General features: G+C 44.6%; 61 protein-coding genes and 1 tRNA gene (2 of these 62 running past the window's edge). 35 read left to right on the top strand and 27 right to left on the bottom strand.

Annotated features, from left to right (window positions below; all coding sequences use genetic code 11):
* Positions 1–283, top strand: partial view of an ABC transporter ATP-binding protein gene (locus tag OO016_RS13210; protein ID WP_266014910.1) — the end only. Its footprint begins 1,484 nt before the window's first position; 283 of the gene's 1,767 nt are visible here — the last part of the coding sequence; the start codon falls outside the window, past its left edge; it ends in the stop codon at positions 281–283.
* Here OO016_RS13210 and OO016_RS13205 read toward each other — a convergent pair.
* Genes OO016_RS13205 through folP form a run of 3 tightly spaced genes read right to left on the bottom strand, consistent with a single transcriptional unit; the run spans position 280 to position 2,727 of the window.
* Positions 280–1,062, bottom strand: a complete 783-nt coding sequence (locus OO016_RS13205) for a DUF3667 domain-containing protein (protein ID WP_266014908.1) — start codon at positions 1,060–1,062, stop codon at positions 280–282. The genes OO016_RS13210 and OO016_RS13205 overlap by 4 nt on opposite strands.
* A 1-nt stretch (position 1,063) precedes the next feature.
* Entirely contained in the window at positions 1,064–1,849 is a 786-nt protein-coding gene (locus tag OO016_RS13200; RefSeq protein ID WP_266014906.1) for a diadenylate cyclase, read from the bottom strand.
* A gap of 53 nt (positions 1,850–1,902) precedes the next feature.
* Positions 1,903–2,727: a dihydropteroate synthase gene (gene folP, locus OO016_RS13195; protein WP_266014903.1), complete on the bottom strand. Its 825-nt coding sequence runs from the start codon at positions 2,725–2,727 to the stop codon at positions 1,903–1,905.
* A gap of 110 nt (positions 2,728–2,837) precedes the next feature.
* On the opposite strand from folP, the gene OO016_RS13190 reads away from it, so the two are divergent.
* The 6 genes from OO016_RS13190 (at position 2,838) to OO016_RS13165 (ending at position 8,027) form a co-directional block, all read left to right on the top strand.
* Positions 2,838–3,383, top strand: coding sequence for a DUF1599 domain-containing protein (locus tag OO016_RS13190; RefSeq protein WP_266014902.1), 546 nt, complete (start codon positions 2,838–2,840; stop codon positions 3,381–3,383).
* A 4-nt stretch (positions 3,384–3,387) separates the two neighbouring features.
* Positions 3,388–4,485 (top strand): BT_3928 family protein, encoded by a 1,098-nt coding sequence (locus OO016_RS13185; RefSeq protein WP_266014900.1) that lies wholly within the window; start codon positions 3,388–3,390, stop codon positions 4,483–4,485.
* Positions 4,486–4,513: 28 nt separating this feature from the next.
* A complete protein-coding gene (tpiA, locus tag OO016_RS13180) occupies positions 4,514–5,263 on the top strand; it encodes a triose-phosphate isomerase (protein WP_266014898.1) in 750 nt (249 codons plus the stop codon).
* 4 nt (positions 5,264–5,267) lie between these two features.
* Positions 5,268–6,101, top strand: coding sequence for a 50S ribosomal protein L11 methyltransferase (prmA, locus tag OO016_RS13175; protein WP_266014895.1), 834 nt, complete (start codon positions 5,268–5,270; stop codon positions 6,099–6,101).
* A 20-nt stretch (positions 6,102–6,121) separates the two neighbouring features.
* Complete coding sequence (locus tag OO016_RS13170) at positions 6,122–6,397, top strand: ATP-dependent Clp protease adaptor ClpS (protein ID WP_266014892.1); 276 nt, start codon at positions 6,122–6,124, stop codon at positions 6,395–6,397.
* A gap of 136 nt (positions 6,398–6,533) precedes the next feature.
* Entirely contained in the window at positions 6,534–8,027 is a 1,494-nt protein-coding gene (locus tag OO016_RS13165; RefSeq protein WP_266014890.1) for a glycoside hydrolase family 30 protein, read from the top strand.
* Positions 8,028–8,076: 49 nt separating this feature from the next.
* On the opposite strand, the gene OO016_RS13160 is transcribed toward OO016_RS13165, so the two are convergent.
* The 7 genes from OO016_RS13160 to OO016_RS13130 form a co-directional block, all read right to left on the bottom strand.
* Positions 8,077–8,490, bottom strand: a complete 414-nt coding sequence (locus OO016_RS13160) for a DUF6691 family protein (RefSeq protein ID WP_266014888.1) — start codon at positions 8,488–8,490, stop codon at positions 8,077–8,079.
* Positions 8,487–9,050: a YeeE/YedE family protein gene (locus OO016_RS13155; RefSeq protein WP_266014885.1), complete on the bottom strand. Its 564-nt coding sequence runs from the start codon at positions 9,048–9,050 to the stop codon at positions 8,487–8,489. The genes OO016_RS13160 and OO016_RS13155 overlap by 4 nt, the downstream gene beginning before the upstream one ends.
* Before the next feature lie 263 nt (positions 9,051–9,313).
* Positions 9,314–9,445 (bottom strand): hypothetical protein, encoded by a 132-nt coding sequence (locus OO016_RS13150; protein ID WP_266014883.1) that lies wholly within the window; start codon positions 9,443–9,445, stop codon positions 9,314–9,316.
* Between the two features lie 274 nt (positions 9,446–9,719).
* Positions 9,720–10,352: a DUF2306 domain-containing protein gene (locus tag OO016_RS13145; RefSeq protein ID WP_266014881.1), complete on the bottom strand. Its 633-nt coding sequence runs from the start codon at positions 10,350–10,352 to the stop codon at positions 9,720–9,722.
* Positions 10,353–10,579: 227 nt separating this feature from the next.
* Positions 10,580–11,185 carry a DinB family protein gene (locus OO016_RS13140; RefSeq protein ID WP_266014880.1) on the bottom strand — a complete coding sequence of 202 codons (606 nt, stop codon included), beginning with the start codon at positions 11,183–11,185 and terminating at the stop codon, positions 10,580–10,582.
* A gap of 237 nt (positions 11,186–11,422) precedes the next feature.
* Positions 11,423–12,319 carry a GNAT family N-acetyltransferase gene (locus OO016_RS13135; RefSeq protein WP_266014877.1) on the bottom strand — a complete coding sequence of 299 codons (897 nt, stop codon included), beginning with the start codon at positions 12,317–12,319 and terminating at the stop codon, positions 11,423–11,425.
* 338 nt (positions 12,320–12,657) lie between these two features.
* Positions 12,658–12,731, bottom strand: a tRNA-Arg gene (locus tag OO016_RS13130).
* Between the two features lie 77 nt (positions 12,732–12,808).
* Between OO016_RS13130 and OO016_RS13125 the strand changes: the two genes are divergently transcribed.
* Positions 12,809–13,321, top strand: a complete 513-nt coding sequence (locus OO016_RS13125; protein ID WP_266014874.1) for an adenine phosphoribosyltransferase — start codon at positions 12,809–12,811, stop codon at positions 13,319–13,321.
* Here the strand turns inward: OO016_RS13125 and OO016_RS13120 are convergent.
* From OO016_RS13120 to OO016_RS13110, 3 genes are all read right to left on the bottom strand, one after another.
* Entirely contained in the window at positions 13,318–13,470 is a 153-nt protein-coding gene (locus OO016_RS13120) for an SsrA-binding protein (RefSeq protein WP_266014871.1), read from the bottom strand. The two genes, OO016_RS13125 and OO016_RS13120, sit on opposite strands and share 4 nt — an antisense overlap.
* A 513-nt stretch (positions 13,471–13,983) precedes the next feature.
* Positions 13,984–15,726 carry a M56 family metallopeptidase gene (locus OO016_RS13115; RefSeq protein WP_266014869.1) on the bottom strand — a complete coding sequence of 581 codons (1,743 nt, stop codon included), beginning with the start codon at positions 15,724–15,726 and terminating at the stop codon, positions 13,984–13,986.
* The gene (locus OO016_RS13110; RefSeq protein WP_266014866.1) at positions 15,726–16,085 is read right to left on the bottom strand and encodes a BlaI/MecI/CopY family transcriptional regulator; all 360 of its coding nucleotides are present in this window, start codon (positions 16,083–16,085) and stop codon (positions 15,726–15,728) included. The genes OO016_RS13115 and OO016_RS13110 overlap by 1 nt, the downstream gene beginning before the upstream one ends.
* Before the next feature lie 168 nt (positions 16,086–16,253).
* Between OO016_RS13110 and OO016_RS13105 the strand changes: the two genes are divergently transcribed.
* Complete coding sequence (locus OO016_RS13105) at positions 16,254–17,192, top strand: calcium/sodium antiporter (protein WP_266014864.1); 939 nt, start codon at positions 16,254–16,256, stop codon at positions 17,190–17,192.
* A gap of 54 nt (positions 17,193–17,246) precedes the next feature.
* Here the strand turns inward: OO016_RS13105 and OO016_RS13100 are convergent, their stop codons facing one another.
* The gene (locus OO016_RS13100; RefSeq protein WP_266014861.1) at positions 17,247–18,272 is read right to left on the bottom strand and encodes a glutamine synthetase beta-grasp domain-containing protein; all 1,026 of its coding nucleotides are present in this window, start codon (positions 18,270–18,272) and stop codon (positions 17,247–17,249) included.
* A 210-nt stretch (positions 18,273–18,482) separates the two neighbouring features.
* On the opposite strand from OO016_RS13100, the gene OO016_RS13095 reads away from it, so the two are divergent.
* From OO016_RS13095 to pyrF, 6 genes are all read left to right on the top strand, one after another.
* Complete coding sequence (locus OO016_RS13095) at positions 18,483–20,669, top strand: glutamine synthetase III family protein (protein ID WP_266015509.1); 2,187 nt, start codon at positions 18,483–18,485, stop codon at positions 20,667–20,669.
* Between the two features lie 81 nt (positions 20,670–20,750).
* Positions 20,751–21,929, top strand: coding sequence for an AIR synthase related protein (locus OO016_RS13090; RefSeq protein ID WP_266014857.1), 1,179 nt, complete (start codon positions 20,751–20,753; stop codon positions 21,927–21,929).
* Positions 21,930–22,020: 91 nt separating this feature from the next.
* Positions 22,021–22,449 carry a QcrA and Rieske domain-containing protein gene (locus tag OO016_RS13085; RefSeq protein ID WP_266014854.1) on the top strand — a complete coding sequence of 143 codons (429 nt, stop codon included), beginning with the start codon at positions 22,021–22,023 and terminating at the stop codon, positions 22,447–22,449.
* Between the two features lie 48 nt (positions 22,450–22,497).
* Positions 22,498–23,499: an FAD:protein FMN transferase gene (locus OO016_RS13080; protein WP_266014852.1), complete on the top strand. Its 1,002-nt coding sequence runs from the start codon at positions 22,498–22,500 to the stop codon at positions 23,497–23,499.
* Positions 23,500–23,594: 95 nt separating this feature from the next.
* Complete coding sequence (prfA, locus tag OO016_RS13075) at positions 23,595–24,671, top strand: peptide chain release factor 1 (protein ID WP_266014850.1); 1,077 nt, start codon at positions 23,595–23,597, stop codon at positions 24,669–24,671.
* 8 nt (positions 24,672–24,679) lie between these two features.
* Positions 24,680–25,489: an orotidine-5'-phosphate decarboxylase gene (pyrF, locus tag OO016_RS13070; protein WP_266014847.1), complete on the top strand. Its 810-nt coding sequence runs from the start codon at positions 24,680–24,682 to the stop codon at positions 25,487–25,489.
* A gap of 12 nt (positions 25,490–25,501) precedes the next feature.
* Here the strand turns inward: pyrF and OO016_RS13065 are convergent, their stop codons facing one another.
* The gene (locus OO016_RS13065; protein WP_266014845.1) at positions 25,502–25,693 is read right to left on the bottom strand and encodes a hypothetical protein; all 192 of its coding nucleotides are present in this window, start codon (positions 25,691–25,693) and stop codon (positions 25,502–25,504) included.
* Between the two features lie 177 nt (positions 25,694–25,870).
* Here OO016_RS13065 and OO016_RS13060 point away from each other — a divergent pair, with 177 nt between their 5' ends.
* Positions 25,871–26,401: a hypothetical protein gene (locus OO016_RS13060; RefSeq protein ID WP_266014842.1), complete on the top strand. Its 531-nt coding sequence runs from the start codon at positions 25,871–25,873 to the stop codon at positions 26,399–26,401.
* Between the two features lie 286 nt (positions 26,402–26,687).
* Here OO016_RS13060 and OO016_RS13055 read toward each other — a convergent pair whose 3' ends face one another.
* Positions 26,688–27,656, bottom strand: a complete 969-nt coding sequence (locus OO016_RS13055; protein WP_266014839.1) for a carbohydrate kinase family protein — start codon at positions 27,654–27,656, stop codon at positions 26,688–26,690.
* Between the two features lie 99 nt (positions 27,657–27,755).
* Entirely contained in the window at positions 27,756–28,607 is an 852-nt protein-coding gene (purU, locus tag OO016_RS13050; protein WP_266014836.1) for a formyltetrahydrofolate deformylase, read from the bottom strand.
* 140 nt (positions 28,608–28,747) lie between these two features.
* On the opposite strand from purU, the gene OO016_RS13045 reads away from it, so the two are divergent.
* Positions 28,748–32,206 (top strand): methylmalonyl-CoA mutase family protein, encoded by a 3,459-nt coding sequence (locus OO016_RS13045; RefSeq protein ID WP_266014833.1) that lies wholly within the window; start codon positions 28,748–28,750, stop codon positions 32,204–32,206.
* Positions 32,207–32,249: 43 nt separating this feature from the next.
* Here OO016_RS13045 and OO016_RS13040 read toward each other — a convergent pair whose 3' ends face one another.
* Positions 32,250–32,672, bottom strand: a complete 423-nt coding sequence (locus OO016_RS13040; RefSeq protein ID WP_266014830.1) for a hypothetical protein — start codon at positions 32,670–32,672, stop codon at positions 32,250–32,252.
* 131 nt (positions 32,673–32,803) lie between these two features.
* On the opposite strand from OO016_RS13040, the gene OO016_RS13035 reads away from it, so the two are divergent.
* From OO016_RS13035 to OO016_RS13025, 3 genes are all read left to right on the top strand, one after another.
* Positions 32,804–33,259 (top strand): Lrp/AsnC family transcriptional regulator, encoded by a 456-nt coding sequence (locus tag OO016_RS13035; RefSeq protein WP_266014827.1) that lies wholly within the window; start codon positions 32,804–32,806, stop codon positions 33,257–33,259.
* Positions 33,260–33,384: 125 nt separating this feature from the next.
* Positions 33,385–34,818, top strand: a complete 1,434-nt coding sequence (locus tag OO016_RS13030) for an alpha/beta hydrolase family protein (protein ID WP_266014824.1) — start codon at positions 33,385–33,387, stop codon at positions 34,816–34,818.
* A 46-nt stretch (positions 34,819–34,864) separates the two neighbouring features.
* Positions 34,865–35,521: a DUF1684 domain-containing protein gene (locus tag OO016_RS13025; RefSeq protein WP_266014821.1), complete on the top strand. Its 657-nt coding sequence runs from the start codon at positions 34,865–34,867 to the stop codon at positions 35,519–35,521.
* Positions 35,522–35,592: 71 nt separating this feature from the next.
* Here OO016_RS13025 and OO016_RS13020 read toward each other — a convergent pair whose 3' ends face one another.
* The 5 genes from OO016_RS13020 to OO016_RS13000 all read right to left on the bottom strand — a co-directional run bounded on the left by OO016_RS13020 (position 35,593) and on the right by OO016_RS13000 (position 39,512).
* Positions 35,593–36,642: a porin gene (locus tag OO016_RS13020; RefSeq protein WP_266014819.1), complete on the bottom strand. Its 1,050-nt coding sequence runs from the start codon at positions 36,640–36,642 to the stop codon at positions 35,593–35,595.
* Between the two features lie 115 nt (positions 36,643–36,757).
* On the bottom strand, positions 36,758–38,011 hold the full coding sequence (locus tag OO016_RS13015) for an ammonium transporter (protein WP_266014816.1): 1,254 nt from the start codon (positions 38,009–38,011) through the stop codon (positions 36,758–36,760).
* A 33-nt stretch (positions 38,012–38,044) separates the two neighbouring features.
* On the bottom strand, positions 38,045–38,383 hold the full coding sequence (locus tag OO016_RS13010) for a P-II family nitrogen regulator (protein WP_266014813.1): 339 nt from the start codon (positions 38,381–38,383) through the stop codon (positions 38,045–38,047).
* 257 nt (positions 38,384–38,640) lie between these two features.
* Positions 38,641–39,012 carry a fluoride efflux transporter CrcB gene (gene crcB / locus OO016_RS13005; protein ID WP_266014811.1) on the bottom strand — a complete coding sequence of 124 codons (372 nt, stop codon included), beginning with the start codon at positions 39,010–39,012 and terminating at the stop codon, positions 38,641–38,643.
* A gap of 311 nt (positions 39,013–39,323) precedes the next feature.
* Positions 39,324–39,512, bottom strand: coding sequence for a hypothetical protein (locus OO016_RS13000; protein ID WP_266014808.1), 189 nt, complete (start codon positions 39,510–39,512; stop codon positions 39,324–39,326).
* 41 nt (positions 39,513–39,553) lie between these two features.
* Between OO016_RS13000 and OO016_RS12995 the strand changes: the two genes are divergently transcribed.
* Positions 39,554–39,940, top strand: coding sequence for a pyrophosphohydrolase domain-containing protein (locus tag OO016_RS12995; protein WP_266014805.1), 387 nt, complete (start codon positions 39,554–39,556; stop codon positions 39,938–39,940).
* 33 nt (positions 39,941–39,973) lie between these two features.
* On the opposite strand, the gene OO016_RS12990 is transcribed toward OO016_RS12995, so the two are convergent.
* Positions 39,974–41,041 (bottom strand): branched-chain amino acid aminotransferase, encoded by a 1,068-nt coding sequence (locus OO016_RS12990; RefSeq protein WP_266014802.1) that lies wholly within the window; start codon positions 41,039–41,041, stop codon positions 39,974–39,976.
* Positions 41,042–41,148: 107 nt separating this feature from the next.
* Between OO016_RS12990 and OO016_RS12985 the strand changes: the two genes are divergently transcribed.
* From OO016_RS12985 to OO016_RS12940, 10 genes are all read left to right on the top strand, one after another.
* Complete coding sequence (locus OO016_RS12985; protein WP_266014800.1) at positions 41,149–41,652, top strand: DUF4920 domain-containing protein; 504 nt, start codon at positions 41,149–41,151, stop codon at positions 41,650–41,652.
* Between the two features lies 1 nt (position 41,653).
* A complete protein-coding gene (gene mnmC2, locus OO016_RS12980; protein WP_266014797.1) occupies positions 41,654–42,343 on the top strand; it encodes a tRNA (5-methylaminomethyl-2-thiouridine)(34)-methyltransferase MnmC2 in 690 nt (229 codons plus the stop codon).
* 73 nt (positions 42,344–42,416) lie between these two features.
* On the top strand, positions 42,417–43,340 hold the full coding sequence (locus OO016_RS12975) for a TIGR01777 family oxidoreductase (protein WP_266014794.1): 924 nt from the start codon (positions 42,417–42,419) through the stop codon (positions 43,338–43,340).
* A gap of 139 nt (positions 43,341–43,479) precedes the next feature.
* Positions 43,480–44,043 (top strand): nucleotide exchange factor GrpE, encoded by a 564-nt coding sequence (locus OO016_RS12970; protein ID WP_266014791.1) that lies wholly within the window; start codon positions 43,480–43,482, stop codon positions 44,041–44,043.
* A 9-nt stretch (positions 44,044–44,052) separates the two neighbouring features.
* Complete coding sequence (gene dnaJ / locus OO016_RS12965) at positions 44,053–45,168, top strand: molecular chaperone DnaJ (protein ID WP_266014788.1); 1,116 nt, start codon at positions 44,053–44,055, stop codon at positions 45,166–45,168.
* 218 nt (positions 45,169–45,386) lie between these two features.
* Positions 45,387–46,331, top strand: a complete 945-nt coding sequence (locus OO016_RS12960) for an ABC transporter ATP-binding protein (protein ID WP_266014784.1) — start codon at positions 45,387–45,389, stop codon at positions 46,329–46,331.
* Positions 46,324–47,658, top strand: a complete 1,335-nt coding sequence (locus tag OO016_RS12955) for an ABC transporter permease (RefSeq protein WP_266014782.1) — start codon at positions 46,324–46,326, stop codon at positions 47,656–47,658. Before OO016_RS12960 ends, OO016_RS12955 begins: the two co-directional genes overlap by 8 nt.
* A 5-nt stretch (positions 47,659–47,663) precedes the next feature.
* Entirely contained in the window at positions 47,664–48,596 is a 933-nt protein-coding gene (locus OO016_RS12950) for a mechanosensitive ion channel family protein (RefSeq protein ID WP_439649336.1), read from the top strand.
* 31 nt (positions 48,597–48,627) lie between these two features.
* Entirely contained in the window at positions 48,628–49,464 is an 837-nt protein-coding gene (locus tag OO016_RS12945) for a DUF6268 family outer membrane beta-barrel protein (protein WP_266014777.1), read from the top strand.
* A gap of 9 nt (positions 49,465–49,473) precedes the next feature.
* Positions 49,474–50,637 carry a sigma-54-dependent transcriptional regulator gene (locus OO016_RS12940; protein ID WP_266014774.1) on the top strand — a complete coding sequence of 388 codons (1,164 nt, stop codon included), beginning with the start codon at positions 49,474–49,476 and terminating at the stop codon, positions 50,635–50,637.
* Between the two features lie 9 nt (positions 50,638–50,646).
* On the opposite strand, the gene OO016_RS12935 is transcribed toward OO016_RS12940, so the two are convergent.
* Complete coding sequence (locus OO016_RS12935) at positions 50,647–51,348, bottom strand: hypothetical protein (RefSeq protein ID WP_266014771.1); 702 nt, start codon at positions 51,346–51,348, stop codon at positions 50,647–50,649.
* A gap of 176 nt (positions 51,349–51,524) precedes the next feature.
* Here OO016_RS12935 and OO016_RS12930 point away from each other — a divergent pair, with 176 nt between their 5' ends.
* The 3 genes from OO016_RS12930 (at position 51,525) to OO016_RS12920 (ending at position 54,807) form a co-directional block, all read left to right on the top strand.
* A complete protein-coding gene (locus tag OO016_RS12930) occupies positions 51,525–52,409 on the top strand; it encodes a PPK2 family polyphosphate kinase (protein ID WP_266014768.1) in 885 nt (294 codons plus the stop codon).
* The gene (locus tag OO016_RS12925; protein WP_266014765.1) at positions 52,406–53,797 is read left to right on the top strand and encodes a M20/M25/M40 family metallo-hydrolase; all 1,392 of its coding nucleotides are present in this window, start codon (positions 52,406–52,408) and stop codon (positions 53,795–53,797) included. Before OO016_RS12930 ends, OO016_RS12925 begins: the two co-directional genes overlap by 4 nt.
* A gap of 77 nt (positions 53,798–53,874) precedes the next feature.
* A complete protein-coding gene (locus OO016_RS12920; RefSeq protein ID WP_266014763.1) occupies positions 53,875–54,807 on the top strand; it encodes a peptidylprolyl isomerase in 933 nt (310 codons plus the stop codon).
* Positions 54,808–55,178: 371 nt separating this feature from the next.
* Here OO016_RS12920 and OO016_RS12915 read toward each other — a convergent pair whose 3' ends face one another.
* Positions 55,179–55,712: a GNAT family N-acetyltransferase gene (locus OO016_RS12915; protein ID WP_266014760.1), complete on the bottom strand. Its 534-nt coding sequence runs from the start codon at positions 55,710–55,712 to the stop codon at positions 55,179–55,181.
* A gap of 12 nt (positions 55,713–55,724) precedes the next feature.
* The gene (locus tag OO016_RS12910; RefSeq protein WP_266014758.1) at positions 55,725–56,279 is read right to left on the bottom strand and encodes a thioredoxin family protein; all 555 of its coding nucleotides are present in this window, start codon (positions 56,277–56,279) and stop codon (positions 55,725–55,727) included.
* A gap of 138 nt (positions 56,280–56,417) precedes the next feature.
* On the opposite strand from OO016_RS12910, the gene OO016_RS12905 reads away from it, so the two are divergent.
* Positions 56,418–56,896, top strand: partial view of a lysophospholipid acyltransferase family protein gene (locus OO016_RS12905; RefSeq protein ID WP_266014756.1) — the start only. Its footprint extends 538 nt past the window's final position; 479 of the gene's 1,017 nt are visible here — the first part of the coding sequence; the start codon lies at positions 56,418–56,420; the stop codon falls past the right edge of the window.

The raw sequence follows: 56,896 nt of genomic DNA, 5'->3' as shown, positions 1-56,896 counted from the left end.
GGCCTATGTAACCAATCCCAGCATCCTGGTCCTGGATGAAGCCACTTCGTCTGTAGATACCTATACCGAACAACTCATACAGAAGGCCACGGAAAAAATTACTGAGGGGCGTACCTCCATCATTATTGCTCACCGTTTGGCAACGGTTAAGAAAGCCGATAAGATCCTGGTTATGGATGCAGGACAAGTAGTTGAAACCGGAACGCACAAGGAACTCCTCAAAAAAGGCGGTTATTACAGCAAGCTATACGAGGCCCAGTTTATGGCCGAAGAGCTAGCCTAAGCTTCCGGAGGAAGAAAGTCTTTAAATTGCAATTGTCCGGTTAGCAGCAATATAAGGTTGATCCCAATTGACAATCCAAAATATCCTATCAAATAAAGAGCGCAAAAAAGAAAGCCCCTTAATAACGTTATTGTGATAGAGTACCGATGTATCCTTAAAAGAACATAGAGGGTATAACTCAACATGATTAACAGGCTGAAGATGGAATAGGCCATGTATGATTCCGGAAAGCCAAGAATTATAATCATGCTTATTGGAAAGGTTAGCAAAGAAGTGTGGGACAGAATATAGGTTCCGGTTACAATATATTCCGGAAGATTATAAGACCTTTGATTCAGAGTGATGTAGCCTGCTAAGGCAATAATTGGTATATATAAAAGAAAAATGAAGTTATTGTATTCCATTACAATATTCATCACCTTCATAGACCCAGAAGTACTGACATCCATTCCAAAGACATCAAAATTGATCTTATCAAGTGCGAACCGCCTTAGAAAGAAAAGTAAAATTCCAGAGAGTGCCAGAGATATAGTCAGATAATTAATGGGGTTCAGGTACTTTCTTCTCGTCCCATCTACATAGCTAGTGATCACTTTTTCGGGCCAGACGGTCAGATGGCCTATTGTCTTGAAGAAGTTGTTTTCCAGGTTGAGCAGCCTTTCAAAGAAATCGGAGAATAATCCTTTGAACGTAATGCGCTTCAATACAACCTTTGCACCACACCCGGGACAGTACTTGAAATCTGTTCGAAGATTTGCATTGCAGTTCTTGCACTTCATTTTATTGCAGGTCTTTTCTCAATTTGCCTTCCAGGTCCTTGAGATCTTTATACATCTTGAATTCCCCGTTTTTAATGTAAGAGAGGTTTCCTGTCTCCTCGCTGACGACCAGAGCTATGGCATCTGTACGTTCCGTAATGCCAACTGCAGCCCGGTGTCGTAAACCAAAGCGTAAAGGGATGGAGCGCTCATTGGAGACCGGCAGTATTACCCTTGTGGCCGTTATAATATTATCTTCAATTACCGCTGCCCCGTCGTGAAGTGGGCTGTTCTTGAAAAAGATGCTTTCTATTATGGGCTGGTTTACCTCTGCAAACATCCTGTCGCCCGAGGATTTCACAAAGTCAAGAGAATTGTTTCGTCTAAGGACTATGATGGCACCGGTTTTGCTTTTACTCATTTTCTCGCAGGCATTGAGGATGGCAGGCAGGTCTGTTTTAACAGTTATACCTTCCTGCCTCAGGAATTTGAAGCGCTTTGCAAAATCTCGTTTGTTCCCCAGGTTGGTAGAGCCTATCATCAGCAGGAACTTCCGGATCTCCTGCTGGAATACGATGATCAGGGCAATAAGTCCTACAGACATAAAGCCACCCACCATGCTGCTGATCATTTTCATGTCCAGCAATTGCGTGAGCTTCCAGAATCCCCAGACAATGACAATCCCGATAAAAATATTGATGGCCACAGTTCCGCGGACCAGTTTGTAAATATAATAGAGGAGGATAGCGACAAGGACTATATCAATTACGTCTGTTACTTTGAAATCGAGAAAATCGAGAAATTCCAATCCTTGCCGTTTTTGTAAAATTAGGAAAAATAGGTTTATCCTTTACCGGTCATTTATTCTGACAATTGCTGGTGTAGTCTCACGCATTCCACTGCCTCCTTAACATCATGTGCTCTCAGGATACTTGCTCCCCGGCTAAGGCTGTACATATGAAGCGCAGTTGTACCGTTCAAGGCCTGTTCAGGACTTAATCCCAGTAATTTATATATCATGGATTTCCGGCTAACCCCTACCAGCAGGGGGTAATCCAACTGTTTTAACAGGCTTAGGTTCCTTAGCAATTCATAATTCTGCTCCAGTGTTTTGGCGAAACCAAAACCCGGATCCAGGATAAGGTCCACAATTCCGGCTTCCCTGGCCAGTGCTATTTTTTCGGAGAAGTAATACATTACCGATTCCAAAAGGTTCTCATAGTCTGTGAGGTTTTTCATGGTCTGTGGTGTGCCCCTCATATGCATCATTATATAGGGGACCTTGAGCCGGCCCATGGTTTCCATCATATTAGGGTCCATGTTACCGGCAGAAATATCATTGATCATAGCAGCGCCCGCTGCGATACACTCCCTGGCAACACTACTACGGAAGGTGTCGATGGAGAGTAATATCTCGGGAAATTCCTTCAGCAATAATTCTACTATAGGTAGTATTCTGGATAATTCTTCCTCTTCGGGGACCTGGTCTGCTCCCGGTCGTGAACTGTAAGCGCCCACGTCTATGAAAGCCGCTCCTTCCCTGAGCATTTTTTCAGTTTGATTCAGGACCTGTTTTGGTTGTTGATAGCGACCCCCGTCGTAAAAGGAATCCGGGGTAATGTTCAGGATACCCATTACAAGGGGAGGCTCCAGGCTGATCAGTTGTCCCTTGCAATTCAACGTCATGGAGTTTTTCAGAGGCATTTAAGAAATGGAAAAAGTATAGGCAAGTTTAAATCTAAAACCTTGAAGATTATAATAATTTACGCGAAATTTACACAAATTTGAAGCTTTCCATGCAGCATACCTCCCAACAATACGATACTATCATATCGCATTGCCGCGATCTTTTTTCTAAAAAAATGACGGATTATGGCAGCGCCTGGCGGATTTTGCGATTGCCTTCCCTGACGGATCAGATCTACATAAAGGCACAGCGGATAAGGAGCCTGCAGGAAAACGAGGTGCGGAAGGTAGACGAGGGTGAAATCCCGGAATTTGTGGGGATCATTAACTACGCCGTCATGGCCCTGATCCAGATTGAGAAAGGGATAGCAGATGAACCTGACCTCAATACGGAACAGGCCCTGAGCCTTTATGATAAGGCTATTGCTGAAACCAAAGGCCTTATGGAAAACAAGAACTTTGATTATGGTGAAGCCTGGAGGGATATGCGCGTTAGTTCACTGACAGACCTTATTCTGCAAAAGCTGCTTCGCGTTAAGCAAATAGAGGACAACCAGGGAAAGACCCTAGTTAGTGAAGGCATTGAAGCAAACTACCAGGACATTATAAATTATGCGGTATTTGCCTTGATCCACCTTGAAGTCCATACCCATTAAGCCCATGAAATATATTGTTCATTTTTGTCGGATTGCCGTTGGAGTGCTGTTTATTATCAGCGGCTTCATAAAACTGAATGATCCGGTTGGATTCTCATTTAAACTGGAAGAATACTTCAGTCAGGGTGTACTGGATCTTCCGGTGTTTATGCCTTATGCTCTGGCCATATCCATATTTGTGGTCATTGTGGAAGTGATACTGGGTGTGCTTTTGCTTATTGGGTATAAAAAGAAGATTACGCTGTGGAGTCTTTTAGGCATGATCGTGTTTTTCACTTTTCTGACCTTTTACTCTGCCTATTTTAACAAGGTCACAGATTGTGGCTGTTTTGGTGATGCCATCAAACTCACGCCCTGGGAGTCTTTTACCAAGGATGTGGTGCTGCTTGTCCTCATCCTTGTGCTCATGGCGGGAGCGCGGCATATTAAGCCCCTGTTTTCCGGTAAATGGAATATGGGATTGACAGTTTTGTCACTTGCCCTCTGCATCGGCTATGCCAATCATGTTCTTAACCACCTCCCTGTGATAGATTTCAGACCGTATAAAATTGGTGCCAATATTCAGGAGGGTATGAGTGTGCCGGATGATGCCCCCAAGGCCATCTTTGAATATGCCTGGAAGTTTGCTGTGGGTGGTGAGGAGAAAGTTATAGTTACCAATGGGGAGTACCCAAGTGTTGATGGAGAATTTATAGGAGTGGAAACCACGGAAATCCAGAAGGGGTACGAACCGCCAATTCACGACTTTACCATTGAACAGAATGGAGTAGATAAGGCAGAACAACTATTAAATGAAAAAGGCCTTGTGATGGTGGTGGCTTATGATCTCGCCAAAAGTGAACTGCAGGCTTTTGAAAAGATAAAAACACAGGCTGAGGAAGCCCGTGGAAAGGGTTACAGGGTGATAGGGATGTCGGCTTCCAGCGACGAGCAAAGCGCAGCGCTCAGGGAACGTTATAACCTTGATTTTGAGTTCTACTTTACAGATGAAACCACCTTAAAGACCATTGTAAGGTCTAATCCAGGGGTGCTTGTACTGGATAAAGGCACCATCCTTCAGAAGGTGCATTACAACGACCTCGATAAATTGAGGTTTGATTAATTTATAAACAGATAATTAGATACATATCATGAGAAGCAAAATTGTAGCCGGCAACTGGAAAATGAATAAAAACCTGGAGGAAACCACAGCCTTACTCAATGAATTGGCTGGTAAACTTCCTGATACTTCGGCCGAGGTTATAGTAGCACCCACGTTTGTAAACCTTGCCGAAGCAGTAAAAACACTGGGAGGTTCCAAGGTGCAGGTGGCTGCCCAGAACATGCACTTTGAGGAAAGCGGTGCATTTACCGGGGAAATAGCTCCGGGTATGCTCAGGAATATTGGCGTAAACACTGTTATTCTGGGGCACTCCGAGCGCAGGGCTTATTTTGGCGAGACGGATGATCTCTTGAAGAAAAAAGTAGATACGGCACTTGCTCAGGGTATGCGCATAATATTTTGCTTCGGGGAGGAATTAGAGGATCGCAAAGCAGGAAAACATTTTGAACTGGTAGAGAGTCAGCTGAAAAATGCCTTATTCCATCTGCCTGCCAGTGCCTGGAAGCATATTGTCCTGGCCTATGAACCTGTCTGGGCTATTGGCACCGGGGAGACAGCAAGCCCGGAACAAGCCCAGGAAATGCACGCCTTTATCCGGAAAACCCTTGAATCTTCTTACGGGTCAGAAATCGCACAGGGAGTCACCATACTCTATGGAGGTAGTGTAAAACCCGGGAATGCTTCTGAAATATTCTCAAAGCCCGATGTAGATGGAGGTCTGATAGGAGGTGCTTCGCTCAAAGCTGACGATTTTATCGGGATTATTAACGGTATCTAAGCGGATGGCCGTTCCCTACCTGGAATACAACTTTCAAATAAGTCCCCAGCAACCTGCAACGGATATTTTAATTGCTGAACTGGCAGAACTGGGTTTCGACAGCTTTGTTGAAACCGAAACCGGACTACAGGCTTATATCCCTTATGAAGGAGAGGTGCCTGACCTGAGTGGAGTAGGCATCCTTTCCAATCCGGAATTTGAGATCAGCCACAACCGCAAGGAAGTTGAACCCATAAACTGGAATGAAACCTGGGAAAAGAATTTCCATCCCATTCTGATAGAAGAACACTGTGCGATCCGGGCTCCCTTTCACCAACCCTTTGAAGTACCCTACGAGATTGTGATTGAGCCCAAGATGAGTTTTGGCACCGGCCACCATGAAACTACCCACATGATGCTGCAATATGTACTCAAGGCAGAGCTTGAAGGAAAGTCTGTACTGGATATGGGTTGTGGTACTGGCGTACTGGCCATCCTGGCCGGCATGCGGGGTGCTCAATCCGTTACGGCTATTGATATAGATAACTGGAGCTATGAGAATTCGATGGAGAATGTGAAGCGTAACGGGCAGCCTGATATTGAGGTGATACAGGGTGATGCCAGTTTGCTTGCAGGCAGGAAATTTGACATCATCCTGGCCAACATTAACCGCAATATACTTCTTGAGGATCTCCCCACTTACAGGGAAGCATTAATAGCTCCCGGGGGAGAGCTTTACCTGAGTGGTTTTTACGAAGAAGATCTACCGTTGTTAACCGATAAATGCAATTCACTGGGATTGCGATTTTCAGAAAAATTGAAAAAAGGAGACTGGGTTTCAGCAAAATATGTATTTTAGGGAGTGAGAATACGGATCAGATGAGTACGAAAGAAAAGGTATCGGAACAGCTGCTTGTAAAAGAAAAGGTTGTCAAGCAACATGAAATTATCCTCTTCAACGATGATGTCAATACTTTTGATCATGTAATTGATACCCTGATTGCGGTTTGTGACCACACCCCTGAGCAGGCTGAACAATGTTCCATAATTGTTCACTACAACGGGAAATGCGCTGTTAAAACCGGGGAATACGATGATTTAAAGCCCCGGTGCAGTAAACTTTTGCAGGCGGGCCTGAGTGCCGAGATCATTTAAGGGGAAAGCATCAACTTCTTGGAGCCATTGCTGCCAGAATTCCAGTGATTTGGAAGAGTACGCCCTTATGGTTCTTTTTTTTATTTTACCGAAAGATTCCTAACATCAACTTCATAACTTCCAGAATTAATACGTCATGCTGAAAAGAAAACAACTTTTACCAGGTTTGTGGGCTTTCATCCTATTATCATGCGGCCAGCAATCCGAAACTCCGAAAGGAACTACAGAAGAAGAAACCAAGCTGCTGATTGAATTCACAAATAGTATGAGGGGGGAAATTGTAACCACTGCCCACCAAACCGATCTGAAACTTACTCCAACAGGGAGTTTCGAGCTGGGGGAATTCCGGCAACCCCTTGAAACGGAAATTGACATTCTGGTTGACCCCAGTAAACAATTCCAGACCTTACTGGGTATAGGTGCAGCTCTTACGGATGCAGCGGCAGAGACTTTCTATAAATTATCTGAAGAAAACCAGCAAAGGTTCCTGGAAGCTTATTACAGCCAGGATAAAGGTATTGGATATTCCCTGGGCAGGACCATAATCCATAGCTGTGATTTTTCTTCGGGCAGCTATACCTATATCGAAGAAGGTGACGCTGAGTTGAAAACGTTTAGCATAGACCATGATCGCGAATATCGTATTCCTTTTACCAAAAAGGCTATCGAAGCGGCGGGGGGAGAACTAACCATGTACGCCAGCCCCTGGAGTCCGCCTGCTTTTATGAAGACTAACAATAATATGCTGAAGGGAGGTAAACTGAAACCGGAATTCTACCAGCCCTGGGCCAACTACTACGTAAAATTTATCGAGGCTTATGAAGCCGAGGGCATTCCTATATGGGGGCTTACTATCCAGAACGAACCCATGGCAGTGCAGCGCTGGGAATCCTGCATCTACACCGCTGAGGAAGAACGTGATTTCCTGAAGAATTACCTGGGGCCAACCCTGGAAAAAGCAGGAATGGGTGATCGCAAGATTATCGTATGGGACCACAACCGCGACCTGATGTTCCAGAGGGCCAGTGTGATTCTCAATGACCCGGAGGCCGCCAAATATGTTTGGGGTACGGGCTTTCACTGGTATGAGGACTGGAAAGACGGTATCCCGATGTTTGACAATGTGGCCAATGTCAATGAAGTATTTCCAGATAAGAACCTGATATTCACTGAGGGGTGCAACGAGGGCTACGATCCGGATAAGATTGAGGAGGTCAGGCTTGCGGAGCGATACGGCAGATCCATGATCAATGATTTCAACAATGGGGTGGTTGCCTGGACAGACTGGAACATCCTGTTGGATGAAACAGGGGGCCCCAACCACGTGGGGAACCTATGCTTTGCCCCTGCCCATGGAGATACCCAGTCCGGGGATCTTTTACTTACTAATTCGTATTACTACATCGGGCATTTTTCTAAGTACATCAGGCCGGGAGCCAAACGGATCAGCAGTGTTTCCAGTGCCAATGTAGTGTTGTCAACTGCTTTTGTGAACCTCGATGGAAGTGTTGTAATTGTTGCTATGAATCAGGGCGATGAGGATAAGGATTATCGGGTAACCCTTGGAAATAAAACCGCAAATTTGCAGATTCCTGCACACGGTATCCAGACACTGATATTAAGGTCTTAACCGATAACCGGGCTAATAAGCTCTTGAAATATAGCAGGGGTTGTGCATGTTAGTGTGGCAACTTGTCCTTGAGGATGCCGTACACAAACGTACCCAGTACGGCTGCAGCAATAACGATAAGCATACTAAAAACCCCCGTTCCAACCAGGATGTACATAGGACCAGGGCATGCCCCTCCCAACGCCCATCCGAAACCAAAGATGCTTCCCCCGGCAAGGTATTTGATAAAACTTTTGTCTTTGGGGATGAGGTGTATAGGTGTGCCCTCTGTGTTTCGCATACCTGATTTCTTCATCAACCACAAGGCTATTACGCCCAGCGTTACTGCCGAACCGATAATCCCGTACATGTGGAAGGATTGAAACTTAAACATTTCAATGATCCGGTACCAGGAGACTGCTTCGGACTTCACCAGGACAATTCCAAAAAAGATCCCTATGAGCAAGTAACGTACTATTTTCATGTGCCAAAGATTAAGGGTAGCAAAAAGTGGGTCATGATCAGACCACCAATAAAAAATCCTATGACCGCTATAAGCGACGGCCATTGCAGATTGCTCAGTCCTGAAATAGCATGGCCTGAGGTACAGCCACCTGCATAGCGGGTTCCAAAACCTACGAGGAATCCTGCACCAACCAGGATGGCTATTCCCTTAAGGGAGAAAACAGCATCCCAGCTATAGATCTCAGGAGGTAGTATGCTGGCTCCGGCATTCTGAAAACCGAGTTCCTGCAGGTCGCTTACCGTTTTTGGATTGAGTGCAATGGGCGAGCCATCGGACAGGAAAGTAACGGCAATGAAGCCTCCTATTATTGCGCCCAGCACTACAATAAGATTCCAGCGGTAGGCTTTCCAGTCGTAGCGAAAGAAATCCGAATATTTCCCGGCGCCTCCAATACTGCAGAGGGTCCTCAGGTTGGAAGACATCCCAAAGCTTTTTCCAAAATAAACCAGGATTACCATTACCAGGGTAATCAAGGGGCCGGAAACGTACCAGGGCCATGGTTTGAGTAGAAAATCCATAGATATTTTTTACAAATATATTCACAAGGCTCACACTTTTGTGCCCTGTTAAAAATTTTTAGACGCAGGGAATATAAAACCTTACAATCATTATTTAGCCTGGGGACTTACCTTTTTTGATAGACTTCACTAAAAAAATCCGGTAAGGTATCACCCACAAGGTTGGTCAGGCGATCGCCATTTAGGGTAAGGATAATAGGATCAAAGTTTTGGAAAAGTGTAAGCTGGTTGTTCTGGTATGCCCAGGTCCCCGAGTTAAAGCTTTATGCCGGATCACATATTATATTGTACAAGTCTCCTGTAATACTGGTGATCGTAACCCCATCTAATTCCAAGTTCCAGGTACCAATAGCATTGATGGTTAGTGTTCCGGAAATACAGTTCAGTTCATCCATTAGATTGGCATTATTGGTGCCGTCCTCATCAACATCCTGAGCAGGAGATATATTGAGTTCTACCAGGTCCCAGGTTCCAATAACCGGCGCTGGTTCGTTGGTTTCACCTGAATCATTCGAACCACAAGAGATAAGAATCGAACTAATGCAAAAAAAATAGGATTAATGACCTTACCATAGGTGTACTGCATGTATTTCTAAGAATATAAGACATTCACAGCATTTGGGTTTACAGGGACCTCAAGCTAAGAAGCCAGCCTGCTTGTTATGAATGTTATTTCTTATTCCAGTTAATAAATATCTCAGTAATCAAAAGGGGAATTGTCCAGGAAACCCAGATAGTAGTTGGTCCCCGTTCTATGAAGGTTCCTAAGTCCTGAAGCATGGGCAAATCGATTAACCAGCGGAATGTAACGAACGCAAAGGTTACCACATAGCTCCGTATCATCCAGTCTTTGTGTTGTTGGATGCGCCTGCGCATTACAGAAATATAGGCCAGGGAGGCGGTTATAATCCAGGCAAAAGCAAGGCCCTGCAAGCCAAATGCCCAGGTCCAGTGTACTTTCAGGGCGGTTGTCCAGGCCAGATGTGTTGATGAAATGGAACCGACAAAAATGGCGACCAGATAGACCCGGCCGAGCCAGCGGTGTGTATTGAGGTATTTGTTCCTGAACCCCTTCCAGAACTGGAAAGGCCCAATGGAAATAGCCAGAAGCCCTCCTGAAATATGCCCTATCAGGGACCATTTGAACTCCCACCACCTTCCCAGAATATCTTCGGTAAACCCGAAATAGGGCAGGGCATCCTTAAGAATAAATCTGCCTCCAAAAAGAATGAGGAAAATCCAGAAGGCAAGGGTAATGTATCCTTTGGGTTTGGACACGGAAAAAAGGGTTGATCGTTTCATGTTGTGATGTTTTGGTTAGCTTTTAAGGTATTATTTCAGATAGGTGTTTATATAGGAGGTTACCTTTCTCTAATAGTCGTTTGTGGTTTTTTCCACCCTTTTCGTACGAGCAGCTCTGCTGTTGTAAAAGTTCTTAATGGTCATCTCAAGTGAATCCGGCAGGTTTTATGTTAATCCGGTTTGAGTAAGGGCATACATAGGGCAATTTGATGCACAGCACCAATTTATTACCATTTGTCAAATTCAGCCTTATTTGTTTTATTTATTCTGCTATAGGTACCACGTATCATCCGGATTTGATACAAGTGACCATAAAAGTGTGTGCTATGGATACCCAGAATAGTCCTGAGGTCCACATCTGCCCTTTTCTTATTGTGGTCGTTATAGAGATACTGTGAAGGCCTGCGGACCTGTTCTGCGGTGAGGTTGCCTACCAGAGTGTTATACTGGTCATGTGCCCGGGTAAACCGCTTCTTCATTTCATCCAGGGAGTCCGATTGGAATGAGGTGGAGGGCTGTTTTTCTATCAGGTACAACCCTGTTTCATTTATTGCATCACATGCCCATTCCTCGAACCAGGTCAGGTGTCCAATGATCCAACGGATGGAATTTGACTCTTTGTTAATTTTCCAATCCAGCTCCTCATCTGAAATACCCTTTAATAAACTCCAAATCCACCCAAATGCATCATTATCCAGTTCCTGTAACAATTTTACCTGTGACAGCAGTTCCTCATCATTTTCCGCCGGGTCTGGTAATGCGGTGGTGAAAGAAAGGCAACTCAGTCCTGCAACGGCTGGGATAGCCCCCAGTATAAATTCTTTTCTTTTCATAATCGGTATGTTTAATGGTTGGTCAGGTTTTGCTTAAGATATGAAAAAAGAAGGGGTATGGGTTTGTTCAGGCCAAAATTTATCAGCAAAATTTGGTTTCATCAGGTCTCTGGGTCCCCCGCAAAAGGCCATCGAGCTTCCTCTAATAACATAGATCATTATTTGATTCTATAGTTTATTTTATTTACAGTTGTTTTGCTATATAATATTGGCGCCTTTATTCAACCCTGTTTTTTTTCAGGCATGAGATAGTACAGGAAACCTCCAGTGTTTGTTTTTAAAATAATCCGACTGCTCTTTAAATACAAAAAGTACATCATCCGTATCTAACAGGTTCTTTTCAAAACCGGTTTCGTCCAAGGGGGCAAATCCCAGTGCTACCCGATCTATGGTCTTGTCGCACATTAATTGTATTAGCTGATTAAGATCTACCTGCTCTTTGGAAAACACGTCCTTTATGTGCAGGGAATTGCCCTCTCTATCTGCTATGACCACGGCATTTAGATCTTCCAGGTAGTAAATAATGTTTTTCATAAAAGATAAGCAGTAGAACATGATCAGGCCTGTGTTATTTCGCATGGACACCTTGGCCACAGGAACAGAATCAGTTATTGTCCTGAGCAGTAGATCCCTATCAAACTCCTTATCTAAATTCAATTTTCTTGAAGGTGAAGAAGGCCGGATTGGCTCGATGGATTTGGAATATGCATATTCATTTACCCTTTTGAAATTGAACTTTGGATAGAAGTCGAGAACGGTGTCGTTTGCAAAAAGATAGATAAAATCTACCCGCTCTTTCCAATCACTGAGCACTCTTTCCATAAGGTACTTATTGAGTCCACGATGCCTGTAATCCTTATCGGTCATAACTGTACCAATCTGGATAGCCGTCTTCTTTTCATTTTCGATGAGAAACTCCATTTTACTGATGGATACATTGGAAACCATTTTATCCTTGTGAAGCAAGGCATACGGAATATAATTTTCGCCCCAGTAACCCGCTTCGTACCAGAATTCAAAATCAAATCCGTAAGTGCTTTTGGTTAGCTTGTTGAAGCTTGCCCGCATTTCCGGGTTGTGTTTATAATTGCTTACGAACCCATACGTTGTATTCCTGAGCGTTAAGTAGTTCATAGAAGTTTAATTCTTTTCCCGCAAAATAGCCAAACACATTAAATGCATTCCAATATAACATCACGTTATTCTAAATTAAAAGCTCCAAATCTGCAATTTGTTGGCGCCTTTGACGAGTTTTGCATTCTTAAGTGACCTCCACAGGCATGCCCGCCGTAGCTTTAGCGAAGGCAGGATTTTCTTTGTTATGCTCGAACATCCTTCGAACTCCGTAGTCTAAATGAAAAGCTCCAAATTTTCAATTTGGTTGCTTTTTTATTTTCACTTCGATATCCGAGCAAGCTCGAATCTCATTCAAATAAAAAAGCCCACCTTCCGGTGAGCTTTTCATTCCTAAGTGACCTCCACAGGATTCAAACCTGTAACCTCTTGAGCCGTAATCAAGTGCTCTATTCAGTTGAGCTAGGAGGCCTTTTCTACATTGCTTGGTTGCAATGGGGTGCAAATATATTTCTTTTTTAAATTTAAGGCAACATAAGGGGACTCATAATGGATTTTAAAACATACGTCAGGGATATTCAGGATTTTCCGGAAAAGGGAATTGTATTTAAAGATATAAGTCCCCTGCTCAAGGACGAGCGAGCTTTCCAGGCTGCCACCAAAGCAATGATAGCAATGGTGGGTAACAATGCTGTGGATAAGGTAATCGGCATAGAAAGCCGGGGCTTTTTCTTTGCTCCCCTGCTGGCCTTTGAACTGAGCGCCGGATTTGTCCCGGTGCGAAAGGTAGGCAAACTGCCTGCCGACAAGATTAGCAGGACCTACGCTCTGGAATACGGCAGCGATACCCTGGAAATACATTCAGACAGTATAACCAAGGGAGACCGTGTGCTGATCCATGACGATGTCCTGGCCACAGGAGGTACAGCCAGGGCTGCCTGCGAGCTTGTAGAATCCCTGGGGGGCGAGGTGGTCCTCTGCCACTTTCTGCTGGAACTCGACTTCCTCAATGGCAGGAGACGGCTGGAAAATTATCCTGCTAAGTCCTTAATGGCCTTTTAATCGAGAGCGCGGGTAGTGCAATAGTACCGCCAGCCAATAATAGCCAGCTGTAATTTAGTTGCTTTGGAAAGGTCTAATCCCTTTTTGGAATAGGAGGGGAGCAGCTTCCTGTTTAACCAGGCCAAACTTCTGAAAAGTAAAGACTTCATCTATAGGTTGGTTGAGGCTTGTAAAGATAAGTATCAAATACAAATAAGATGAAGCCCTCTTTGCAATATTTATAATGCGATAAGGATAATAACTAATATGGCGTGTAGCAGAAGTTTTGCGAGCGTTATCATGGGAACTTTATTTTCGTTGTTTGTGTATTGCTTGATTAAATCTGGGACGAATATATAGGAAGGGTGGAGTTGCCTGCAAGGAAATTGCAAGAAAAGAATGAAATTACATACAATATTGTAAGCAAAAAAATATAAATTATACTAAAATGAAACATTGTTGCTTGTAAAAAGTTATAAAATGTTATAATATATTAACTTAAGGATTACGATATATAATATTTGTAGGGGGTTTTTAAGGCATTTTTCAAAAACCAAGGGGGAAAATCACTTAAATCGGGCATTTTTTTGCCAATCCATCTTTCAATAATAAAAATGCCGCCCTCGACAAGGGCGGCATTTGTAATGTTTATTAATGGGTAAGGTCGGTTATTGAAGGTTATATTAATTGCCTTTTTTGGTTGTTATGACAATCACTCCGTCCCTGGCTTTATCCCCATACTTTTCTGTTGCTTTGTCTCCTTTGAGTACTTCTACCTTTTCAATTTGATTTGGGCTCAAATTGGATTTAAACTCAGCCCGATCCATTTCTTTACCATCTACAATGAAAAGGGGTTCTTCACCTTTTCCGCTATCCACGAAGAAGAAACCATTGCCTTCTTTTTCAATAACCTCTATATCATGGTCTTCATCGGAATCCTTAATAATAAAGACATTCTCGCCTTCACCTTTTTTCAATTTCTTTATTTTAATCTTCTGTCCTTTGCCTTTAATAAGTCCGAGTTCGTCTTCGCTTACTTCTTTACCGTCTACAAAAACCACTTTTTTCCCATCTTTAATTTCAACACGGATTTCCTTTGCTTCTCCATCCCCGCTATGCACCCAGGTATGCACATCCTTATCGCCACTATTTAGGCGAACTACCTTGTGCTTTTTGTGCTTTCCTTCATGTAGGTCATCATCATCTACTTCAACAATGATCTTCTTGGTCATGTTGCTGCCAATGGAATGTGCCTTATGCTTGCCGGAGTGTGCATAGAAACCGAGGGTCTGATTATCCGCATCTCCGTCTATCTGAAAGGCAAATGGGGCTATGGGTTCATCACCGTTAAGGCTGTAGCTCCCGCTCTGCCCCTTATCGGTTTTATAGGTAGCCGTAATTGCAGTGATCTCCCCGGCTGAATTGCGTTTAACTCCTTTGAATTTGAGGGTAATATTGCGTTCTTTCATGAAAGCAATATCCTTATCCATCTGGTCCTGGGTATAATCCTTGTCAATTAACAATTTGATTTTCTGTACTTCCTGTACAATAATGACCTCTTCCTTTTGGGCTACAACCTTGGTGTTGAAGGCAAATACAAAGGCTGCCAGCATGGGAATTACAAGGGCAAATTTATAAGCACTTAGTTGATTTGATCTGGATTTGTGTAACATGACTATTCGTTTTTTGATTAATGAATTATAGAAATTATTAGTTATTGGTGTTTGTATTGGATTGGATGATACCTTGAGCAAGGCGTATTGATAACTTTTCTTAGATCGGGTGCGGTTCACGGCACTGAAATCGGCCAGGAACTCCAGGTTTTGCTGAATATTCTTTCTGTACAACCAGCTGAGCGGATTCATCCACAGGGCAATAGTAAGCAGGTGGGCTAATAGTACATCTATGGAATGTTTTTGAGCACAATGGGCCTCTTCATGCTGTCTTATGGCCTCCAGTTCATCTTTTGAAAACTGCCTGGGATTGTAGAAAATATAGTTGAAAAATGAAAAGGGAGCCAGGTCCTGATCTGTTTCCACAAGTTTGAATGCGCCACATCTCTTTATTCGGTGTTTTAGCATAAGTTTTCGCAGGGAAAGTAACTGAAACAAGAACTTCACCAAAAGAAACAGTACTCCCAGCCCATAAATGCCCAGCATTACCATCTCCCAGGGAATGGAGGCAGATGCTACCTCACTGTTTTGAATAACAGGGACCCCGCTAAAGTCGGGCAGGGCACTACTTTCCACAGTCACATACCGGGTGATCTTAAGAAAGGGAAAAGTAAAGGCAGCCAGTATACCAGCCAGTAAAAAGTGCCGGTTGGCTTCGAAAAAAGTCTCCTTTTTCAAAAAGAGGTGGTAAACGCCCCAAAAAATGGCCAGTATACCAGAAGCTTTAAGGAAATATATGAATACAGCCTCCATTATTTATTCTTTTCTATTAGGTTGATGATTTCTTTGAGTTCGTCTACGGAGATCTTTTCCTCTTTAGCGAAAAACGATACCATGCTCTTGTAGGAGTTGTCATAGAAGTCCGCCAGGGATTTGCTAACGAATTGTTTCCGGTAAGCTTCCTTGGATACCAGTGGATAGTACCTGTGGGTATGCCCGAATGCCTCATGCCCCACATAGTGCTTTTCTTCCAGGTTCCTTACTATGGTAGACAGAGTATTGTAATGGGGTTTAGACCCCTCAATCTCGGCTAGGATTTCCTTGACGAAGGCCTTTTCCAATCGCCACAAAACCTTCATTACTTCCTCTTCCTTATTGGTGAGTTTTTGCATGTTCCTGATCTTTGGTCAAACATATTACTAAAAAATTAGTTGTCCAACTATAAATATAGTTATTTAACAAATTTTAGCATTTAGATCATTGGGGTTGGTATTACAATAAATAGAGAATCTCATTGCCACGGCGTTGCCTACTGCCGTATCTTTGTATAAAACCAAGCTATGCTCAACCTCATACTAATAGCTGGCGGATTAACCTTGCTCGTATTAGGCGGGCACTGGTTATTAAAAGCTGCTGTGGCCTTTTCACTACGTCTATACATCCCGAAGATTATTATCGGGATGACAGTGGTGTCTTTTGCTACTTCGGCTCCGGAACTTATTGTAAGTGTAAATGCTGCTCTTGACGGTTTCCCTGACCTTGCCCTTGGGAATGTTGTGGGTTCCAATATTGCCAACCTCGGACTGGTACTGGCAATAATTGTTATCCTGAGTAAGATCGAGGTACGCAAGAGTTTCTATATAACAGACTGGCCCATGATGATGTTTGCCTCTGCATTGTTTGTGGGCTTTGTTTATTTTGACCGTTTACTGGAAAGACATGAAGGGATTATCATGTTTGCATTGCTCTTCGTCTTCCTGGTATACCTCCTCCGTTTTCAAAAAATAGCGGTTGTGGATGATTTGCCCGAGGATGATAAACCCCTGCCATTATACCTGTCTGTGCTTTTCCTTGGACTCGGAGCCATTGCCCTTTGGGCGGGTTCTGAAATGCTGATCCGGGGAGCTGTGGATATGGCCGAGTACTTTCAGGTGAGTGAACGGATCGTTGGTATCACGGTGGTTTCTGTGGGCACAAGCATACCGGAATTGGCAGCTTCCGTTGTGGCGGTAGTCAAAAAGGAAAAAGCCATTTCCGTGGGAAACCTGATCGGATCCAATGTTTTCAACCTGCTGGCTGTACTGGGCATCACTGCAATTATCACTCCCATCCCCGTCCGGGATACCCAGTTGCTCTCCAGCGATATTTTCTGGATGCTGGGCATATCATTCCTGATCTTTCCATTGGTGTTTCTGCCGAGGCCCATGCGCCTGGACTGGAAGCATGGGATTATCCTGATTTTGCTCTATGGAAGCTTTGTATATCTCGCGCTGACATAAAAAAACACCTTTGCGAAACGCAAAGGTGTTTAACCAATTGATTTCAATTATAAACTATCCTGCTACAGATTCAACCTTAGCGGATTTTACAGTTTTGATGATCCTTCCGGCTACTTTGTAAGGATCTGCGTTTGAAGCAGGCCTCCTGTCTTCCAGCCATCCTTTCCATCCACTTTCTACTGTGGCGATAGGGATTCGGATAGAAGCCCCGCGGTCAGACACTCCATAAGAGAACTCATGGATAGACTGGGTTTCGTGCAAACCAGTAAGACGCTCATCGTTAAAGGCTCCGTACACGTCAATATGGTCATCAGCCACGGGACGGAAAGCCTCGCAAATGGATTCATATACTTCTTTGCTACCTGCATTTCGCAAGGTGCCGTTAGAGAAGTTGGCGTGCATACCACTTCCGTTCCAGTCGCCCTTAACAGGTTTTGGGTGCAATTCAATATAGTATCCGTATTTTTCAGTTATTCTGTTGAGCAGGTAACGCGCAACCCATAATTCATCACCGGCCTTCTTGGCTCCTTTGGCGAAATTCTGGAATTCCCACTGTCCTGGTGCAACCTCCTGGTTGATACCTTCAATGTTAAGTCCGGCGGCCAGGCAGGTATCCAGGTGCTCTTCTACAAAATCTCGTCCCCAGGTGTATCGTCCACCTACGGAACAGTAGTACTTACCTTGTGGCCCTGGGAAACCTCCTCTGGGGAAACCTAAAGGCAGATCAGTCTGAGTATCCATCAGGAAGTATTCCTGTTCGAACCCAAACCAGAAATCGTTGTCGTCATCGTCAATTTTAGCCCTGTGATTAGATTCGTGTGGAGTTCCGTCTGCGTTTAATACCTCGCACATTACCAGAAAGCCATCTAAGCGATCCGGATCAGGATAAATAGCTACAGGTTTCAATAAACAGTCAGAAGAATTTCCTTCTGCCTGCTCTGTAGAACTACCATCAAATGACCACATTGGGCAACTTTCCAGCTTACCATCAAAGTCGTCCAGGATTTTCGTTTTGCTACGCAGTTCCTGGGTGGGCTCATGCCCGTCCAACCAGATATACTCTAATTTAATCTTACTCATAATACCATGGATTTTTAAAAATTACTGACCGTCAAAAATATGATAATTCTTCATATACGTTTAATTTATAAGGGGGTAAATATTAAAAAAATCGACATAATTATTAACACCCCTATTTTTTAAGGGGTATTTTGTTTAAAACTCATTTTTTTCTGCAATTACTGTTAAATGTGTAATTTAGCCCGAATACAGCGGATAACACCTATAAACATGTCCAATATGCGCAAGGAAGCGATAAAGCAAAGTATGAACCGGGCTACTATTAATGTGGAGAATACCGGAGGGCGATCTGAAATTTTCGGTACCCATGTTTTTGGTCAGGATCGTATGCAACAATATCTGACCCGTGATGCTCTCAATAGTGTCAATGCTGCCATATCTTCAGGTTCGAAAATAGACCGGCGCATGGCCGATCAGATAGCCGAGGCCATGAAGGCCTGGGCGATGAGCATGGGGGCTACGCATTACACCCACTGGTTTCAACCCCTAACCGGGGCCACAGCAGAAAAGCACGACGCCTTTTTTGATCTGATGGCCGATGGCCGGGCGCTGGAGAAATTTGGTGGTGGTCAGCTGGTCCAGCAGGAACCTGATGCTTCCAGTTTTCCAAGCGGAGGAATACGCAACACATTTGAAGCTCGTGGCTACACGGCATGGGACCCTACTTCTCCTGCATTTATTTACGGTACTACCTTATGCATCCCAACCATATTTGTTTCTTATACGGGAGAGGCCCTCGATAACAAAGCCCCGTTATTAAGGGCCCTTCACGCCGTTGATGAGGCTGCTACGGCCGTAGCTCGTTATTTTGATAAGAATGTTTCCAAGGTCCTGGCTACCCTGGGTTGGGAACAGGAGTATTTCCTTGTAGATGAGGCGCTGGCTAATGCCCGACCGGATATCGTTATGGCAGGACGCACGCTTGTGGGGCAGGATGCAGCCAAAGGCCAGCAACTGGACGACCACTATTTCGGGGTAATCCCGCAACGGGCACTCCAATTCATGAAAGAGCTGGAAACTGAGTGTGTTAAACTTGGTATTCCGGTTAAAACCCGGCATAACGAAGTGGCGCCCAACCAGTTTGAACTGGCCCCGGTTTTTGAAGAAGCCAACCTGTCTGTAGACCACAACCTGCTGCTGATGGATATTATGGAGAAGGTGGCCCAGAAACACCACTTCAAAGTATTGTTCCACGAAAAACCCTTCGCAAAGATAAATGGCTCCGGGAAGCACAACAACTGGTCCCTGGCCACAGATACCGGGGTAAACCTTCTGAGCCCGGGGACCACCCCGATGAAAAACCTGCAGTTTCTCACTTTTTTTGTGAATACAATCAAGGCTGTGGATACCTATGAAGAACTATTGCGGTCCTCAATTGCTTCGGCAAGCAATGATTTGCGCCTGGGGGCCAATGAAGCGCCACCAGCCATATTGTCCATATTTATTGGCAAGCAGCTCAATGATGTGCTGGATGAACTGGAAGGGGTATCCCAGGGCAAACTTTCACCGGAGGAGAAAACCGAACTCAAGCTCAATGTAGTGGGTAAGATCCCGGAAATTCTTCTGGATAACACGGACAGGAACAGGACCAGCCCCTTTGCCTTTACCGGCAATAAATTTGAATTACGTGCCGTGGGTTCCCGTACCAATTGTGCCAAACCCATGACGGTTTTGAACACCATTGTTGCCAAACAGCTTCAGGAATTCAAAAAAGAAGTGGATGGTCTTATCGCCAGCAAAAAACTGAAAAAGGATGAGGCCATATTTAATGTACTTCGGGAGTATATCAAATCGTCCAAGCGCATTCGCTTTGAGGGGGATGGGTACAGCGCTGAGTGGAAGGCAGAGGCCAAAAGGAGGAAGCTGAGTAATAATGCCAGTACCCCGGAAGCATTGAAGGTTATGAGCTCCAAAGAGACATTGGACTTGTTCAGGTCCATGGATGTCATGAGTGAAACGGAGGTAAAGGCGCGGCAGGAAGTAGAACTGGACACATACATTTTGCAGACTCAGATAGAAGGGCGGGTTTTCAATGAACTGGTATACAGCTATATCATTCCGGCAACGGTTGCCTATCAGAACACCCTTATCAGGAATGTACTTGGGCTCAAGGAGATTTATGGTGCTGCGCATAAAAGCTTTACCGATGGTCCGCTGAACCTTATTGAGCAGATCTCAGAACACCTGGAGCAGTTGAAAAAGAACACGGATGCAATGGTTGAGGCACGCAAGAAGGCCAATGCCATGAAGGATATCCATAAAAAGGCTTTCTCGTACTGTGAAGATGTAAAACCCTATTTTGAAGAGATCAGGAAACACAGCGACAAGCTGGAACGCCTGGTAGACGACGCCGCCTGGCCACTTGTGAAATACAGGGAGTTGCTGTTTATCAAGTAGCAGTAGAGTCCAGCACATATAAACTGTAAGTTTCCTGTAATTCTATGCCAGGTTTCCTATTTTTGTGGCTAAACATCTGCCATGGGATCATCCGCCAGTGAACGATATAGTAAAAGGGGTGTATCAGCCTCTAAAGAAGAAGTGCATGAAGCCATCGAAGGCATCGATAAAGGCTTGTTTCCCAGGGCTTTTTGTAAAATCGTTCCGGATTATCTCACAGGCGATAGCAACCATTGCCTGGTGATGCATGCTGATGGGGCAGGGACTAAATCCTCCCTGGCGTACATGTACTGGAAGGAGACCGGGGACTTATCTGTCTGGAAGGGCATAGCCCAGGACGCACTCATCATGAATATTGACGACCTGATCTGCGTGGGGGCTACTTCAAATATCCTTTTATCTTCAACTATAGGCCGGAATAAGAACCTGATCCCGGGGGAGGTGATTCGGGCCATCATCCAGGGTACGGAAGAATTGATATCCGACCTATCGAAATACGGAATTGAGATACATTCCACTGGTGGTGAGACCGCCGATGTGGGAGACCTTGTGCGTACCATAATAGTGGATTCAACGGTAACGGCCCGTATGAAGCGCAGTGAGGTTATAGACAATGCCAATATTCAGGCCGGGGATGTAATTGTAGGCCTTGCATCTTTTGGCAAGGCTACCTACGAGCATGATTACAATGGTGGCATGGGCAGCAATGGGCTTACCTCTGCCAGGCACGATGTATTCTCCAAATACCTGGCTGAAAAGTATCCCGAAAGTTTTGACCATGCAGTCCCTGAAGAGCTGGTTTACTCCGGTAGTGTTAAACTTACGGATCCGGTTGCCGGAGCGCCTCTGGATGCCGGTAAATTGGTGCTTTCGCCTACCCGAACTTATGCACCGGTGATCAAAAAAATCCTGGAGGAATTTGCTGCCGATCAGATCCATGGGATGGTGCATTGCAGTGGTGGTGCGCAGACCAAGATATTGCACTTCATTGAGGATTTGCATGTGATTAAGGATAACCTGTTCCCGATACCGCCGCTGTTCTCGCTCATACAGAAAGAATCAGGAACGCCATGGCGGGAAATGTACCAGGTGTTCAATTGTGGCCACCGCATGGAGCTCTATGTCCCTGAGGCTATCGCAGACGAACTTATTGCCATTGCTGAATCATTTGGAATTCCAGGGCGCATTGTTGGTAGGGTAGAAGAGGCCAGCAGTAAAAAACTGACCATAAAAAGCCCCTTCGGAACCTTTTCCTATTAGGGTATACGAATACCCCATTTCAATCGTTTTTGATAATACAGAACCCTTAAGTTAAGGGCAGGAATTGTATTGTGAAATAAAAACTGATGTTATGGAAAGGAAAGCATTTTTAAGAACCCTCGGAGCCGGAGCGGCGTTTGCCCTTACGTTTCCCAGTATTCAGGGCTGTTCCAAAGATGGTAATGGAGGGGAAAACCCCGTGCCCGAGGGGGTTGATTTTACTATTGACCTCAATTCTGCGGAGGGTGCAAACCTCCAGAATAATGGTGATTTTATCCTGAAGAACGATGTGGTTGTAGTGAAAAACCTGGAAGGGAATTTTGTTGCCGCCAGCCAGATCTGTAGCCACCAGCAAACAGATCAGGTGCGTTTTATTGCCGAAAATGGAGGTTTCTTCCGCTGTTTTACCCATGGATCTGAATTTGACCAGAACGGGACCCCGCTGAATACCATTACGAGTAACCCGCTTAAAATATTCAATACCGAGCTCAATGGAAATATCCTGAGGGTATTTGATTAATCCGGGTACTGCCTGGTTTACAGTAGCAATTTTATTATCCCAAATCCTATGGCTGTGAGAACTGCCCTGCTGTTGTTCCTTTCATGCTTCACCTTCTTCGGGAGTGATGAACAGCATAACCAGTGGGTTGCGGTAAAGCAGTCGCTTACCCTGATGGGCAGTCCTTTTGAAATTACGGTCATTGCTCCTAATGAAGATATCGGTTACATCAGCATTCAGGAGGCCGTTGATGAAATAAGGCGCATTGAACGGATGATCTCGTCCTGGGACCCTGAATCTGAAACTTCCTTGATCAACCAGAATGCCGGTATTCAGCCGGTTCGCGTTAGTAGGGAACTATTCTCTTTGCTGGAACGATCCATTCAGATATCCGAGATCACCAATGGAGCCTTTGACCTTACCTATGCAGTCCTGGACGATGTCTGGAAATTTAATGAGGATATGGAAAAGTTTCCTTCCCCGGAAAGGATTAGACAGGCGGTTTCCAGGATAGGCTATGAAAAGATAGAGCTCAACCGGGACGAATTTACGGTATACCTGCCGGAGAAGGGAATGAAGCTGGGATTTGGGGCCATAGGCAAAGGATACGCAGCAGACCGTGCCAAAGAGCTCCTTATTTCCAAGCAGATCAGTTCAGGCTTTATCAATGCCGCAGGAGATGTTACTGCGTGGGGTACCAGGGTAAATGGCGAGAAGTGGTTGCTGGGGGTAGCTAATCCGCTGGGGAAGAACCGGATCTTTACCTGGGTACCACTCATAGAATCTTCCGCATCCATTAGCGGGAGGTTCGATAAATTTCTGACCTTCAATGGCAAACGCTATTCCCATTTAATAAACCCGGCAACCGGTTACCCCGTTACGGAAATAATACGCGTAATTGTATTCGGGCAAAGTGCGGAATTGTGCGATGCGCTGGCAACTGCCATTCATATCCTCGGCAAGGAGGAGGGGCTGCATCTGATCAACCAGCTTGGGGATACCGAGGTGATCATTATCGATAATTTCGGAGAACTCACTTCCAGTATGGGATTAAAGATGCTGAATCCCTAGGGCTTTTTTCAGAACCCCTGCAGCCCTGCCAAATCAGCTTTCGCTTTTCCTTTCCCTGTGAAAAATCGTAACTTCGCAGAATAAGCTTCAGGCACATGCTAGATAAATTAAATATTGTAAAACAACGTTTTGATGAGGTCAGTGATCTTATAATTCAACCGGATGTGATTTCGGACCAGAAGCGGTATATCCAGCTTAACAAGGAATATAAAGATCTGAAAGTGCTGATGGATAAGCGCGATTACTACATTGAACTCACTAACAATATAAAGGAGGCCGAAGAAATCATATCAGATGGTAGTGATGCGGAGATGCTGGAAATGGCCAAAATGCAGTTGGAAGAAGCCAAAGAGGCCCTGCCCGCCCTGGAAGAAGAAATCAAACTCCTGCTTATCCCTAAAGATCCAGAGGATGCCAAGGATGTGGTTATGGAGATCCGTGCGGGAACCGGAGGGGACGAAGCCAGTATTTTTGCCGGTGATCTCTATCGCATGTACGCAAAGTATTGCGAATCCAAAGGCTGGAAGACCAATATTATCGATCTCAGCGAGGGCACCAGCGGGGGTTACAAGGAAATCCACTTTGAAGTGAGTGGTGAAGATGTTTACGGGACATTGAAGTTTGAAGCAGGAGTGCACAGGGTTCAGCGTGTTCCCCAGACAGAAACACAGGGCCGGGTGCACACCAGTGCGGCAACGGTAATGGTTTTGCCGGAGGCCGAAGATTTCGATGTTCAGATAGACCCCAAGGACGTGCGCATTGATTATTTCTGTTCTTCAGGTCCTGGTGGTCAATCCGTGAATACTACCTACAGCGCGGTGCGCCTAACCCATATTCCAACAGGTCTGGTGGCACAATGCCAGGATGAGAAATCACAGCATAAGAACAAGGATAAGGCCTTTAAGGTGTTGCGTTCCCGCCTGTACGACATGGAGCTGGCAAAGAAGCAGGAAGAAGATGCTGCCAAGCGTAATTCTCAGGTTAGCAGTGGGGATCGCTCGGCCAAAATACGCACCTATAATTATCCACAGGGACGGGTTACGGACCACAGGATTGGACTGACCCTTTACGACTTACAAAACATTATAAATGGAGATCTCCAGCGTATTATTGATGAATTGATGCTGGTAGAGAACACTGAAAAGCTCAGGGAAGCCTCCGAGATCTTTTAAGGCAGCCTATGAAAACAGCCTTCCTGGAACAACAAATCCGCGAGAAAAAGTCTTTTTTATGTGTGGGCCTGGACACCGACCTGGAAAAAATTCCCCCACACCTGCTGGACGAGGAAGACCCCATATTTGTATTTAACAAGGGAATTATAGACGCTACGAAGGATTATGCGGTGGCCTTTAAACCCAATATCGCCTTTTACGAGGCATATGGTATCAGGGGCTGGAAGTCCCTGCAAAAAACAATCGATTACCTGAACCAGACTGCCCCGGAAGTTTTCACCATTGCCGATGCGAAACGCGGGGACATCGGGAATACCGCACAGCGCTACGCCAGGGCATTCTTTGAAGACCTGCAGTTCGATGCAGTTACCGTAGCACCCTATATGGGACATGATTCTGTGGAACCTTTCCTTGAGTTTCAAGATAAACATACCATACTACTGGCGCTTACATCCAACTCAGGGGCTTTTGATTTCCAAACCAGGGATATGGAAGGCCAAGCGCTTTACAAGCAGGTTTTGAATACTTCAAAGTCTTACAGGAATGCCGGGAATCTCATGTACGTGGTAGGAGCAACCAAGGCAGAATTCCTGGCTGAAATAAGGTCTATTGTTCCGGATCACTTTTTGCTGGTTCCCGGAGTAGGGGCACAGGGGGGTAGCCTTTCTGAAGTTTGTCAACATGGAATGAATAAACAGGTGGGCCTCCTCGTTAACTCTTCAAGGGGTATAATATATGCCTCAAATGGAAGGGGTTATGGAGAGGCCGCAAGGACTAAAGCGATGGAACTGCAACGAGAAATGGCCACGTATCTTTAGCCATAAAGTTTATCAGGCCCCGCGGCGCTCTAAAATTTTCCGAATTTTTTCAACCTTGCCTTCGAAAAAGGACTGCAGGGGGGTACCCTGATGAGCAACAGCCTTTTGTTGAAACACCTGAATCTGGATTTCAAGGGCATTACCATAATAATTTCTTGTCCTTTCATTATTAGAAGCCCCAACTTTACAAAACTGTGCATTCATAGTAGATACCTTTTCTTACAAATATACGTTCAGAAATGGCTTTTGGATTACCGGAATAGCGGTTATATGACTAAAAATCAGGTAGTTTGTCTAATTATCCTTTTTCGGAGGGTAAATGGGATGAATTCCCCTGCTTTGAACTAAAAAAAGTATATTTAATAAAACTCCCGAGACAACATGAAAACACTACTGCATTTATCCTTTATTCTGTCCTTTGCTCTATTTTCCATTCAATTCGCATTGGCCCAGGAAAAGGACTGTGCCTGTTGTACGGAAAATCATTCGGCCTTCGATTTCTGGATCGGTGATTGGGAAGTATTTCTTCCGGATGGCAGTGTTGCAGGCTATAATACAATTGCTAAAATTCAGGATAAATGTGCCCTGCAGGAGAAATGGACCAGTGCTAAAAGAGATTTCAAGGGAACAAGCTATAACTACTACAATCAGACCAGCGGGCAGTGGGAGCAGTTGTGGATAGACAATGCCGGAACACAACTTAAGCTTTATGGCAATAGAATCGGCAATCAAATGATCCTATCCTCCGAGGCCTTTAAAGGACCAGACGGGGGGATGTACATTAATCGTATTACCTGGACGGCAAATCCTGACGGAACGGTGCGGCAGCACTGGGAAGTCCTGCAGGGAGAGAATGTTGTTCAGGTTGCTTTTGACGGCTTGTACAGGAAGAAAACGCCTTCCGGAGAATAGTCTAACCGGGTTAAAAAAGAAACCCCGACCAGTGGTCGGGATTTCAAACTAACTAACTCAAAAAATACTAACTCAAATAATTGCCGTAAAGGTCTTTTATCTTTTTTATACCCAGGTTAACTGAATATTAGCTGATTGTAATCTTTTGCTTTTAATAACCCAACGCGGCCAAATCGGAATTATTGTTTGGAATTAACAAGAATTTCCGTATTAAAGTTAGTAAAAACTCAGAATAGGTTGCAAGTGCAACCAATATATTAACCAAAATTAATTTTAGAATGGTGGCTTAACTGTAGTGTTCGGCGATAATCCTTGCGGTTTCATCAAAGGTTTTAAACACCTCAAATGTTTTTCCCTGTGTACGCAATGCTCCCAATGTATTGGCATATTGCGCAGCTTTAATCGCATCACCAAACCTGGAAAATCCGAATGCCAGTCCACCTGCAAACGAGTCTCCACAACCGGTGGTATCTATCACATGTTGCATGAATACGGAGGTAATAAACTCCTTTTTCACTTCATTATTTTCTTTGAAATACATCACACAGCCACGTGAATCAAGGGTAACGTAGAAATAAGACACCCCGTGTTCGAGCACGTGAGCAGCCATATCATCGAGATGCTCTGTACTCTCTTCGTCGTAACCGGTCATCTCGGCTGCCTCGTATTCATTTTTAAACCAGCATACCTGGGATTCTTCCAGGTTCATTTTTAGAACATCAATATAAGGCAGCCACTCGTCCATGTCTACCCAGAATTTTCGATGCCTTTCCCCGGAAATACTCATTGCAGAAGTAGGCCCGTGTGCATCGAATATAATGGTCCCTTTTCCTTTTTCCTTCAGGTACCTGAGGGTGCTTAGTGATATTTCAAAATCCGTAATCGGTACAAAAACATAGGCATCTGCATCTTCCAGACCGGCTACGTCTGAAGGAAGTATGGGTTTCATGCAGGCCGTTTGTTTCTCCAGCCTGTTGTTCTGATCCAGAAAACGCAATTCTATAACCGTGCCGCGGTCATCTGCATCACTCACGTATTGGGTGTCAATATTGTCATAAGGTGCAAAAACTTCCAGGATTCCCTTGTAATCTTTCTGATGTACATGGGATACCGGAATCACCGTTCCTTCTTTACCCAGCAATTTGGAAAGGGCAATGACAGGATGGGTAACACAACCGTATTTTTGGATCATTTCATCCTTGTAAGTGTAAATCGTATCCCTTGGTATGGGGCCTAGCACGGCAATCTTGGTCATCTATATGCACTTCGGTTTATACTCATGGGAGGAAGCATTCCTCCGAAAGGCTTAATTTAAAAAATCTGATTGACATTATGCAACCTAAAACAGGATTGCCTAATAAAAGATAACGGTTTTGTTGTTGTATACCATCGTTTTATGGGCGATATGGAGTTTAACCGCCGTTGCCAGCACTATCTTTTCAAGGTCCCGGCCTTTGGAGACAAAATCCCTGACCGTGTGCACGTGCGAAACGGTAGTTACATCCTGCTCAATAATTGGGCCTGCATCCAGATCTTCTGTTACGTAATGGCTGGTGGCTCCGATTATTTTCACCCCCCGTTCAAAAGCAGCATGGTAGGGCTTTGCACCGGCAAATGCGGGGAGAAACGAATGGTGGATGTTGATGATTCGGTTTGGGTAAGCCCCGATCAAAAGCGGACTTACAATTTGCATATAACGGGCAAGGACTACAAAATCTACTTTATGGCTTTGTAACAATTCCAGTTGCCGTGTCTCAGCCTCGTGCTTATTCACCTTGTTTACCGGGATGCAGTGATATGGGATATCGAACTGATCAGCAATGTGCCTGAGGTCTTCATGATTGCTTATGATAAAAGGAATGTCTACCTCCAGCTCCCCGGAACGGAAACGGCTTAGCAAATCATAAAGACAATGATTGTATTTGGAAACAAAAATGGCCATTCTTGGACGCAGGCCTTCCTGGTAGAGGTCCCACTCCATATGGTATTGTTCGGCAAGTTCAATGGCTATTGACTCTTTCAGCATGCTAAGTCCGGGGTCATTTTGTGCGAAATCACATTCCAGTCGCATAAAAAATACGCCGGCTTCCTGGTCCACATGCTGATCAAGATAGAGGATGTTCCCTCCCCTGAGATGGAAGAACTGTGTAACCGCTCTGATAATACCGGGTCGATCCGGGCAATGTATATGTAAAGTGACCTTCAAACCTTTTGAATATGGGATAAAATTAAGGTTTTTGAAAGCCTTGATTTTACGACCCAAAACTTTTATAAAATTCGAATCATATCGAAATATTTTTTGCATATTTCGTAAATTGCACGCCTGAAACCGCCTTTTTTTTAACGATGGAGCAAATTAAACCCTACAAGCCCAAGAATAAGGTAAGAGTTGTTACCGCAGCCTCACTTTTTGACGGACATGACGCCGCTATAAATATTATGCGCCGCATTATTCAGTCCACTGGTGTGGAAGTGATTCACCTGGGGCATGACCGTAGTGTGGCCGAGGTTGTGGATTGTGCTATACAGGAAGATGCCAATGCAATAGCGATGACTTCCTACCAGGGAGGGCATAATGAATACTTCCGTTATATGTATGATCTGCTGCAGCAAAAGGGGGCCGGTCATATCAGGATATTTGGTGGAGGTGGAGGTGTAATCCTGCCTGAGGAAATCAGGAGCCTCATGGATTACGGTATTACCCGCATATATTCTCCGGACGATGGAAGGCAAATGGGACTTCAGGGAATGATTAACGACCTGGTATCTCAATCGGACTTCCCCGTTCCGGAACTAAATCTTGGTGAGCACAAAAACCTGGAACAGGCCCTAGTGAAAAAGGATAGCCGCATCTTGTCCAGGTTGATCAGCCTTGCCGAGAACCGTCCGGAAGAATTTGACGCACATTTTAAAGGTATTAAGGCAAAAAATGCACAGGTTCCCGTGCTGGGTATTACCGGAACAGGTGGGGCTGGTAAGTCCAGTCTGGTTGATGAGCTTGTTCGACGCTTCCTGGTCGATTTTCCGGAAAAAAACATCGGCCTGATCTCGGTAGATCCCTCCAAGCGCAAAACAGGTGGTGCTCTGCTGGGAGATCGTATCCGAATGAACGCTATCAACAACGAACGGGTGTATATGCGTTCCCTGGCTACACGGCAGTCTAATCTGGCCCTGTCAAAGCACGTCAATGAGGCACTGAATGTGCTTAAGGCGGCAGACTTTGACCTGATCATTTTGGAGACTTCGGGAATCGGACAGTCCGATACGGAGATCATCGAACACAGTGATGTCTCCCTTTATGTAATGACCCCTGAATTTGGAGCTGCTACACAGCTCGAAAAAATAGACATGCTTGATTTTGCAGATCTGGTAGCAATAAACAAGTTCGATAAGCGGGGAGCACTGGATGCCTTGCGCGATGTTAAGAAACAATACGTGCGCAACAACAACCTCTGGGATGCCGACCCGGAGACCCTTCCAGTTTTTGGAACCATGGCTTCCCAGTTTAATGATCCGGGTATGAACCGCCTGTATAAAATGGTAATTAAAACCCTGAATGAGCAGGCTGGCGCTAAATTAGAATCGGGCTTTGAGGAGTCGAATGATCGCGAAGAAAAGGTATATATCATTCCCCCTGCGAGAACGCGATACCTGTCAGAAATATCAGAACAGAACAGGAATTACAATCAGAACGTTGCCGAACAGACAGAAGTGGCAGAACGTCTGTATGGAATTTACAAGACCCTGCTGACCATCAGTGGTATAAGTGAGGAAGCGGAAATCTCGCCTTATATTAATGCCAAAGGCCTGGACGAAGCTCAAATAAAGAAAGACGCTGCTAAGGATTACGACACCGTTCTGTTCGGAAAACTAACAGAAGAGTTCAATGCAGAGCTGAAAAACCTCAATCCATACCATTGGGAAACGCTGGTGAACTGGAAAAACCTCCGTGCGCGTTATACCGATCCGGAGTACGTTTTTGAGGTAAGAGGCAAAGAGATTCGGGTTCCCACCTACACTACTTCCCTTTCCCAGTTGCAGATCCCAAAAGTGGTGCTGCCCCGTTATCGTTCCTGGGGAGACATACTCAAATGGACCCTGACCGAAAATGTACCTGGTGCATTCCCATATACTTCAGGACTATACCCCTTTAAGCGAACCCAGGAGGATCCTACCCGGATGTTTGCTGGTGAAGGGGGTCCTGAAAGAACGAACAGAAGATTCCACTATGTGAGTATGGATATGCCCGCTAAGCGCCTTTCCACTGCTTTTGATTCGGTAACCCTATATGGTCATGATCCGGATAAACGCCCGGATATTTATGGCAAGATAGGCAATGCAGGGGTTTCCATATGTTGCCTCGATGATGCCAAAAAGTTGTATTCCGGATTCGACCTTACTGATGCATTGACTTCTGTGAGTATGACCATAAACGGGCCTGCCCCCATGTTGCTGTCCTTTTTTATGAATGCAGCTATTGATCAGAATTGTGAAAAATATATTCGTGCCGAAGGCCTTGAGGAACAGGTAAATAAAAAAATTGAGCAAATGTATAAGGACATGGGCGTGGAACGCCCTGTCTACAAAGGTGACCTGCCCGAAGGTAATGATGGGTTGGGTCTTATGCTGTTGGGGGTAACCGGAGACCAGGTACTACCAGCAGAGGTTTACAACCGAATTAAAAAGGAGACGCTATCGCAGGTACGGGGTACCGTTCAGGCAGATATATTGAAAGAAGACCAGGCACAGAACACCTGTATCTTTTCGACCGAATTTGCGCTGCGCCTGATGGGAGATGTGCAGGAGTATTTCATAGCCAACCAGATCCGCAACTTCTATTCGGTTTCTATCTCGGGCTATCACATAGCTGAGGCCGGGGCCAATCCGATTTCGCAATTGGCTTTTACCCTGTCTAACGGTTTTACCTACGTAGAGTACTACCTGAGCCGGGGAATGGATATCAATAAGTTTGGCCCCAACCTGTCTTTCTTCTTCAGCAATGGCATCGACCCCGAATACGCGGTAATCGGGAGGGTGGCACGGCGTATCTGGGCCAAGGCCATGAAGGAGAAATACGGTGCCGATCCAAGGGCACAAATGCTCAAATACCATATACAGACTTCGGGCCGAAGCCTGCACGCCCAGGAAATAGATTTCAATGATATCCGGACTACCCTGCAGGCCCTGTATGCGATCTACGACAATTGCAATTCCCTTCACACCAATGCCTATGACGAGGCTATTACCACCCCAACAGAAGAATCTGTCCGAAGGGCCATGGCTATACAGTTGATTATCAACAAAGAGCTGGGACTGGCGAAAAATGAAAACCCACTTCAGGGTTCATTTATCATTGAGGAACTAACCGATCTGGTGGAAGAAGCGGTACTACTGGAATTCGACAGGATTACCGAAAGAGGTGGGGTACTCGGTGCTATGGAAACCATGTACCAGAGATCCAAGATACAGGAAGAAAGCCTGCACTATGAAACGCTCAAACATACGGGCGAATATCCTATTATTGGTGTAAATACCTTTTTAAGTTCAAAAGGTTCTCCAACCATACTCCCGGCTGAAGTTATCCGTGCTACCGAAGATGAAAAGCAGGTGCAGCTCGAAACGCTGGATAATCTCTGGAAGAGAGACAGTAATAGGGCAGAAGAGGCTTTGAAGTCTTTAAAGCAGGCAGCTACCCGCAATAAAAACACCTTTGAACAATTAATGGAGGTTTCCAAGCACTGTTCTCTGGGTCAGATCACTCAGGCATTGTTTGAAGTAGGGGGTCAGTACCGCAGGAATATGTAGTTTATGCCCTGTATATATAGGAATGCCTTTTAGAGGTCTTGCATTAGTAGCCGAGGTAATCCTGGTATCCCCAGTTGCCTTCACCATTGTGCTTGCCCAGGGTTTTGCTCCATTTTTTAAAGGCCTTCTTGAAGCTTTTGATCTCTATTCTCAACAGGTTCAGATATTCTTTTTCATTCACCCCGTGATGTTCCAGTCCGTTGGTATACCCCTGCAGATTTCTGATCATTACAGAGATAAAACGGGTGGTTCGGAAGCGGACAACCGGATTGCTGCTTTTTTCAGCCCTGTCTATTTGCTGCTGTATTAAAATGGTATCGGTAAGCAGTGAGTCTGCAATAATATCACGCAGGCTATTGGATTGATACAATTTCAGCAAATCCTTGTTATGCGTAACATAAGAAGCTATGGCTCTGCTGAGTTCACAGAGTTCCAGAGCCTTACGGTATATAAGGGGTGGATTCATAAGATCGGGACAATAAGAGTAAAACAAATTATTCTAACCTAAAGATACATCGCTATAATCTTAATTTGCTTTTGATATAAAAGTAAATAATTATATTAGCTTTAAAATAATAAAAAAAATAAGGTAAAGAATTGGAAAACAAAATAGATGATATAAACAGGAAGATTCTTCGCCGTTTACAGGAAAATTCAAGAGAATCTTTTGCCAGTATTGGCAGGTTGGTGGGCCTTACACCACCGGCAGTAGCAGAGCGTGTTAAAAAGATGGAAGACCTGGGCATACTGGAAGGGTACAAAGCCCGGGTTAATCATTTGAAAATGGGGTATCAGTTACGGGCTATCGTTACCATAAAGGCCTTTATGGGAAAATTAAAGCCATTTTTGGAGAAGGTGCGTTCCATGCAGGAAGTAATTAATTGTTACCGCATCACGGGGAATGAAAATATCATCATGGAGGTCGTACTTTTAGACCAGCTGCATCTGGAACAATTCATAGATCAGCTTATTCAGTATGGTGAGACCCGTACCCACATCATCCTTTCTGATATCATCTCCGATGCTCCAATTATGGGAAATAAAGGTATCTGACAAGTTTTTAAACATATTTTTCCCATCTTTATATAAATGCGAGAATTTTGGGAGCAACTTGAAAAAGAATCCTGAGACATTTTGCTTTTATGAAATTTTGGCCGGATTTTTGATATCATATTGCTATGAATAAATCGCTACTTTCCGCTTGCTTTTTATTGATGTTTGCCCTGGCTACTCAGGCACAACAGGGACAGCTAAGAATAAAGAAGGGTATAATTGTAGATTCCATTCAGGTTCAGGATACTATACCGGCAACATTTGCACTTTATATCCCTTCAACATTTGAAAAATCGAAACCCTTTCCCCTTCTTGTAGTCAATAATATGAATGGCGAGGGTAGGGAAGCAATAAGTAAATTCCGAAGTGCTGCGGAAAAACACCAGTATTTGCTGGCCGCATCCAATAACCTTAACGACAGCCTGTCGATTTCCCACAACATCGCATTAAACAAAGCTGTTATAAGCAGCATGGCGAAGATTTTTCGCATTCCGCAAAACCGTATTTATGTTGCCGGATTTGGAAGTGGAGGTAAATTGGCCGGCATTACTCCTGTTTTTCTTTCAGGGATAGGGGGTGTTATCTCAATAGGAACAGCAGTAAATACTGGATTACTGCAGCTGCCGGACAGGTCCAGGATTACTTTCCGGCTTATTGAAGTAGTAGGGCGGGAGGATTATAATTACACTAGGATGCTTGAGCACAGCAGGCTCCTCGATCCAATAAAAATCTCTAATGATCTTCTGGTGCATGATGGCGGCCCTGATATGATTAGTCCGATATTCGTAGATAGAGCAGTGGGCAGGTTAAGCCTGGATGCTATGCGGAAGGGCTTAAAGGTTAAAGATACCAGCGTCATCAATAGTCTATTTATGGAGGATTATAAAGAATTCCGCCAGCTGATGGGCCTCAGGCATTATGTGGAAGCGGAATTGGTTTTGAGTTCTATGATCGATACCTACCAGACTTTGGTAAGTATAGATTCCCTGGTAAAACGCAGGAGGGTATTAAAACGGGATCGTGATTACAGGGAACAACAACGGGAATTTTCGAACCTGATCTTCAAGGAAAACCTGATGAAATCGGATTTTGAATACAGTCTGTTACAGGACCTTGATGCTCTGAATTACAACAACCTGGGCTGGTGGAACTTTCAGATGAAAAAACTGAAGGAGTACGAGAACAAACCTGGTTTTCGGGAAAGGGAGAGCGGTAAACGTCTTATCGCATTCCTGAATGCCCTTGTGGAGGACAATATCTACATAGAACTTGCCAGGCCTGCTGTGGATGAGGAAGCCCTTAGTTTGCTCTGGATGATCAAAACTATTACAGACCCAACGGATTTCTCCTATTATCTCAAGATCATTTCAGACAGTGCCAAATACGAGGATTTTGGAACCGCAATCTTCTACCTGGAAGAATTGCTTAAACAGGGATTTACAGATAAAGAGACCCTGTATGTACTCGAAAATACTGCACTACTCCGTATCATGCCCGAATTCAACGAATTGGTGGAAAAATACCTCAATGAAGCCCGTTATAAAATTAATGAAGAGTAATCGGGATTTCCTTTAAGTTGTATTTTTAGGCATGTAAATAACAGCTATGCAGAGATTTTTTGTTTCGGTACTCATTGTTTTTATTGTTGTTATGGCTTCCTGCAGGGATGCCAAGCGCTACCACGACACAGTGGAGGATAAGAGGCAATTGACTTCAGAAGCCCTGAAGGATATAGATGAATTTCAGAAGAAACTCAATGCAGATTTCCGGAATCCCGAGGTATCCCCTTTACCTGATCGTTATCGCAAGGATTTTATGGGGCTGGAGTTTTTTGAGCCGGATACTAATTTCAGGGTCTGGGCCCGACTGGAGTATACACCTGAGGCCATTCCTTTTTTGATGCCTACCAATACAGACCGGGAGTCTGAAGAGCAGGTCTTTGCAATAGCCCATTTTACGCTTGAAGGCAGGCCTTTTTCCCTTGAGATATATCAAACCCTGGAACTGCTGGATGACCCGGGTTTCGAGGATTATCTTTTTTTGCCCTTCCTTGATGCCACCAATGGGGAAGAGACTTACTCAGGAGGCCGGTATATTGACCTTCGAATTCCCGAGGGAGATTCTCTTTTAATCGACTTTAACAAGGCGTATAATCCCTATTGTGTATACAACAAATCGTATTCCTGCCCCCTTGTTCCCAGGGCCAACACGTTGGATATTCCTGTACGTGCGGGAGTCAAAGACTTTAAAATGGGTAAATAGGAAAGCCCCGAAATACATCGGGGCCCTCCAGATTAACTAAACTGAACAAAACCAAACTAAAATTTTTATTTCTAGAACGAGTAGATCGCGGCTACAAGGAATGAACCTAAACTTCCGGTAGGGGCCAGGTCGTTATCGATAAATGCATCTTCTGAAGCGCTATCCAATCGCAATTCCGGCTTGATGATAAGATCCCCGATAGTTGCACTGCCAGTTAGGGTTACCGCAAAAACACTGGCATCTCCATCGGCATCTGCCGCACCAATAGCTCCTAAATTGGTCTCGGTGAAGTATTCACCCCGAAGACCGATGGTAAAGTTTTCAGAAGTGGCGTATTGAGGATAAAGGGCTACCCCCGCAAAGCTTACATCCGCATCGCTGTTGTCAAAATAAGCTGCGTTGATGCCCAGGAAAAATTCCTCGCTTACATCAAATCCTCCTGTGTAGTCAATTTCATAGCCTCCCTGGCTGTAAAGGAAATTAAGGTACTGTCCTGAATAACCTAATTGAGCACCAACAGCATAATCCCCTGTTGGATTGAACTCGGTCAGGTCTGTAGGGTTCATGACGGCAACCATAGCACTCCAGTCGTTCCCCAGATCAAAATCGGCCTTAATTCCTGTATGGCTGAAGGGGCCATAGCTGAAAAGATAGGAGGTGCTGTAGTTAAAGTTTGCCGCAGGCGAGATCACCTCGTACCCCAGGAAGGTGTTAAAATTACCCATCGTAAGCGTAACGCTCTCGCTAACATTCCAGTAAACGTACAATTGGTTTACTATATCCCCGGTAGCGGAGTACATAGGGGAGGCGAAAATAGCATCAGTTCCCCTCGGCCCAAAAACCAGATCGGCCACAAAACCTACTTTTTCACCTTCATAAGAGGCAATGACGTTGGCCATACCCAGAGAAAATCCCGGCAGGTTGGCGAATGAAGAACCAGGGGCAATAGCGTCCTCGTCATTCGGTGCGGTAAGGTTGGCGCGGTAATACGCATCAACTGTTCCGCTTAAGCTAAACTTCTTTTCTTCTGCTTCTTCCTGAGCAAATCCTATTCCCGCAATCAGCAGGAATGCTAGAAAAAGCATTTTTTTTCCGAAATTTGTAATGATAATCGTTTTCATATTTTCAATGTATTAGAGCTCCACTCCGGTGGAGGTTTTTAATGTGTCTAATTGATGTTGTTAATGGTTATTTGACGGAGCGTTCTGCCAAACGCTCCGTCTTTATTTCAGGTTGTTAATGCTGGTTCATTCTGAAATCTGCATAGGCATCCATCCCATGCTCGTGAATGTCCAGTCCTTCAATTTCTTCTTCCTTGGATACCCGGATGCCCACAGTTTTCTTCAATGCAAAGATGAAGATGAAGGCAGTGATGCAGCAGAATGCTCCTGCAGCGCCCACTCCGGTTAGCTGATAAAGAAACTGATCTGCACCAGCCTTGGCACCAAATATACCTACGGCCAGGGTTCCCCAGATTCCGCAGATAAGGTGAACTGTTACTGCACCAACAGGGTCGTCCAGTCTTATTTTATCTATAAAGGATACCCCCAGAGGGATGATCAATCCAGCGATGAATCCGATGGCTACTGCTTCATTTGGAGACATGAGATCTGCTCCGGCAGTGATACCTACTAAACCGCCCAGAATACCGTTCAGGAACATGGTGAGGTCCAGGTTTTTCGTGAGAATTGTTGACAGCAGGATTGCTCCAACACCACCAGCGGCAGCAGCAAGACTTGTGGTTACCAGTACCAATGAAGTGTTGGTTGGGTCTGCAGACAAGACAGATCCCCCGTTAAAGCCAAACCAGCCTAACCATAGAATTAGTACACCGGCAGTTGCCATTGGAATACTGTGGCCTGGAATAGCTCTGGGTTTACCGTCATCACCAAATTTACCGATACGGGATCCTAGTAGCCAGATGGCGATTAAAGCTCCCCAACCCCCTACAGAGTGTACCAGGGTAGAACCTGCAAAATCGTAAAATCCGGCGTCGTCACCACCCAGGGTGGAAAGGAATCCGCCTCCCCATTGCCACGAACCTACGATCGGGTATACCAGTCCTACATATAAAATGGTAAAGATCATAAATGGTCCGATCTTGATCCGTTCTGCAACAGCTCCGGAAACAATTGTGGCTGCGGTAGCTGCAAACATTCCCTGAAAGAGAAAATCGGTCCACCAGGTATAGCCTCCATCGGCATAATCCGGAGTCATTCCGTTTTCAGGTGCTGCAATGCCGAATCCGGCAAAGTCGAGAATCCCGGATGATCCTTCTGCAAATCCCGGGTACATAAGGTTAAATCCTCCTATATAGTACATTAACAGTCCTACTGTAATGATGAAAATGTTCTTAAAAAGGATGTTGATCGTATTCTTCTGTCTGGTGAGCCCAATTTCTAAAAAGGCAAATCCGGTATGCATAAAAAACACCAGGGCGGTACATACCATCATCCAGACGTTATTAGCTGTAAATAATCCTGCTTCCATATCTTTAATGATTAGTTGATTGTATTTAATTAGTTAGTTGATTCCGGCGTGACCACTTTCTTTGGTTCGGATGCGATAGGCTTCGAGTACATCGGAAACAAAGATCTTTCCATCACCTACATTACCGGTATAGGCCGACTCCAGAACCGTGTTTACTGTTCTTTCCAGAAATTCATCAGAAACAACGATTTCCAGGTACCGGCGTTGGATATCGGTCGTGCTATAAGATATCCCGCGATATACATGTCCTTGTTTCTCATTACCCACTCCGGTTACATCCCAGTAACTGAAGAAGTTCACCTCAATTTGATGCAATGCTTTTTTAACATCGTCAAACTTCGACTTACGAATAATTGCTTCTACTTTTTTCATTGGTTTATTGTGTTAATTCAGCGCCAAATATATGGTTAATGATAGAAGACCCTAAAAAAAAGTGGGGTTATAACATGATTTTTATCATATAATAAATTTACCCCCTATCATTTTAGGGGGTGTATACTTATTAACATGTATTTTTGGCTAATTTGATATTTAGAAGCCCTTGGAAAAACTAAATATTGTGCAGAAAAGGGATGATGAAGAGATGCTTTTAGTTAAAAGCAAATATTAAAATACTGATAAACAATTATTTACAAATTTTTGGAAATCCAAATGCCCAGGAAAACGGCGGCTATACTTATTATGATGCTGCCTAGGGTGTAAAGGGATAAATTGAGGTAGTCGCCCATTCTTATGAGGTTGTGGTTTTCGAATGCAAATGCCGAAAAAGTAGTGAATCCGCCACAGAAACCTGTTGCGAGCAAGAGCACATGGCTTTGAGAAAGGAGGGAGCCTTTCATGGCATACCCCAGAATAATGCCAATAAGGAAGCAGCCTATGAGGTTTACTAAAAAGGTACCCAGAAAGAAATTAGAAAATACGGGATTGAGTGATTTACTGATGAGATAGCGGAGACAACTCCCTATTCCTCCGCCCAGAAATACCAAAAAGGCCTGTTTCATACCCTAAAAGTATAAAACTAAATGGCTTTTTTGAATTGAGAAGGTTTTGAATCCAAAGGATAAATTTTAGTGCTATCAGATTCTTCATCTCCTTTTGCACTAGAAGATCCATTACTGCTGTTAGCTGCACTGAAAAGCAAAAGAAAGGCGTTTACAGTGATCAAAGCAAAGAATATTGAGAAGAAAATTACCATTGGTCTGGTTTATTTATCCTTTATAACGCAAAAGTACGAGTTTTCTTATCTTTTGAACGCTGAAAAACTTTTATGTTGTGTAGAATTGAATTTTTGTGGCGTACACAAAAAATTGGGCTAATTTTTAAGAAGAACCTTAAGCACAAACAACAGAATTACGAAAATGACAAAGGAAATTCCCACCCATTGTACACCCCTGTAATTTTTTTGGTGCAGGCGCTTATCTTTTCGGTAAGAAATGACCATAATTATGGCGAAGGCAATGATGAAAAGTATGGCGAACACAATTTGTCCTGAGCTGAACATATCCTTATTTTTACGCAAAGCTACTGCAAATACATACAATTATGAAAAGGAAAATAAAAGCGGTTGAACACTTCCACAGATCATTCGGACTGGGCGTGTCCGATACGCCACGGGCCAACCTGGGACAGGAAAAGAACATGCTTCGCTATAACCTGATGGATGAGGAAAACAAGGAATACCTGCAGGCTGCACAAAACAATGATTTGGTAGAGGTGGCAGATGCTCTGGGAGATATGCTTTATATCCTTTGCGGGACGATACTCGAGCATGGCATGCAGTACAAAATAGAGGAAGTGTTCGAAGAAATACAACGTTCCAATATGAGTAAGCTTGGCCCCAATGGCCAGCCTATTTACCGTGAGGATGGTAAAGTCCTGAAAGGTCCGGATTATTTTGCTCCGGACATCAAGGCTATTCTGGATAAATAAAGATTGGTTTTATCCACGCTTTGTGGATCGAAATTACTTCACCCTGTACCGCCATCCGAATTTATCTTCGGCACGGTTATATTGAATATCCATTAATTGTTTTTTGATAGTGGCTGCGTAAGAATTTTCTACTTTTGGCAGTTCGTAGCGTTCCCCTTTGTAACCGAAACCTAAAATAGGATTGATCACGGCCGCCGTGCCACTTCCGAACATCTCTTTCAGTGATCCGTCCTTCATTCCCTCCAGTAATTCCACTACCTTAATGGGGCGTACTTCTACCTCGATTCCTCGGTCTTCTGCCAGCGCTATCACACTTTTGCGCGTAACCCCGTCAAGGATCCTGTCGCTCGTTGGACAGGTAATGAGCTTATCTCCCAGGCGAATAAAAATATTCATGGTTCCAGCCTCCTCTATATATTCGTGGGTGTTGGCATCTGTCCAAACTACCTGCTGGAAGCCTTCTTCCTTAGCCAGGTTGGTGGGATAGAACTGACCTGCATAATTCCCTGCAGCTTTGGTATAACCAAATCCGCCATCGGCAGCCCTGCTGAATTTTTCTGCGATCTTCACCCTTACCTCACCTCCATAGTATGACTGTGCCGGGGAACAGATAATAATAAATTTAAATTCCTGGGAAGGGGAAGCGATTATAGCTGGTTGGCTGGCAATAACAAATGGCCTTATGTAAAGTGAATTTCCTATTCCGGGTTTGATCCATTCCTGGTCCAGCAGTAAGAGCTTTTTAAGCCCTTCAAAGAAGTACTCTTCCGGAAATGCTGGCATTGCCAGGCGTTCACCGGACCGATTGATCCTCCTGAAATTCTCATCAGGGCGGAACAACCAGATACCCCCTTCATCATCCTTATAGGCCTTCATTCCTTCAAATACGGCCTGACCGTAGTGAAAAACGCTGGCAGAAGGCTCCATCATCAACGGTTGATAGGGAATGATCTTGGGTGTTTCCCATTGTCCGTTTTTGTAATCACAAACAAACATATGATCTGTAAAATTTGCACCGAACGGCAAATGGTCAAAGTCTATTTGTTCAATCCTGGAAGTTTTGGCTTTTTCTACGACAAGGTTTTTGCTGGTAACATCCATATTAAGAATATTAATCGTCCTAAAATTACGCAAATATAGGCAGTTGTGGCTTCTTTTTTAATTGAAAAATACGGAGCTTTGTTGTAGGAAAGTAATCTTTAAAAATAATGAAACAATTTAACATTTTAATTGGAGTTTTAGCAGTATTAATCAGCTGTCAGAACGCAGAGAAGAAGAAGAAAAACCAGGAAACTGCAACGGAAATTGCTCAATATGCTTCCTTTGGTGCCCAAATACTGGCCGAGGGTGCTAAATCTGAAACTGACATGCTGGCTTTATACCAGAATTTGCCCGCAGCAGACACTGTGGATACAAAGTTCTCTGCCAAGGTAACAGAAGTTTGTCAGGCGAAGGGATGCTGGATGAAACTGGAATTGGAAGATGGTACTCAGGCCATGGTTCGTTTCAAGGACTACGCTTTCTTTATGCCCAAGGATATTTCGGGAAGGGAAGTGATCGTGGACGGAAAGGCTTTTGTGGATATGATGAGCGTGGAAGACCAGCGTCATTACGCTGAGGATGAAGGGAAGTCCGAGGAGGAGATAGCTGCCATCACCCAACCTAAGAAGACTTTCAGTTTTGAAGCTTCAGGAGTGCTGATCAAACAATAGGGTGAAGCGCAGGATCGTTGAAACCGCAGATGGTTCCAGGACCATTTTACTGGAAGACTGGCAGGAACAATACCATTCACTTCACGGGGCTATAGGAGAAGCCTACCATGTATTCCTGAAAAGCGGACTTTATACCCTGCAGCACAAAAATGTATCTGTTCTCGAAGTAGGTTTTGGCACCGGTTTAAATGCCATAATTACATTCCTCGAAGCCCGGAAAAGAAACCTGAATATCCGATATACGGGCCTTGAGGCTTACCCGGTAGGGAATGAAGAACTCAGGCAGCTCAATTATGTTGAAATGCTCGGAGAACCAGATCTTGGCAATGCCTTCCGGGAAATGCATGAAGTGTCCTGGGGAGAAAAACATAGCATCTCAACTTTTTTTTCACTTACCAAAGTTCGCAAGGATTTCAGGGATTTTTCTGTAAGCAACGCCTTTCACCTTATCTATTTTGATGCTTTTGGTCCCAGGGTACAACCTGAACTCTGGACTGTTGAGGTTTTCCAGACCATGTTTGATGCCCTCTTTCCGGCAGGGATCCTCGTTACCTATTCTGCCAAAGGGAGTGTGAGAAGGGCTATGCAGCAGGCCGGATTCCTAGTTGAAAAACTCCCCGGTCCTCCTGGTAAAAGGGAAATGCTCCGGGCTGTAAAACCAGATATCAGCTCCGGGGAATCCCTTTCTTAAACAATACTGTTAAACCTTATTTAAAGGCATAAACCACCAGTGCTAAAAGCAATACATTTGCAAAAATTTAAGCATGAAGCTGTTGATTACCGGGGCTACCGGGCTGGTAGGGGGAGAGTTACTTAAGATATGCCGTGAGGAGGGGATCCCGGTGAATTACCTCACAACGCGCAGGAATAAAATCCAGAATGGGGACAACCTGAAAGGATTCTACTGGAATCCACAGAATGGAGAAATTGACCTTTCCTGTTTTGAAGGGGTTACTACTATAATTAACCTGGCCGGGGCCTCTGTTGCCAAACGCTGGACAGCAGCCTATAAGAAGAAAATAGTTTCAAGCAGGGTCGATAGCCTTAGAACCTTGCGCCTAGGACTGGCAAAAAGCGGTAAAGGCCAGGTGTCTTCACTGATTTCTGCTTCAGCTATCGGGATTTATCCAAGCTCATTTACTGAATATTACACCGAGAAAGCAGAGGGAGAAGACACCGGTTTCCTGGGGCAGGTAGTTGCCAGTTGGGAAGAGGAGGCGTTAAAGTTCGAAACATTGGCGATTAAAACGTCCCTGTTGAGAATAGGGCTGGTCCTTTCGGAAAAGGGAGGAGCATTGCCACAAATTGTTATGCCGATAAGGAAATACGTGGGAGCTGCCATGGGTTCAGGGGAACAATGGCAATCCTGGATACATATTGAAGACCTTGCCCGAATGATTATCTTCCTGGCCCAGAAAGAGGGCAGTGGTGTATTTAATGCCGTGGCACCCAATCCCGTTACAAACAAAAGGCTTACCAGGGAAACGGCCAAGGTCTTTAAAAGGCCGTTGTGGCTGCCCAATATTCCCCAATTTGTTATGAAAATAGTCCTGGGCGAAATGTCTTCCATACTTTTTGCCAGCCAACGGGTAAGTAGCCAGAAGATTGAAAAGCACGGTTTCAATTTCCATTACCAGAATATTTGCAGGGCACTTGAGGATCTTTATCAAAAATGGGGGGAACAATAATTCCCTGCAGCCTGTCTCACAATCATCATGCATAAAACCCCACATTTTTCCCAGGGGTGAATTTTTAATGACATTTTGACATTTTTAAAGAAATGGCAGTACTTTTGCCGTTCTTAAAACGATGTAAACCGTACGTTCGATGAGCAAGAAAAACAAGTCTGAGTTGGAAGATATCCTCCCTGGGGAAGAAGCAAATGAAACTGCTACCCCCGAAACCGATCAGGAGGAAATAAAGGATCTTGAAGAATCCGTATCAGAAGAAGAGCGATTACGTGAAGAATTGTCTGCAGAAAAAGACAAATTTCTGAGGTTGTTTGCCGAGTTTGAAAACTATAAAAAACGCACCTCCAAGGAACGCATGGACCTGTTTAAGACCGCGGGACAGGAGGTCATGGTGGCATTGCTGCCCGTACTGGATGATTTTGACAGGGCCATGGCCGAAATGGCTAAGCTGGAGGATAAGGAAATGTTCAAAGGAGTTGAATTGATCAACAACAAATTAAGGGAGACCCTGAAGTCAAAAGGCCTCGAGCAAATTGAAGTGAAACAGGGAGATACCTTTGACGCTGAGGTACATGATGCCATCACTCAGATTCCGGCACCCAATAAGAAACTGAAAGGCAAGATCATCGATGTAGTGGAGAAGGGGTTCAGGTTAGGGGATCGTATCATCAGGCACCCCAAAGTGGTAGTTGGAAATTAAAAGAAGGCAATGAAGCAGGATTATTATGAAATACTAGGAGTAGATAAAAGCGCCTCGGCAGCCGAGATAAAAAAGGCATACCGCAAAAAGGCGATACAATACCATCCGGATAAAAATCCTGGGGATACCAAGGCTGAGGAGATGTTTAAAAAGGCTGCAGAGGCCTATGAAGTTCTGAGTGATCCGGATAAAAAAGCCCGATACGACCAGTATGGACATGCGGCCTTTGAAGGCGGAGGTTTTGGCGGCGGAGGCATGAATATGGAAGATATCTTCAGCCAGTTTGGGGATATATTCGGAAGTGCTTTCGGCGGAGGCTTTGGCGGTTTCGGAGGTTTTGGCGGCGGAGGACAGCGCAGGGTAAAGGGAAGTAATTTGCGTATCAGGGTTAAGCTCTCGCTTGAGGATGTTGCCAATGGGGTTGAGAAAAAGGTGAAAGTGCGGCGGAAGATCAAGGCTCCCGGAGTAACATACAAAACCTGTTCAACCTGCCAGGGTACCGGGCAAATGACCAGGATTACCAATACTATCCTGGGAAGGATGCAAACCAGTACTACTTGCAATAGCTGTGGAGGTAGCGGTCAGTTAATCGATAAACGTCCTTCAGATGCCGATGCACAGGGGCTCAAAGTTTTTGAGGAAACGGTGTCTATCAAGATTCCAGCCGGCGTTGAAGACGGTATGCAACTAAAGGTATCCGGCAAAGGAAATGAAGCGCCTGGAAATGGCATTCCAGGGGATTTGCTGGTAGCCATAGAAACCGAGGAGCATGAAACCCTGAAACGCGAAGGCGACAACCTGCATTATGACTTATACATCCCCATTACAGATGCAGTGCTCGGCACTTCAAAGGAAATTGATACAGTAACCGGTAAAGTGCGAATTAAACTGGAACCCGGAATCCAATCCGGTAAGATCCTGCGCCTCAGGGGCAAGGGTATTGCCAGCCTTAACGGATATGGCCATGGAGATCTTCTCGTTCATGTGAACGTATGGACCCCCAAGGAATTAAACAAGGAACAGAGGGATTTCTTTGAAAAAATGAGGGGTCATGAAAATTTTGAACCCAAGCCCGAAAAATCCGACAAATCCTTTTTTGAGAAGGTTAAAGACATGTTCTCTTAAGGAATACAGCTTGTTTTTAAATAAAAAGCGTATATTTGATTCGATATTGGGCAACCAATATTAATTTTCTTTTTCATAGCAATTTTTTTCCCATCCTTAATCTTTTTTAAGGGTGGGTTTTGTTTTTAGGGCTATCATTAACTCCTTTAAAATTCTCATCCACGCTAGATGGCAGGATGTAGCTTCTCTTTCTTCCCAATTGGCTATCTTTGGCGCTGATGTCGAACAATAAGACTATTCTGGTTGCTGAAGGAGTTACCAAAAGCTTTGGGACCCATACTGCATTAAAAGGAGTTTCCCTTAACATTCCGGAAAACAGTATATACGGTGTGCTTGGCCCAAACGGTGCCGGAAAAACCACTTTTTTGCGGATTGTAAACCAGATTACCTATCCCGATTCGGGTTCGGTGTTTTTTAATGGGGAACGGCTTAAGCCAGAACACGTTGCACTTATCGGATACCTTCCGGAAGAACGGGGCCTTTACAAAAGCATGAAAGTAGGTGAACAGGTATTGTATCTTGCTCAATTGAGGGGCCTTCAAAAGCAGGAGGCTAAGGAAAGGTTGAAATACTGGTTTGAGCGACTGGAAATTGGGGATTGGTGGAATAAAAAAATACAGGAGCTCTCCAAGGGAATGGCACAAAAGATTCAGTTTATTGTAACGGTACTGCATCAGCCTAAACTACTGATCTTCGATGAACCCTTCAGCGGATTTGATCCGATAAATGCCAATATCATAAAGGAAGAGATTTTACACCTGAAGGAAATGGGAGCTTCAATCATATTTTCTACTCACAGGATGGAATCTGTAGAAGAACTTTGCGAATATATTGCATTACTTCACCAGGGTGAGGTTATCCTGGATGGAAAGCTTTACGATATCAAAAGACAATACAAGAGAAACCTTTACTCAGTGCAACTGGAAACGGCCGAAGGGATGGGGGTAATAACCGGACTTGAAAATAAATTTGATATAAGTGCCGCCCGGTTTGATGAAAAAAGGGAGCAACTGGAGTTCAATGTGAAACTTCCCAACGGGCAGGTTTCAGATTTCCTGAGTCGGGTAAGTTCAGAGGCATCTGTTACCGGCTTCGTGGAAACCGTGCCATCGGCTAATGAAATATTTATTCAAACCGTTCAGGAGAAAATGGGAAATGAATAAGCTATTACTCATAATTAAACGGGAATACCTGGCCAAAGTAAGGAATAAGTCTTTTGTGATCATGACTATCCTCAGTCCTATTCTAATTGTGGGTATGATTGTTCTGATCGCTTATCTTACCAAGGTTAATGACAGTGATAAACGCATTGTTACCGTCCTGAACGAGAGTCTGTTCTTCCACGGCGATTTTCTCACAAACAATCAGACAGCCTATATCAATTTCGAATCCCTGGACCTGGACGAGGCAAAGGATTCTACCTTAAACCTGGGGTATTATGGATTGCTGTACATTCCTGGTGGACCGGACCTGCAATCTGTTGCAGAGCAGTCATACTTCTATACCAAGGAGGCCCCTAATACGCTTGTTCTCGATCAACTGGAATCTGTTTTCTCAGAGCGTATCCGGGCTAAAAAACTAGAGGAACTGGGAGTTACGGACAGGGAATACAGGGAGATTGGCAGCGGTTTCGATCTGCGTACTTCAACTTTTGAGGGAGAAGAGAACCTGAAAGGAATCAATGAAATAAAGGCTTTGATAGGAGGCGGCTTTGGTTACCTCATAATGATGTTCATAGTGATCTATGGAGGTTTTGTAATGCGAAGTGTTATTGAAGAGAAAACCAGCCGTATCATAGAGATCATAATTTCAGCTGTGAAGCCTTTTCACCTGATGCTTGGGAAAATCATTGGCACTTCCCTTGCCGGGGTTACCCAGTTCGCGATCTGGATAGTTTCGGCTTCTGTTCTCATGGTCGTTGTGCTATCGGTCTTTGGAATTGATATTTCGGCTTTGGAAGCTTCTCCACAACTGGGTCCTGCATTGCCGGTGGCCGAGGGTGTATCCCCTACTGCAGAGACCTTGCAGACCTATGCCACGGAACTTTATAAAATACCATGGGCTGTACTGGTAATTTCTTTTGTGGTTTACTTTATTTTGGGTTATCTGATCTACAGTTCCATCTATGCTGCCATAGGTGCTGCAGTAGACAATGAAACGGATACCCAGCAGTTTATTTTGCCCATAATCCTGCCCCTGGTTCTCGCTATATACATCGGGTTCTTTTCCGTGTTTAACAATCCCAATGGCCCAATTGCGGTAGGTTTTTCGCTTTTCCCGCTCACATCTCCTATTGTTATGCTGATGAGACTACCGGCTGGAATTGGGGAAGGTGGGGTGCCCCTATGGGAGTTTATCACTTCTATTTTGTTGTTGGTTATCACCTTCATTGGCATTGTCTGGCTGGCTGCTAAAATTTACAGGGTAGGGATTTTAATGTATGGAAAGAAACCTTCTTATAAAGAATTATTCAAATGGTTGCGCTATTGACTTTGATACAAGATAAACCCGGAAAGGTAGGCGAATTCCTCGAAAAAGATGTCTGGGGTACAATCAAGGAAGTCCTTAATATGGGCTTGCATATTGGTGAAGGAGAAAAGTCCATTCATATTACTCTTGGCTTGTTGTTGCTTCTAATTACAGCATTTGTGGTTACCAGTTATGTTCTTAAATGGTTGCGCCATTTGCTGACTCGAAAAATGCAGGGGGACGATAAAATGAAGTTCTTCAGCATTTTTAAGTTCATAAAATATTTTGTCTACGTAGCTGTCATCCTGGTGACAATGAGCGCTGCGGGCATTGATATTACCATTCTGTTAACCGCCTCTGCTGCTCTTTTTGTGGGTTTGGGCCTTGCGTTACAGGAGTTATTTCAGGATGTTATTGCAGGAATCTTCATAATTACGGATAAATCGCTTCTTGTTGGGGATATCATTGAAGTGGATGGTAAAGTTGTGCGGGTATTTGAAATTAAACTGCGTACTACAAGAGCAATTACCCGTGATGACAAGGTTATTATCATACCTAACCATATATTCCTTTCAGGTACAATATTCAGTCATACCCAAAATCGTGATACAACTCGAGAGACGGTTAATGTTGGGGTGGCCTATGGCAGTGATGTGGAAAAAGTTACTCAAATCCTGCTGGATTGTGCCAGGGAACACTCTGGCGTTTTGAAATCACCGGAACCCTTTGTACTCTTTGAAGATTTTGGTGATTCTGCCCTGCTATTTGCTTTGAAGTTTCATGTAGTGGACAGTTTTACGACACCCAATGTAAAGAGTGAACTCCGCTACAAGATTGATAAGGCTTTCAGGGAAAACCAGGTAACTATACCGTTCCCACAGCGCGACGTGCATATATATCAGAACGATGCTTTCCAGGTAAGGCAAAAAATCACCCAGGAAGGAAAAGCAAGTGAGTAAGTGCTTATATTGTATTCTAATACTGAGCCTTTTGGCTTTTTCGGGTTTAAGGGGACAAAGCACTGACCTGCTCAGGCTGGAATACACAAATGTACCAAATGGGGATTCAGGGGTTGAAACATCGCGTTACCGCTTCCTGCTGAATATCCCTTTCAAACTTAAGGGAGGGCAGTACCTCATAGTGGGGTCTGAGTACAATTATATCGATTTTGATACTACCCGGGATTTCCCTTTTGACGATTCTGAACTGGAGCACCTGCATGTAATAGACCTGAATCTGGGTTATATATTCAAATGGAATAAAGACTGGCGATTTGTAGGTATCCTCACGCCGCGTCTCGCTTCGAACCTGGTTACGGATATTGTAGGACGTGATTTTCTCCTGAACCTGACAGCTACTTTCTGGAAGGAAGTCAGCGATACCGAAAAACCCTTCCGTCTTGTACTGGGGCTTACCTATAACAGTACTACAGGATTGCCGTTCCCAATGCCGTTGATAAATTACTACAGACGCTTTGATCCCAGCTGGTCATTCACGCTTGGAATACCACGCAGTGATTTCCGGTACCACATTTCAGAGAAGAATACATTGCTTATGGCATTATTCTTGGACGGTTATTTTGTGAATGCCCAGAACGATATCATTTTGCCAGACAACGACCTGGGATCGGCCATTTCATTATCGGCCCTGGTAAGCGCCCTAGGATATCAGTTTAACATATCTAAGATGGCCTCCTTCTATGGTTTTGCGGGATATACCCTGCTACAAAATGGGGTTTTGCGGGATGATAAAAGAAATAATGTGTTTAACTTGAACAATGATGGCAGCCTTTATTTTAAGGTTGGCTTTAAAGTTTCAATTTTTTAAAGAATACCCATGTCAAAAATTCTTGTTATAGAAGACGAAGCAGCAATCCGGCGCGTTCTGGTAAAGATCCTAACTGAGGAAAATGAACAGTATGAGGTAGAACAGGCCGAAGATGGTGCAAAGGGACTGGATATGATCAAAAAAAATGATTATGACCTGGCTCTTTGCGATATTAAAATGCCAAAAATGGATGGCGTTGAGGTCCTGCAGGAAGCCCGGAAGATCAAGCCCGAAACCCCTTTTATCATGATATCTGGCCATGGCGACCTGGATACGGCCGTAAATACCATGCGGCTAGGGGCATTTGATTATATATCCAAACCCCCGGATCTGAATCGTCTGCTAACCACGGTGCGCAATGCGCTTGACAGAAAGGAACTGGTTGTGGAGAACCGTATCCTCAAGAAAAAGGTAAGCAAACGCTATGAAATGATTGGGGAAAGTGGGGAGATCAGCAAGATCAAAGACATGATAGATAAGGTTGCCCCAACTGATGCCAGGGTCCTGATTACAGGGGCAAATGGTACGGGTAAAGAACTAGTTGCGCATTGGATTCATGAAAAGAGTTCCCGTAGTGCGGGCCCCTTCATTGAAGTCAATTGCGCAGCAATCCCCACAGAACTCATAGAAAGTGAGCTTTTCGGACATGTGAAAGGGGCGTTTACTTCTGCCGTGAAGGACCGAGCTGGCAAATTCGAAGCCGCTAACAAGGGAACTATTTTTCTGGATGAAGTAGGGGACATGAGCCTTTCTGCCCAGGCCAAGGTTTTGCGTGCCCTGCAGGAAAGCAAGATATCCAGGGTGGGATCCGATAAGGACATCAAGGTAGATGTAAGGGTTGTGGCAGCCACAAACAAAAACCTGCAGGAAGAAATAGAGAAAGGGAATTTCCGTGAAGATTTATATCACCGGCTTGCTGTGATCCTGATAAAGGTGCCTTCCCTCAATGATCGCAGGGACGATATTCCTATGCTAATCGAACATTTTGCAGATCAGATCGCTTCCGAACAGGGATCGATACAGAAAAAATTCTCCAAAAAGGCAATAACGCTCTTGCAGAGTTACGACTGGACCGGGAACATCAGGGAACTCAGAAATGTTGTGGAAAGGTTGATCATCCTGGGAGGTAAGGAAGTTACCGAGGATGATGTCCAGTTATTTGCCAGTAAATAAGGGATGTAATCAGGGGATGGAAGTGGCACATTCCCGGAGCTTTTCCAGGGCAAGCGCTGTAATTTCCTTGGTTCTCAGATTGTAGTATTTTTTAGCCTCTGTCAGCTCAGGTCGCAACAGCTGTTCCTCACAACGCTCGTAATTCTTAAGCGCCAGTTGATAGGCCTCCTTGCAGGGTATTGTATTTACAACCTGATCCAGGGAATTCTGGTAATTTACAAGGGCCTGGTCGATCTTTTTTTCCAGCGCTTTTCCTACGGGTATCTTTCCCTTCAATTCTTCCATATAGGAGGCCCGGGTATTAAGGCTCAACTGATCACTTCCATACTGGCTCTGGTGAACTTCCTCATGTTCTTCAAGGGTTTGCAGGCTGCTTTCTACCCCTGCGAGTGCTTTTTCCAGTATCAATCGCGTACCTGTCAAAGAAGACACACGTGTAGCTCGCTTCAGGTGATCAAGACTTTCTATGATGCTCTGCTGTGCCAGTTCACAGCCACAGGCCAGGAATTGTTCCTTAGACTTTTCAATGGCATTGAGAGCTTTGTAAGCGTAGTAACGGGAAGTATTGAGATCAGGGGCGTCAAGTGCTTTACGGGTCTGCTTCTGAATGTATCCGATGTTGGAACCCATATACTCGCATGCCTTGTTCACAGTGAAGGAAGATAGGGCAGTGTAAAATACAAAAACGAGTATGACAAGGTAAGGACGCATCACCTAAGTTGTTGATATAGTAAAATTTAGGACAGTATAAAAATAGGACGAGCCGGGCGCCTCCCCCTTTTTTTTCGACTAAAGTCCAAAAGAGGGAGTCAAAGGGGTAATTTTACCGGAAGATACACTGTATAACTGCTTTTTTATAGCCCGATAAAATGTTCTATCTTCAGCCCATGGAACCTATTGAGAGCACTAGTTACCTGGCCAAACCCGGCCTTAAACTGGAGACATATCCCACACTTGAAACCTTTGACAAGTCCGATAAATACCTCAAAAAGAAACTGGAAGATGTCCGGGAAGACCTGGGGAATTTCCAGAATATGCTTTGGGCTCACAGGAAGTATTCCGTCCTGATCTGTCTTCAGGGAATGGATACCTCTGGAAAAGACAGCCTTATTCGGGAGGTATTCAAGGATTTCAACGCTAACGGGGTTGAAGTTCACAGTTTTAAGGTTCCTTCCGATTTGGAAAGGAGTCATGATTATATATGGAGACATTATCTTGCTCTGCCTCCCAGGGGAAAATTCGGTGTTTTTAACCGCACCCACTACGAAAATGTCCTGGTAACTCGGGTACATCCGGAATATATCCTCGGTGAAGACATACCCGGGATTGACCATTTAGACAAGATAGACGATGCCTTTTGGGATTCACGGTTTGAACAGATCAATAATTTTGAGAAACATCTGGCCCAGAACGGCACCCTTATCTTTAAATTTTACCTGCATTTATCCAAGGAAGAACAGCGGCAACGCCTTCTAAGGAGACTTCGGCTTGAGCATAAGAATTGGAAGTTTTCACCAAAAGACCTAAAGGAACGCAAACTATGGGATCAGTACCTGGAATGTTACGAAGAAGCAATTGGCCGAACCACACATTCCCATGCACCCTGGTATGTGATTCCTGCAGACAACAAGAAGGCTGCCAGGGTTATTGTAGCCTCCATCTTACTTGGGGAATTAACGAAGTATAAGGATATCAGGCCCCCTGAACTGGACAGTGAGATTCGGGAAAATATTGAACTTTACAGAAAGCAATTAGAAGAAGAAAAAGAATGAGACTATTCATTTTATTGGTTTTATTGGCATTTCAGGCCTTTCCTCAAAGCGAGGATGAGAAACAAATAAAGGCATTTTACGAAACGGTACTGACACAGGGCGATTCTTACCGCTGGCTTAATTACCTGTCTAACCAGATTGGCGGTAGACTATCCGGTTCTGTCCAGGCCGAGCAGGCAGTTGCTTATACCAGATCACAACTCGACTCTCTGGGTCTTGATCGGGTCTGGCTTCAACCCGTAATGGTGCCAAAATGGGTAAGGGGAACACCGGAGTTTGCTTATATTGAAAGTCAGCCAGGAGTAACCAACAATGTACCTGTTTGTGCTCTCGGAGGATCTGTGGCTACACCCCAGGGTGGACTAAAAGCCCAGGTTGTGGAAGTCATGGGTATTGAAGAACTGAAAAAGCTACCGAGGGAACAGGTAGAGGGTAAAATAGTATTCTATAACCGTCCTATGGATCCCACCCTTATCAATACATTTCAAAGTTACAGCGGATGTGTGGACCAGCGATATTCCGGAGCTGCAGAGGCAGTTTCGATGGGGGCCGTTGGTGTAATTGTGCGCTCTATGACCCTGCGCAATGACGATTATCCACACACCGGGGCCATGAGCTATGGAGATTTACCGGTTAACCAGCGTATTCCTGCAGCAGCAATAAGCACTAACGCTGCAGACCTTTTGAGCACAACGCTTAAGCTGGATCCCAACATCAAGTTTTATTTCAGGCAAAATTGCCGGCAGCTGGATGATGTACAATCATATAACGTTATTGGGGAAATCCGGGGGACCACATATCCGGAGGAGATCATGACTGTTGGAGGACACCTGGATTCGTGGGACCTGGGAGATGGTTCCCATGATGATGGCGCGGGATGCGTACAAAGCATGGAGGTGCTTAACCTTTTTAAGAAAACGGGTTATCGCCCGAAAAGAACTATTCGGGTGGTGTTATTCATGAATGAGGAAAATGGCCTGAGAGGCGGGCGTAAATATGCAGAAGAAGCCCGAAAAAGAGGAGAAAATCATGTTTTTGCCCTGGAAAGTGATGCCGGTGGTTTTACCCCCCGCGGCTTTTCTTTTGATTGTACCGATGCCAATTATCAACAGGTCCTGAGTTGGAAACCCCTATTTGAACCCTACCTGATCCACAGCTTTGTCAGGGGAGGCAGCGGAGCAGATATTGGTCCGCTTAAGGATGGGCAAATGGTTCTTGCCGGATTAAGGCCTGATACTCAGCGCTACTTTGATCACCACCATGCAGAGAACGACACCTTCGAACATGTGAACAAGCGTGAACTCGAACTTGGAGCGGCAACCATGGCAAGCCTGGTTTTCCTCATGGACAAATACGGCATTGTAAAACCTCCCAAAATAAAGGGTTAACCCAATCCAAACACTCAACATATATCCCCCGGGAACTTTAAAAAGCCCTACCTTTGCAGCTCATTTAATTTTCAGATATGCAAGAAGGAATTTACGCCAAGTTCAATACCAGCAAAGGAGAGATTCTGGTTAAGCTTACCCATGACAAAACACCCGGTACAGTTGGGAATTTTGTAGCCCTTGCCGAGGGAAAGATGAAAAATACTGCCAAGTCCGAAGGGACTCCCTATTATGACGGTTTAACCTTTCACCGGGTAATTGCCGATTTTATGATCCAGGGAGGTTGCCCGCTGGGTACGGGAACGGGAGACCCCGGATACAAATTCGATGACGAGTTCCACGCGGAATTAAAACATTCCGGACCTGGTGTGTTGTCTATGGCTAATGCAGGACCTGGGACTAACGGAAGCCAGTTTTTTATCACTCATGTGGCGACACCCTGGCTGGATAATAAGCACACAGTCTTCGGTCATGTTACCCATGGGCAGGAAGTTGTGGATGCCATTGAACAGGGCGATAGCATAGAAAGCCTGGAAATTGTGCGGGTTGGCAAGGAGGCCGAATCCTGGGATGCCGAGCAGGCATTCAGGACTTTTGAAAGCTCTAAAATAGAACGACTTGCAAAAGAGAAGAAAGAAGCTGAAGAGGCCCTGGAAAGAATTTCTCAGGGGTTCGAGAAAACAGATAGCGGCCTTCGGTTCAAGATCCTGGAAGAAGGTGACGGCCCAAGTGCTGAAAAGGGTAAAACCGTTTCAGTTCATTATGAAGGATCTCTGCTTAACGGCCAGGTTTTCGATTCTTCTTTCCAAAGGAATCAACCTATAAGCTTTCAACTGGGTGTGGGCCAGGTGATACCGGGCTGGGATGAAGGAATCCAGTTGCTGAAGGTTGGAGACAAGGCCCGACTCGTAATCCCATCAGAGCTGGCATACGGAGCAGCAGGGGCAGGCGGGGTAATCCCTCCCAATGCAACGCTGCTTTTTGACGTGGAGTTGGTGGAGGTTAAATAGAAAACCACTTAAGGCAATTTACAACCTATTTAAGTTGGCGGTAGCTGATTGCCAGTAAAAGCATATTAAGAGCTACCAGACCGATCAAAACACCGAAAAATACATTCATAATAATTGTTTTTAGATCCTTATTTGCCCTTTTTAATTAGATAACAGCCAGAACTGCTTATACCCTACCGGTTAATTGTTAAAATACCCTGTTTCATTTCGAAGCAGGGTATTTTATTAATTACCGGCCCTAAGAAGGCGTAATTCCGGGGGGTATGGGATTGTTTAGATAATTTGGTGTTCCCTACATTTATTACATGGAAACCGAAGCATCAGATCCTATTAAATAGGCTATTGAAAAATCCTGGAAGATCGGGCCTGCTTTATACTAGTTTTTTGCCCATTATGTACATCGGTCTTTCGGATTCTACCAGGCCGGGAAAACTGAGTTGCTTTTCTCCCGTTATGTTGAAACCATTCTGCTTGTAGAATTCTATAGCTTTTCCTTTTTGCATGCTTTCCAGCCAAATGTAGTTCTTGTAATATTTCCTGCACAGCCGTTCCACAAACCCTAGTGCATAGGTCCCAACGCCCTGTCCGCTGAATTCCTTTAGTAGGTAAATCCTTTCCAGGAAGAGGCAATCTGAAATAGAGGCCAAAGGCATGGCTTTATTCAGCACTATTTTGAGAATGCCGGCAGGGCTGCCCGTAACATATATGAGGAACAGCAGGCAATCGGGATCTTCCCATTCTTTTTTTACGGCACGTTTATGGAAGCTTTTTTCAAAATAGGGGCTGGGGTCCCGTTCTTTCCATAGATGAAGGTAGTGTTGTGAATACGATTTACGCCCTACCCGGATATAGGTTTCGTAATGCTCCGGCCCAACCGGGATAATTTTAATCCGGTGGTTATCCATTGCAAATTATTTTTATTTCCATTTGATATTACACCCAATACTGGGCTTTTGCTTTTCGCTCACCTTTTCTCCATTTAGCAGCTGATCCAATGCGGAGCGAAGGTCCGAGCCGCTAACAGGAATTCCGTTACCAGGTCTGGAATCATCGAGTTGACCCCGGTATACCAGGGACAGGTTACTGTCAAAAAGATAAAAATCCGGCGTGCAGGCCGCATCATAAGACCGCGCCACTTCCTGGGTTTCGTCATACAGGTAGGGAAAGGGGTATCCCAGGCGTTGTGCCGTTTTTTTCATCAGATCAGGGGAGTCCTGAGGATAGTTGACGACATCATTGCTCGATATGGCTGCAAATCCGATCCCCTGAGCCTGATATATCCGGGCCAGGGTAACCAGTTGTTCATTGACGTGAATTACAAACGGACAATGGTTGCATATGAACATTATCACGGTACCCTGTGATCCCTTAATTTCCTCCAGGGATAGGATATTATCCGTAACAGTGTCAATCAGCTTAAAATCAGGTGCCTTGGTCCCTAGGGGTAGCATGTTGCTGGGGGTACGAGCCATTTTCTATTTTTTGAATGAGCAGCAATTGTAAAGTTAGTGGTATTTTTATTAAAAAGGGGGGATGCCCCTGGCTTGATCCCCGTACTAAAACGTTCCATCTAATTGAGGAAGTTCATTTATCAGATAGCGAGAATATTCATGAGGACTGCACTGCACTGCTATTTTGGCAGGATTAATTTGCATGGGCTGGATGGTATCCCCGAAAAGGGACCTTTAATGTTTTTGCCCAATCATCAAAATGCACTGCTCGATGCTCTTCTAATTGCCGTTAACTGCCGGAGAAAGCCATATTTTTTGACCCGATCAGATGTATTTTCGAACAGGCTCTTTCGCTCCCTTTTTTCATTCTTTCATATGTTACCTGTCTATCGGATAAGAGATGGGAGGCATACCCTTAGCAGGAATGAAGCAATATTTCAAAAATGTGCCGAGTTGCTGTGCCAGGGGGAGGCTGTAGTAATATTCCCGGAGGCGAACCATCATCTGGACCGACGCGTACGTCCCCTGAGCAAAGGATTTACCCGTATCCTCTTCCAGGCTGTGGAACTGTGCAACGGACAGGAAATATTCCTGCTTCCGGTGGGGGTTAATTACCTCAGGGCAGCACAATTTCCGGA

This window comes from Lentiprolixibacter aurantiacus, assembly GCF_026241225.1.
In the GTDB taxonomy this organism is placed as follows: domain Bacteria; phylum Bacteroidota; class Bacteroidia; order Flavobacteriales; family Flavobacteriaceae; genus Lentiprolixibacter; species Lentiprolixibacter aurantiacus.
The sequence above is the reverse complement of the archived record's forward strand: the minus strand, read 5'-3'. Positions and strand labels throughout refer to the sequence as shown.

Excerpts from the sequence above, each read along its gene's own strand:
- OO016_RS13205 (WP_266014908.1), bottom strand. The coding sequence starts at position 1,062 with ATGAAGTGCAAGAACTGCAATGCAAATCTTCGAACAGATTTCAAGTAC.
- folP (WP_266014903.1), bottom strand. The coding sequence starts at position 2,727 with ATGACGTTGAATTGCAAGGGACAACTGATCAGCCTGGAGCCTCCCCTT.
- OO016_RS13190 (WP_266014902.1), top strand. The coding sequence starts at position 2,838 with ATGCAGCATACCTCCCAACAATACGATACTATCATATCGCATTGCCGC.
- OO016_RS13185 (WP_266014900.1), top strand. The coding sequence starts at position 3,388 with ATGAAATATATTGTTCATTTTTGTCGGATTGCCGTTGGAGTGCTGTTT.
- tpiA (WP_266014898.1), top strand. The coding sequence starts at position 4,514 with ATGAGAAGCAAAATTGTAGCCGGCAACTGGAAAATGAATAAAAACCTG.
- prmA (WP_266014895.1), top strand. The coding sequence starts at position 5,268 with ATGGCCGTTCCCTACCTGGAATACAACTTTCAAATAAGTCCCCAGCAA.
- OO016_RS13170 (WP_266014892.1), top strand. The coding sequence starts at position 6,122 with ATGAGTACGAAAGAAAAGGTATCGGAACAGCTGCTTGTAAAAGAAAAG.
- OO016_RS13165 (WP_266014890.1), top strand. The coding sequence starts at position 6,534 with ATGCTGAAAAGAAAACAACTTTTACCAGGTTTGTGGGCTTTCATCCTA.
- OO016_RS13160 (WP_266014888.1), bottom strand. The coding sequence starts at position 8,490 with ATGAAAATAGTACGTTACTTGCTCATAGGGATCTTTTTTGGAATTGTC.
- OO016_RS13155 (WP_266014885.1), bottom strand. The coding sequence starts at position 9,050 with ATGGATTTTCTACTCAAACCATGGCCCTGGTACGTTTCCGGCCCCTTG.
- OO016_RS13150 (WP_266014883.1), bottom strand. The coding sequence starts at position 9,445 with ATGGATGAACTGAACTGTATTTCCGGAACACTAACCATCAATGCTATT.
- OO016_RS13145 (WP_266014881.1), bottom strand. The coding sequence starts at position 10,352 with ATGAAACGATCAACCCTTTTTTCCGTGTCCAAACCCAAAGGATACATT.
- OO016_RS13140 (WP_266014880.1), bottom strand. The coding sequence starts at position 11,185 with ATGAAAAGAAAAGAATTTATACTGGGGGCTATCCCAGCCGTTGCAGGA.
- OO016_RS13135 (WP_266014877.1), bottom strand. The coding sequence starts at position 12,319 with ATGAACTACTTAACGCTCAGGAATACAACGTATGGGTTCGTAAGCAAT.
- OO016_RS13125 (WP_266014874.1), top strand. The coding sequence starts at position 12,809 with ATGGATTTTAAAACATACGTCAGGGATATTCAGGATTTTCCGGAAAAG.
- OO016_RS13120 (WP_266014871.1), bottom strand. The coding sequence starts at position 13,470 with ATGAAGTCTTTACTTTTCAGAAGTTTGGCCTGGTTAAACAGGAAGCTG.
- OO016_RS13115 (WP_266014869.1), bottom strand. The coding sequence starts at position 15,726 with ATGGAGGCTGTATTCATATATTTCCTTAAAGCTTCTGGTATACTGGCC.
- OO016_RS13110 (WP_266014866.1), bottom strand. The coding sequence starts at position 16,085 with ATGCAAAAACTCACCAATAAGGAAGAGGAAGTAATGAAGGTTTTGTGG.
- OO016_RS13105 (WP_266014864.1), top strand. The coding sequence starts at position 16,254 with ATGCTCAACCTCATACTAATAGCTGGCGGATTAACCTTGCTCGTATTA.
- OO016_RS13100 (WP_266014861.1), bottom strand. The coding sequence starts at position 18,272 with ATGAGTAAGATTAAATTAGAGTATATCTGGTTGGACGGGCATGAGCCC.
- OO016_RS13095 (WP_266015509.1), top strand. The coding sequence starts at position 18,483 with ATGTCCAATATGCGCAAGGAAGCGATAAAGCAAAGTATGAACCGGGCT.
- OO016_RS13090 (WP_266014857.1), top strand. The coding sequence starts at position 20,751 with ATGGGATCATCCGCCAGTGAACGATATAGTAAAAGGGGTGTATCAGCC.
- OO016_RS13085 (WP_266014854.1), top strand. The coding sequence starts at position 22,021 with ATGGAAAGGAAAGCATTTTTAAGAACCCTCGGAGCCGGAGCGGCGTTT.
- OO016_RS13080 (WP_266014852.1), top strand. The coding sequence starts at position 22,498 with ATGGCTGTGAGAACTGCCCTGCTGTTGTTCCTTTCATGCTTCACCTTC.
- prfA (WP_266014850.1), top strand. The coding sequence starts at position 23,595 with ATGCTAGATAAATTAAATATTGTAAAACAACGTTTTGATGAGGTCAGT.
- pyrF (WP_266014847.1), top strand. The coding sequence starts at position 24,680 with ATGAAAACAGCCTTCCTGGAACAACAAATCCGCGAGAAAAAGTCTTTT.
- OO016_RS13065 (WP_266014845.1), bottom strand. The coding sequence starts at position 25,693 with ATGAATGCACAGTTTTGTAAAGTTGGGGCTTCTAATAATGAAAGGACA.
- OO016_RS13060 (WP_266014842.1), top strand. The coding sequence starts at position 25,871 with ATGAAAACACTACTGCATTTATCCTTTATTCTGTCCTTTGCTCTATTT.
- OO016_RS13055 (WP_266014839.1), bottom strand. The coding sequence starts at position 27,656 with ATGACCAAGATTGCCGTGCTAGGCCCCATACCAAGGGATACGATTTAC.
- OO016_RS13045 (WP_266014833.1), top strand. The coding sequence starts at position 28,748 with ATGGAGCAAATTAAACCCTACAAGCCCAAGAATAAGGTAAGAGTTGTT.
- OO016_RS13040 (WP_266014830.1), bottom strand. The coding sequence starts at position 32,672 with ATGAATCCACCCCTTATATACCGTAAGGCTCTGGAACTCTGTGAACTC.
- OO016_RS13030 (WP_266014824.1), top strand. The coding sequence starts at position 33,385 with ATGAATAAATCGCTACTTTCCGCTTGCTTTTTATTGATGTTTGCCCTG.
- OO016_RS13025 (WP_266014821.1), top strand. The coding sequence starts at position 34,865 with ATGCAGAGATTTTTTGTTTCGGTACTCATTGTTTTTATTGTTGTTATG.
- OO016_RS13020 (WP_266014819.1), bottom strand. The coding sequence starts at position 36,642 with ATGAAAACGATTATCATTACAAATTTCGGAAAAAAAATGCTTTTTCTA.
- OO016_RS13015 (WP_266014816.1), bottom strand. The coding sequence starts at position 38,011 with ATGGAAGCAGGATTATTTACAGCTAATAACGTCTGGATGATGGTATGT.
- OO016_RS13010 (WP_266014813.1), bottom strand. The coding sequence starts at position 38,383 with ATGAAAAAAGTAGAAGCAATTATTCGTAAGTCGAAGTTTGACGATGTT.
- crcB (WP_266014811.1), bottom strand. The coding sequence starts at position 39,012 with ATGAAACAGGCCTTTTTGGTATTTCTGGGCGGAGGAATAGGGAGTTGT.
- OO016_RS13000 (WP_266014808.1), bottom strand. The coding sequence starts at position 39,512 with ATGTTCAGCTCAGGACAAATTGTGTTCGCCATACTTTTCATCATTGCC.
- OO016_RS12995 (WP_266014805.1), top strand. The coding sequence starts at position 39,554 with ATGAAAAGGAAAATAAAAGCGGTTGAACACTTCCACAGATCATTCGGA.
- OO016_RS12990 (WP_266014802.1), bottom strand. The coding sequence starts at position 41,041 with ATGGATGTTACCAGCAAAAACCTTGTCGTAGAAAAAGCCAAAACTTCC.
- OO016_RS12985 (WP_266014800.1), top strand. The coding sequence starts at position 41,149 with ATGAAACAATTTAACATTTTAATTGGAGTTTTAGCAGTATTAATCAGC.
- OO016_RS12975 (WP_266014794.1), top strand. The coding sequence starts at position 42,417 with ATGAAGCTGTTGATTACCGGGGCTACCGGGCTGGTAGGGGGAGAGTTA.
- OO016_RS12970 (WP_266014791.1), top strand. The coding sequence starts at position 43,480 with ATGAGCAAGAAAAACAAGTCTGAGTTGGAAGATATCCTCCCTGGGGAA.
- dnaJ (WP_266014788.1), top strand. The coding sequence starts at position 44,053 with ATGAAGCAGGATTATTATGAAATACTAGGAGTAGATAAAAGCGCCTCG.
- OO016_RS12960 (WP_266014784.1), top strand. The coding sequence starts at position 45,387 with ATGTCGAACAATAAGACTATTCTGGTTGCTGAAGGAGTTACCAAAAGC.
- OO016_RS12955 (WP_266014782.1), top strand. The coding sequence starts at position 46,324 with ATGAATAAGCTATTACTCATAATTAAACGGGAATACCTGGCCAAAGTA.
- OO016_RS12940 (WP_266014774.1), top strand. The coding sequence starts at position 49,474 with ATGTCAAAAATTCTTGTTATAGAAGACGAAGCAGCAATCCGGCGCGTT.
- OO016_RS12935 (WP_266014771.1), bottom strand. The coding sequence starts at position 51,348 with ATGCGTCCTTACCTTGTCATACTCGTTTTTGTATTTTACACTGCCCTA.
- OO016_RS12930 (WP_266014768.1), top strand. The coding sequence starts at position 51,525 with ATGGAACCTATTGAGAGCACTAGTTACCTGGCCAAACCCGGCCTTAAA.
- OO016_RS12925 (WP_266014765.1), top strand. The coding sequence starts at position 52,406 with ATGAGACTATTCATTTTATTGGTTTTATTGGCATTTCAGGCCTTTCCT.
- OO016_RS12920 (WP_266014763.1), top strand. The coding sequence starts at position 53,875 with ATGCAAGAAGGAATTTACGCCAAGTTCAATACCAGCAAAGGAGAGATT.
- OO016_RS12915 (WP_266014760.1), bottom strand. The coding sequence starts at position 55,712 with ATGGATAACCACCGGATTAAAATTATCCCGGTTGGGCCGGAGCATTAC.
- OO016_RS12910 (WP_266014758.1), bottom strand. The coding sequence starts at position 56,279 with ATGGCTCGTACCCCCAGCAACATGCTACCCCTAGGGACCAAGGCACCT.